Genomic DNA, 57,671 nt, shown 5'->3' on the forward strand with positions numbered 1-57,671 from the left:
GTGTGGACCGCTACTGCCGAGTCCATCCTGGCGAAAGTCGCGCGTGGGCGCGTCGCCCTCGAAAAGATCAGCTAATTCAGAGACACACCACTAGAGTGGGCATCGACGCCGGGAAGGGATCCGATCGCGCTGCCCGGCTCCACCCTCGACTACAGGAGGACACGGTGCCGAGCGTGCCGAGCCGTCTACTGCCCACGGTCATCAAAGCGATGCGCCGAAACCGCAACTACCTCGACCCGGCCACCGCGCGCAACCATCTGAAGGACGTCTCGCTCCGACCGCGACCCTACGGGCCGCCTGCCCGTTTGCGCCGCGACGTGACAGTGACCATCGACCGGAGCGGGCAGTGGCCGATCTACACGATCGTCCCCGCCGCGAGAGAACCCCACGGCAACACCGTCTACGTCCACGGCGGCGGATGGGTCAACGAAATCGTCTCGCAGCACTGGCATCTCGCGGCGCAGATCGCCTCGGAGGCACAGACGACCGTCACGGTGCCGATCTACCCACTGGTGCCGTTCGGTACCGCAGGGCAGGTCGTCCCGGCGATCGCCGAACTCGTCCGGGCCAACCACGACAGGTACGGCACCGTATGCCTGGCCGGTGACTCCGCCGGCGGGCAGATCGCGCTCTCGGCCGCAATCGCCCTGCGCGACGAGCACGCGCTGACACTGCCACGCACGGTGCTCATCTCGGCGGCGCTCGACCTGTCTCTGTCCAACCCTGAGATCGACCTCGTCCAACCCACCGATCCGTGGCTCGCCCGCGAGGGCACCCGCGTGTTCATCGACCACTGGCGCCGCGACCTCGCCCTCGACCACCCGTGGGTCAGCCCCCTCGCCGCCGACCTGCACGGCCTCGGACCGCTCACCGTGTTCATCGGCACCCGCGACATCATCTACCCCGACACGCGCCTGGTCGTCGAGAAGGCGACGACCGCAGGCGTCGACGTCGACTATCACCCCGGCGACGGGCTTCTGCACGTCTACCCGCTCACCCCCACACCGGAGGGCCGAGCTGCCCGAGGCGTCATCGTCGACCGACTGCGAGCACCACGATCCGTGCGGCCCGGACAATAGGTGCCGGTAATGACGGTAGGTGTATCGAAATATCGGACGCCCACCGTCGGATCGAGCACCAACTGATGAGGATTGTCCAGATCGGACCGACTGCCTGAGAATTCCCCGTCCCCCTTTCACGTTATACACGATCGGTGCCGCTCATGAGACCCCGAAAAGTGGTCCATACTCGCCTCTCACATGTCGACACCACAGGTGAGGAGCAGCGAATGGGTTACGTGCTGGGCTTCGACGAGATCGACCGCACCGATATTGCACAGGTCGGAGGAAAAGGCGCGAACCTCGGCGAATTGGCACGCCTCGCCGGCACACAAGTGCCGGAAGGGTTCTGCGTGACGACGGATGCCTTTCGTCGGGTCATCGCCGAAACACCCCGGGTACACGCGCTGATCGATCGGCTCGCGGGGCTGGACGACAACGACCGCGAGCAGATCAGCACCTCGAGCGCCGAGATCCGCCGCGCGATCGAAGAGTGCACGATTCCCGACGAAGTGACGGCGGCGATCGCCTGCGCACACGCTGCACTCGGAGAACGCGACGCGTATGCCGTGCGCTCGAGCGCGACCGCCGAGGACCTGCCGAACGCCTCGTTCGCCGGTCAGCAGGACACCTACCTCAACGTCATCGGAGCGCAGGAGATCCTCGAGCACATCAGCCGGTGCTGGGCATCGTTGTTCACCGAACGCTCCGTCACCTACCGCATTCGGAACGGGTTCGACCACCGCACGATCCACATGGCGGTCATCGTGCAGCGCATAGCGTTCCCGCAGGCGTCCGGGATCCTGTTCACCGCAGACCCCGTCACCTCCGATCGCACCGTGGTCTCCATCGACGCCGGATTCGGATTCGGCGAAGCCCTCGTCTCCGGCCTCGTCAACCCAGACGTCTACACGGTGCGCGACGGCGACGTCACGGACAGGACAGTGGCCAGGAAAGAACTCGCCGTCGAGGCCGATCCGGCAGGCGGAACGAAAATCCGCACCCTCGAACCGGAGCAGCAGACCCGGCCGGTGCTGACCGATGAGCAGGCAGTGCGCCTCGCACAACTCGGCCGCGACATCGAAACCCACTTCGGACGCCCCCAGGACATCGAATGGTGCCTCGCCGACAACGAATTCCGGATCGTCCAGAGCCGGCCCATCACCACACTGTTCCCGATCCCCGAAGCCGCCGACGACACCCACCGCGTGTACGTGTCGGTCGGCCACCAGCAGATGATGACCGACGCCATGAAACCGCTCGGGTTGTCCGTATGGCAGATGACGAGCACAGCACCCATGCGCAACGCGGGAGGCCGGCTGTTCGTCGACGTCACCGAACGGTTGGCCTCACCCGCGGCGAGCGAAGGGCTGGTGGCGGCGCTCGGCAGCTCCGAACCACTCGTCGGCGACGCACTGCGCACCATCGTCGAGCGCGGCTTCGTTCGGACCCTCCCGGATGCACCCTCCGACGGGATACCGGCTGCCGCTGCCCCACCCGTCCCGATCGAGACAGACGACACGCTCGTCACCGAACTGATCGCAGACACCGAAGCCTCCACCTCGGCGTTGGTCCGCGGCATCCGCTCCCGAACCGGCCTAGCGCTCCTCGACTTCATCGACGCAGACATCCACAAACTACGCCGGATCCTGTTCGCACCGAAGAGTTATCAGGCGATCATGGCTTCGTTGGATGGCGCAACCTGGCTCCGCGACAACCTCGACGAGTGGTTGGGGGAGAAGAACGCCATCGACGCCCTCACCCAATCCGTTCCCCACAACATCACCTCCGAAATGGGTCTCGAGCTGCTCGACGTCGCCGACGTGATCAGGCCGCATCCCGAGGTCGTCGCATTCCTCCGCCGTGTCGAGGACACCGGAATCGACGATGCGCACTTCCTCGATGCACTCGTCACGGTCCCCGGCGGACAAGAAGCCCGCGACGCCATCGACTCGTACCTCGACAAGTACGGAATGCGCTGCGTCGGGGAAATCGATATCACCAGGCCACGATGGCGCGAAAACCCCACCGCGCTCGTCCCGACCCTCCTCGGCAACATCACGAACTTCGAACCGGGCGCTGCCCGCCGACGTTTCGACGACGGACTGCGCGCGGCGCAGCAGAAGGAGCACGAGGTACTCGAGCGGCTCCACGCTCTGCCGGACGGGGCCCGCAAGGCGGGCGAGACCAAAGCGATGATCGACCGCGTCCGCACCTTCGCGGGCTATCGCGAATATCCGAAGTACGGAATGGTCTCTCGCTACTTCGTCTACAAACAGGCGCTACTCGGCGAAGCCGAACGCCTCGTCCAGGCCGGGGTGCTTCGACGAGCAGACGACATCTTCTATCTGCGCTTCGACGAACTCCGTGAGGTCGTGCGCACACAACACGCCTCCGCCGAACTCCTCCGTGAACGGGAAGAGGAGTTCCGTGCGTTCCGAACGCTCACACCGCCGCGCGTGCTCACCTCGGACGGTGAGATCGTCACCGGTGTGTACCGCCGCGAGGATCTTCCCACCGGTGCGTTACCCGGCCTGGCGGTGTCCACAGGGGTCGTCGAAGGACGCGCCCGCGTGGTCTCCGATATCGGGCAGGCCGACCTCGAAGCGGGCGACATCCTGGTGACCGCCTACACCGACCCGAGCTGGACGCCGCTGTTCGTCACGATCGCGGGTCTGGTCACCGAGGTGGGCGGACTGATGACACACGGTGCGGTGATCGCGAGGGAGTACGGACTGCCCGCCGTCGTCGCGGTGCCGGACGCCACCGCCTCGATACGCGACGGGCAGCGGATCCGCGTCAACGGAACGGACGGGTACGTCGAGATCCTCTCCGATCCGATGTGACCAGCGCGTTGATGTGCTTGTCCGACAAGGAACTTCACGGTCTTGCGCCCACAGATCTCCGGTGTGGGTCGCGAACTGCCGTCGCCCGAGGTGTGAACGCTCAGCGGCTGCGATCATGTTCGATCTGCGCCGCGATGATCTCGGGCACGCTGTCTTCCACGAGGTGCAGGAGGGTGAGCAGCGGGGTGACGATCCGGCGTCCCAGATCGGTGAGCGAGTACTCGACGTGCGGGGGGATGGTCGTGAGGACCTCTCGATGTACCAGGCCGTCGCGTTCGAGGGTCTGCAGGGTCTGCGAGAGCATCCGTTCGCTGATGCCGTCCACATGGCGGCGCAGTTCGGAGAAGCGGTGGGTCTCCTCGGACAGGGCTGCGAGTACCAGGGCACCCCAGCGTCCGGTGATGTTCTGAAGCACGGGCCGGGACGCGCAGTTGCGCGCGAAGACATTGGCTTCGGGGAGGTCGGCGGTGCTCATGGCGGTCCATTCTATCTCGCGAACCGGCGAGAAGCGCTAGGGAAAAAATTGCGCTATTGAAAAGTAAGCGTATAAATGGTGGGGAAGTCGAAGCTCGAGAGTTTGCGCGCCTCGGCGAGCGGACCCAACAGGAGGAGACACATGACCATCGCCGTCACCGGAGCAGCCGGACACCTCGGTCGTCTGGCCATCGCCGCACTGCAGGAACGCGGCGTCCCCGCCGACAACATCGTCGCGATCGTCCGTGACACCGCCAAGGCAACCGATCTCGCCGCCGCCGGCGTCCAGATCCGCGCCGCCGACTACGCCGATCCCGTTGCACTCCGCGAGGCTCTTGCCGGCGTCGACAAGCTGCTCCTCATCTCCGGTAGCGAGGTCGGCCAGCGACTGCCGCAACACACCAACCTCATCGAAGCAGCCAAGGCAGCCGGAGTCCGATCCATCGCCTACACCTCGATCCTCGCCGCCGACACCAGCCCTCTGGCGCTCGCCGCCGAGCACAAGGCCACCGAAGAACTGCTCGCCGAGTCCGGAATCGCCCACACGCTGCTGCGCAACGGCTGGTACTGGGAGAATTACGAGTCGGCCGTCGACACGGCCAAGGCCACCGGCGCACTGTTCGGAGCGGCCGGCACCGGGCGCGTCGCCGGAGCCGCACGCAAGGACTTCGCCGACGCAGCCGCCGCAGTCCTGACCACCGACGGCCACGACGGCGCCACCTACGAACTCGGCGGCGACCAGCACCTCACCTACGCCGACATCGCCGACGTCCTCTCCCGCATCCTCGGAACCGACGTCACCTACAAAAACCTACCGCAGGCGGAATACGCCACCATACTCGAAGGCGCCGGAGTGCCGGCGCCGTTCGCGCGGATACTCGCCGACTCCGATGCAGGAATCGCCGCAGGCGCACTCGACACCGATCGCGACGATCTGCGCCGACTGACCGGCCGCCCCTCCACCCCGCCGGCCGACGTCCTCGGTGCCTGACACTCAGCGCACCTGGAAGAGCACACCTGAATACTGAGTCGATGTCCACACCCCGGAGACGCGTCGCCGCCTATGTGATCCGCCACCGCACAGCACCCGAGCTGCTCGTGTTCGACCACGTCGGAACTCCCGACGCGGGCACTCAGATCCCCGCCGGAGGCATCCGAGCCTGCGAAGACCCGCACACGGCCGTGCTCCGTGAAGTCACCGAAGAAACCGGCCTCGACCGCTGCACGGTGATCGGTGCGGTCGGTATCGATCACCGACCGCACCCGATCACCGGGCAACTCCGCCACACCCACGTCCTTCACCTCCGTGCCTCCGACGACAGCCACGACTCCTGGATCCACACCGTCCGCGGCACCGACACCGACGCGGGACTACAGTTCGCGTGCCGTTTCGTGTCGCTACCACTACCGGGCCCGCTCGCCGACGAGCAGGATCTGTTCCTCGGCCACCTCGATCCCGACTGGACGACCCTGACCCGCCGATAACTGGACCCGCCGACACACGCACACCGACCGGAGCCGACCAGAAACCGGCGCGGGGATGGCAGGATCGAATCCGTGAGTTCCGCCAACCTGTCCCGAGCCGAAACCTCCGCGCGCGCCCGCGCTCTCGACGTGCACTCGTACCACGTCGAGCTCGACCTGCGCGGCGCCGTCGACCCGGATCGCACCGGCTTCCCCACGGTGACCACCATCGAGTTCACCGCGTCCACGCCGGAGACCTGGCTCGATTTCCTCGGCGACTCGGTCGAATCCGTGACTGTCAACGGTGACCTGATCCCCGTCGTCTACGACGGTGCACGGATCACCGTCAGTGGCCTCCGCGAGATCAACGTCGTCACCATCGTCGCCACCGGCCGCTACAGCAGATCAGGGGAGGGCCTGCACCGCTTCCTCGACCCCGTCGACGGCGAAACCTACCTCTACACCCAATACGAACCGGCCGACGCGCGCCGCGTGTTCGCGTGCTTCGAACAACCCGACCTCAAGGGCGCGCACACCTTCGTCGTCACCGCACCCGCACACTGGCAGGTCATCTCGAACCAAGTCGTCGACCACCGCCAGCGGGGCGGCGACAACCAGACCGTGACCTTCGCCCCGACCCTGCCGATCTCCACCTACATCACCGCCATCGTCGCCGGGCCCTACCATCGCGTCGACTCGTCATGGAGCAGGGGAGAGCTCACGGTGCCGCTGCGGTTGCTGTGCCGCGCCTCGCTCGCCGAACACCTCGACGCCGACGAGATCCTCCAGGTCACCAGCGAGGGCCTCGACTTCTACGCCGAACACTTCGACTACCCGTACCCGTTCGGCAAATACGACCAGGTGTTCGTCCCGGAATACAACCTCGGAGCCATGGAGAACCCCGGCTGTGTCACCTTCACCGAGGCCTACGTCTTTCGCGGCGCCGCCACCGAAGCCCAGTACCAGGCCCGTGCCAACACGATCCTGCACGAGATGGCACACATGTGGTTCGGCGACCTCGTCACCATGAAGTGGTGGGACGACCTGTGGCTCAAAGAATCCTTTGCCGACTACATGGGTTCTCTTGTGAGCGCCGAAGCCACGAAATACACCGATGCCTGGGTTGCCTTCGCCAACCGCCGCAAAGCCTGGGCGTACCTGCAGGACCAACTCCCCACCACCCACCCGATCGTCGCCGACATCGTCGACCTCGAAGCCGCCAAACTGAACTTCGACGGCATCACCTATGCCAAAGGTGCCAGCGTCCTCAAGCAACTCGTCGCGTACGTCGGCCGTGACGCGTTCTTCGAGGGCGCCCGCCGCTACTTCCGCGCGCACGCCTACGGCAACACCACGCTCGACGACCTGCTCAGCGAACTGTCCACTACCTCCGGCCGCGACCTCACCGAATGGGCGCGCGCGTGGCTGCAGACCACCGGTGTCTCCACATTGACCCTCGAACCCGCCGGTGACGGCCGGTACGACATCGTGCAGACCGAACCGCGACCCCACCGGCTCGCCGTCGGCTGCTACGACCACGACCCCGCCGGCGACCTCATCCGCGCTCACCGCGTCGAGATCGACATCGACGATGCCCGCACCGGCATCGACCTACCCGACGCACCCCTGATCCTGCTCAACGACGACGACCTCACCTACGCCAAGATCCGCCTCGACGAACGCTCCCTGAACACCGTCGAATCCTCACTCGACCGCGTCCGCGACCCCCTCGCACGCGGCCTGATCTGGTCGGCACTGTGGAACGCCACCCGCGACGGCGACCTCACCGCCACCCGCTACATCGCCATGACGAGGCGCTTCTCGACCGACGAACCGAACCTATCGCTGCTCACCGCGGTCCTCGCGAACGCGCCCGCCGCCATCGAGCACTACCTTCCTGCCGCCGCCCGCCCCGACGCGCGCGCGGCGTGGCTCGACGCAGTGTGGCACGGACTCGGCAGCGCCCAACCCGGCAGCGGTGCCCAACTCGCGTTCGCCCGCGCAGTCGGCGCTGCCGCCGCCATGGACGCTCACCGCGCCGCCGACCTCCGAGCGATACTCGACGGAGCCACACCCGCACCGTCCGGACTCGCACTCGACGCAGATCTGCGATGGGCCTGGTGGACGGCACTGACCGCCACCGGGTACGCCGACAAACCTGACCTCGACGACGAACTGCGTCGCGACGACACCGCCACCGGCCGCACCGCCCACCTGCGGGCGATGACGGCTCGCCCTCGGGCAGAGGTCAAAGCCCACGCGTGGGCGGCGATCTGCGCCGACCACGCACTGACCAACGACCACCTCGACGCGACCATCGGTGGCTTCCGTGCCGGTGCGCGCCGCGACCTCACCGGCCCCTACGACAGCGACTACTTCGCGATCCTGCGAGACACCTGGTCCGAACGCAGCATCGAGATCGCCCGCCGCATCGTCCTCGGACTGTTCCCCGCCACGGACACCCTCGACCAGGTCGACGCGTGGCTCGCAGCGAACGCCGACGCCCCCGGCGCACTGCGCCGCCTCGTCGTCGAACAACGCGACCACCTCGCCCGCGACCTGCGCGTCCAACACGCCAACAAGGCCTGACCGACCATGAACACCGAACACGGTCCCGACGTCGTCACCCCGGCAGACCTCGCCCACCACACCCCGCAACCTCCGGACACCATCACCGACGCAATGCGCCGGTTGCGGGACAAGGCCGCATCCGACAACACCCGTGCGGCGCAACTGAACGATTGGGACACCTACACCCGCTGGTGCCACAGCACCGGGCACTCCCCGCTCCCTGCGACACCCGACCAGATCTCCTGGTTCGTCACCGAGAAATCGGTCGAAGTGCGTGCCGACGGCCGCTACGCCTACGCACCCTCGACCCTGTCCCGGTGGGTCTCGACCATCAACAAGATGCACTCCCTGGCCGGATATCCGAAACCCGGGCAGCACGAATCGGTCCGCGAACTCCTCCGCGGAATCCGCCGAGACCGTGCCACCCCACCCGCCCGGCGCACCCCGCTGCTCACCGACGACATACGCACGATCCTCACCCACATGCGAACCGACGCCGCGACCGCCGGCTGGGCCGAACGCGCCGCCGAACGCCGCGACGCCGCCCTACTACTCATGGGACTCGCCGGGGCACTGCGCCGCTCCGAACTGACCTCCCTCACGGTTGCCGACGTCGTCCCACACCGTGCCGACGGCCTCTATGTCACCGTGCGCCAGTCCAAAACCGACCGCACTGCGCGCGGCCGCACCGTCACCCTCCCGCACGGCCACGACCCGCACACCTGCCCGGTGTGCGCGTATCGGCGCTGGCGTGAAGTCCTCGACACCTGGGACGACGGAGGCAGACCCGCCGTTGCGGCGCTACTCGAGCACGGCGACGGGGGTCCGATGCAACATTGCTGCCGGGGCCTCGCCTCCGGGACGAAACCCGGCGGCAACCGTGCACTGTTCCGCCCGGTGCACCGCACCGGGTCACTCGGTGCCGGAGCACTGTCCGGGCAATCCGTGCATTCGATGATCCAACGCCGCGCCCGCCGCGCCGGATTCAGCGACGAACTCGTCGCGACCCTCGGAGGACACAGCCTGCGCGCGGGGTTCGTCACCCAGGCCGTCCGCGGCGGAGCCACCACCCAGACGATCATGACCCAGACCGGGCACGCCGACGAACGCATGGTCGCGCTCTACAGCCGTCAGCACGCCGGCCTGGTCGCCAACGCCGTGACCCGCCTCGGGCTCTGAACATTCTCTCCGCCTGCAGGCGGGCCGGGTCAGCCCACCCGCAACGTCTGAACCTGCGGCCAGATCCCGCTCCACGCCTCGGTGCGGCCCGACAGCAACCACACTCGGGTGTCGATCTCGTCGCTCACCGGAGCTCGCAACTGCGTCACCTCGGTGAAGAACGGCGCGAGCGCCGACGGATCCGTCCCTGCGAACAGCACATCGGTCTGTGAGTCGTCGGGCAGCGGAAAATATCCGTAGGCGCGGTTCGGGCTATGGGCGGAGGGCAGGTCGACCGTCGCCGCGTACCCATCGAGGTACGCAGCGATGATGTACGACTGGCCGATCACTGCCGTTCGGTCGCGCCCGTCCGGTGGCAACTCCCGGTACGCCGCTGCCGTGGTGTCCGCTATCCGTTCACCCACATCACTGTTGGAGAATCCCACCGACGCCGCCAGCATGATTCCGGCAACCACGGCACTGACAGCGAAAGCCGGCCACACCGTCCAACTCCAGCGGTCCAGACCCCGTTCACGTCGCCGCTGCAATCCCACCGCGCCGACCGCGATCAGAGCGCCGTGGAACCCTGTCAGATAGTACGGCCGCCCCGCAGTGACCGTGAAGACGATCAGCAAGGCAAGGAAGGCGACCGCAAGAAACCGATAGTGGCGGAACTCCCGATCGTGCAGCAACCACCACAATCCGAGCAGGACGAGCACCGTGCCCGCCACACCGGCCCACACCAGCATTTGAATCGTGACCGAAGCCCGGCCTCCGTACAGCACCTCTGCTTCCTCCGCCACCACCTCGGACATCAGCAACTGCGGCCAGCCGTGGCGTGCCTGCCACACCAGGGTCGGTGCGGTGATCACGGCTCCGACTGCCACACCTGCCCAGAACATTCTTCGGCGCAACACATCCCGCGGACCGCACACCAACACTCCGACGACCAGCGACCCACACAACAACAGCGACTGGAACTTCGTCTCCGCGGCGATCCCTGCCACGACACCGACGAACAAGAGCAACCGGTCGTCGCGGAGACGCACCCACCTGACGAACAACCACAACAGGAGCAACCATTGCGCCGGTTCGAGCGTGTACGGCGTGAGCCAGTGCCCGAACAACGCCGCCGAAATCGACGTGGCCTGGGCCGCCGCCGCCATACCCTGCGCGCGTCGATCGCCGTCGAGTTCGCGAGCGATCAATGCGGCGAGAACGACACCCGCCACCGTTGCCGCAATGGCCGGCAACCGCAGGACCACCACCGACCCCGGCGCGACGACATCCGACAACGCCGCCAACAGCGGCGCGATCGGCGGCTGATCGGCGGAACCGAAGTCCAGGTGATCGCGGCCGATCGCGAGCATGTACACCTCGTCGAACCAATAACCGTTGCGCCCTGCCACCGCGGCCACGAGATGAGCGAGCGCAACGACCGTCGCGATCGGCCACACGACGCAGCCCGCAAACGGGTGCACCTGCACTTGCTCGAGGGACGCAGCGCCCTCTGTGTGCTGTTCCGCTGCTCGGGCCCACGCCATGGGCACTCAACTCCCGAAGCTGCTCGATCCGTGCGAGTGTCTACGGCCACGCCGCGCAGGCGCGGCCGGCCTCCTCACGGGCCACCCACCAATGAATCCGAGATCGACGAGTGAGACGCCTGTGCGGTGGGTACCGTTCCTGCAGAGGGTACGCGAATGAGCCGGTTGTGCAGCACAACATCACGGTCGGTTGTCGTCGATGAGGAGCCTGATGCAGACCCCTGACGCTGAACCCACCATCCTGACCGATGGGGACGTCCACGATCTCGACGCATGGTGGCGGGCCGCCAACTACCTGTCCGTCGGGCAGATCTATCTCATGGACAACCCGCTGCTACGTGAACCACTACGAGCCGAGCACATCAAACCGCGCCTCCTCGGACACTGGGGCACCACCCCGGGTCTGAACTTCGTCTACGCGCATCTCAACCGCGTGATCCTCGCCCGGGATCTCGACATGATCTACATCATGGGGCCCGGCCACGGTGGGCCCGGGCCGGTCGCCGCAGCCTGGCTCGAAGGAACATACAGCGAGATCTACCCCGACATCTCCCAGGACGAATCGGGCATGCGTCGCCTGTTCACCCAGTTCTCGTTCCCCGGGGGCATACCCAGTCACGTGGCCCCGGAGACCCCCGGATCCATCCACGAGGGCGGCGAACTCGGGTATTCGCTGTCCCACGCGTACGGCGCCGCGTTCGACAACCCCGATCTCGTGGTCGCAGCGGTCATCGGCGACGGCGAAGCCGAAACCGGCCCACTCGCCGCGAGCTGGCATTCCAACAAATTCGTCGATCCACGCCGCGACGGTGCCGTACTTCCGATCCTGCACCTCAACGGATACAAGATCGCCGGTCCCACGCTTCTCGACCGCATCGGCGACGACGAACTCGAATCGCTCCTTCGCGGATACGGACACGAACCGATCGTCGTTTCGGGTCACGACCCCGAATACATGCACCGGCACTTCGCCGACGCGCTGGACCGCTGTCTCGACCGCATCACCGAGATCCAACAGCAAGCCCGACTGTCCGGCAACAGCGATCGACCGTCGTGGCCGATGATCGTGCTGCGTTCGCCGAAAGGATGGACCGGACCGGTGGAGGTCGACGGGCTCCCGATCGAAGGCACATGGCGGGCACATCAAGTGCCGTTCGCGCACGCTCGCGACGACGACGAGCATCGCGATATCCTCGAACACTGGCTGCGCAGCTACCGCCCGGACGAACTGTTCGACGACAACGGAACACCCGTGCCGGACCTGCGCGCCCTGAACCCGACCGGACCTCGACGCATGAGCGCCAATCCACACGCCAACGGCGGTCCCGCAATCCGGGATCTCGCACTACCCGACTTCCGCGACCACGCCGTGGCCGTAGATCTCCACGGACACGACTTCGCCGAATCCACACGAATCCTGGGCACCTTCCTCCGCGACGTCATGCGCGACAACCCGACAACCTTCCGGATGGTCGCCCCCGACGAGCACAGCTCAAACCGGCTGGACGACGTCCTCGACGCGACCGATCGCACATGGAATGCCGAGATCCTGCCGACCGACGATCACCTCGCACCCGACGGTCGAGTCATGGAGATCCTGTCCGAACACACCTGCCAGGGATGGCTCGAGGGATACTTGCTGACCGGACGACACGGATTGTTCTCCTGCTACGAGGCGTTCGTGCACATCGTCGACTCGATGGTGAACCAGCACGCCAAATGGCTTCGCACCACCAACCGGATCGACTGGCGTCGCCCCATCCCGTCCCTCAACTACCTTCTCACCTCACATGTGTGGCGTCAGGACCACAACGGGTTCTCCCATCAGGACCCCGGATTCATCGATCACGTCGTCAACAAGAAATCCGACGTGATCCGCGTCTACCTACCGCCCGACGCCAACACCCTTCTCTCGGTCACCGACCATTGCCTGCGCACCCGGCAGTACATCAACGTGATCGTCGCCGGTAAACAACCTCAGCCGCAGTATCTTTCCATCGACGATGCCATCGTCCACTGCACCAAAGGGATCGGGATCTGGGACTGGGCCGGCACCGACCGCGACGCCGAACCCGACGTGGTACTCGCCTGCGCAGGCGACGTCCCCACCATGGAAACCCTCGCCGCAGTGGAGATCCTCCACGAATGGTTCCCCGATCTGCTGATCAGGGTGGTCAACGTCGTGGACCTGATGCGCCTCCAGGACGACCGAGAGCACCCGCACGGACTACCCGACGCCGACTTCGACGCCCTGTTCACCACAGACACACCCGTCGTATTCGCGTACCACGGATACCCGTGGCTCATCCACCGGCTCACCTACCGCCGCCGCAACCACGACAACATCCACGTGCGCGGATACATCGAAGAGGGCACCACGACAACCCCGTTCGACATGTGTGTCCTCAACAGGATCGACCGATTCGACCTGGCGTTGGACGTCGTCGACCGTGTCGAACACCTCCTCCCAGTGGCCGCCTACGCGCGCGAACACCTGAAGAACACGCTGATCAGGCACCGGCAGTACATCCGGAAGCACGGCGAGGACATGCCGGAGATCGCCGACTGGCGCTGGCACGGACTCGGCCGCTGAACCGTTGCCTTTGGTGAGCAAACGTGAGCACGCCCCTGTTTGCTTCGTCATCAGGCAGCCTCACCTTCCGATGCGACAGTCCCGGCCTGACCGACGGTGTTGTCGTGCCGGGTTGACGCTTCACAGCCTGCTGCCTTCTCCGCTGCCGCGGATCGGGTCTTCTGCGTGGCTCCACGTCCGTCCCCACCCGAATCGGTGGCGGCCGGGCTCCTCCCGGTACCGGTCCCCGTTGCACCCGTGCACTGGGTCTCGCCGAGGCGGGCGAGGTTGATCGCGGCATTACGATCACGATCGACCGTCAGGCCGCAGTGCTCACACACATACGTCCGGTCAGCGTGCGCGCCGCGCAAGCCGTCCGTCGACGAACGCGTCACGATCCACATCATCGAGCGAGGTCACGACAAGATCCGCACCCGCCTGCGCCAACTCGTGCTCGTCGCCGGCGCGCGCCACACCGAGCGCGACCATTGCGCCGGCCTTGGCCGCCTGGACGCCACTGACCGCGTCCTCGACCACCACACACCTCTCCGCAGTCACGCCGAGTTGGGTCGCCGCAGTGAGAAAGATTTCCGGATCCGGTTTGCCCTCGGCGAAATCGCGACCCGACAGGTCCGCGTCGAACACGTCGAGCAGAGTTGTGTCGTCACCTCCGTAATCCCCGAGCCGGATCGCCCGCAGGAAGCGGTGTGCATTCTTCGAGGACGACGCCGCCGCGACGGGAATACCCGCGGCCCGCACCGCCATCACCAATCGCACCCCGTCGGCATACGCGTCGAACCGGCCCTCCTCGATCAACCGGAGCAGCATCGCCTGCTTACGCTCCGCGTACTCGCTCTCACGGAGCTGCGCGTCAGGGACTTCGAAGTACTCGAGGCAGGCCAGCGCACCCGCATGCCGCGGCTTCCCGGACAGCACCTCGCGGTAGACCCGGGAGGTGAATGCGTCCGGCGACCAGACAGAACGCTCGGCCGCATCCCGCCACGGGCCCGTCATGAGCCCGGCCAGCGACTCCCGCCAGGCCACCTCGTGGGGCGAGTCGACGAGTACCCCGTCGACGTCGAAGATCACACCTGCGAACCCTGTTGCGGGCGAACTTTCCTCGCGCGTCATGGCGATCCCACTCGATCAGGCCGGCAGGGGAGTGGTCGGGATCCGGAACTCGTGTGATTGCCCCGCACCGAGCTGCACCGTCTCTCCGTTCACTCCGACCTGTACCGGCACCCGGAACCCTTCGACCTCAGCACACACCGTCAACGTCTCACCGGAGATCTGCACCCGCAGCGGGGTGCCCCGATACCGCATGGAGAAGGACACCCCGTCGAGGTGAGGGAGCAGCCGCGGCCGGAATACCAGCACACCGTCGTAGATCCGGGCACCGACGTAATAGCGCTGCACCAGATCCAAGGTCCCGGCCATGACACCCATGTGGATCCCCTCCTTGGTGGTACCGCCCTGCAGGTCGCTCACATCGCTCTCGAGGGCCACCTTGAACCGCTCCCACGACGACTCGGGATCGAATCCCGCCAGCACACCCGCGTACGCAACGAAACTGAGCGTGGACCCATGCGAGGAACGCTCGTCGTAGTAGTCGACCGTGCGCCGCACGAGATCCCGGTCGTACTCGTAGCGGAGACGCTCGAAGATCGGCCGCAACTCGTTGTCGTCGAACAGGAAGAACAGCATCACCGCATCGGCCTGTTTCGACACCTTGAATCGATTGGGATCGTGCCCCTCGGCACGCAGGATCCGATCCATTCTCTGGATGTTGGAATACTCCGCGCGATAGTGCTTCCAATCGATCTCGTCGAGATTCTCGTAGCCCTCGAACTGACTGATCACCCCGTCATGGAACGGGACGAACATCTTCCGGCTCATCTCCGACCAACGCTGCAACTCCTCGTTGGTCACCCGCAACGCTGCTCGCAGCGCCGTCTGCCTGCTCGTCGACAGCAGTTCGAGCACCTCGATCGCCTTCGCCGCGATCCACGCCACCATCACGTTCGTGTAGGCGTTGTTGTGCAACCCGGCCTCGTCGGAATCGGGATAGTGCTCGTGGAACTCGTCAGGCCCCATCACCCCGTGGATCTCGTAGCGATCCCGCTCGGGGTTGTACTGGGCTATCGACGCCCAGAATCGGGTGATCTCGAGCATCATCTCCGCGCCCTGGTCGGCGAGGAACTCGAAGTCGTCGGTCGCCTGGTAGTACCTCCACACGTTGTAGAAGATCGCCGCACTCACGTGTCGCTGATGACGGCTCAGATCCGGATCCCACAGACCCGACAGAGGATTGAGATGGACGAGCTGGGTCTCCTCCGTTCCGTCGGATCCGCTCTGCCACGGGTACATCGCGCCCCGGTACCCGGCCTCGGCCGCCGCGGCCTGAGCCTCGGACAACCGCCGGTACCGATACATGATCAGCCCTTTGGTGACCTCCGGGATCCTCAGATCCAGGAACGGATACACGTACAACTCATCCCAGAAGACATGCCCGCGGTAGGCCTCGCCGTTGAGTCCGCGGGCCGGAACACCCGCATCCAGACGCGAGGTGTGACGGGAACACACCTGAAGAACATGCGCGACGTGCAAGCGCAACAGCAACTGCGTGCGGGGCTCCTTGGGTAGCCGGATATCGCAGATGTCCCACAGCTCGTCCCAGGCCGCGGCATGCTCGTCCCAGGCCGCGGCGAAATCGGAGTAACGCAACACATGGCGGCCCGCGGACGCGAGCGGCTCGGTGATCGCATCGTCACGCGAGGTGAACATCGACACGATCTTCTCCACGCGGACCGCATTACCCTCGGTGACATCGAACGCCAGAACCTGCTGGATGTAGTCCTCCATCTGATACAGGTCGCGCTCGACGTCGATGGGCTCGATATTGCTGCCGGAGAACACCCGGGTACGGGCAGCCTGCGCGATGTAGATGTCCGACTGCCGGATCTGAACCTTCAATGCGATCGTGTCAGGAGCGAAGGTGCGAGGTGTGACCGGATCGAGATGACGACCCTCGAGATCGCGGTAACGGGCAACCGCGCGGTTCGACATACGACCGTCGATGGCCGAGACGATCTCGACGCGGCCGGACCAGTTCTCAGGCGTGAGTGTCCATTCGAGTGCGCCTTGATGCGAATGCGCCATGCTGACGAATCGTCGACTCACCAGAGATGTCTCGCGGCCGTTCCGATCCCGGAAGCGAAGTTCTCGGATGACCGTCGCGGTACGGATGTCGTACACGTGCCGGTAGGACAGCACTTCGACATTCGACAAGCGGATCGCGTCCTCGTCGTCGATGCGCAGTTTGAGGACGAGCCAGTTCGGGAGGTTGACCAGATCCTCGTTGTGGACGGGACTTCCGCCCATGATGGTCGTCTCGCGGTTGTAGCAGCGGTGCGCGTAGGTGCCGGGGTAGTGGACCTCGCTCGTGTCCTCCCACTCGGCGGCGCCGCGGGTACAGAAGTACCCGTTGCCGGTCGAGGTCATCGATTCCCTCAGGCCCTCCGCCTCGGGATCGAACCGGTCGTACTCGAGGCTGAACTCGGGGTCGTACACGGATTACCTCCTGGCGGCCGAACCGTTCGGCTACATGGTCGTCATCTACCCAGCTCGGACAGGAAGCGTGCCACGTCGTCCACCGACGCGAGCCCGAATTCGGCTGCGGTGACCCGATTCTTCATTTCGGGGTCATCGGGGCTGCCCACGAGAATCCCGATTCCTGTGCCGCGGATGGCAGCGAACGCGTCCTCGTCCGTGATGTCGTCACCGAGGTACATCGGGACGATGTCGTCGGAGTCGAGGCCGAGCACCTCGATCAGGTGCAGGACGGCCTTGCCCTTGTTCCAGTCGACTGCCGGCCGCAGTTCGTACACCATTTTCCCGGGAATCAACTCGAGTCGATCAGGCAACTCGTCGAGTAACGCGTGGACGACATCGTGTGTGTGCTGACGTGCCTGCGGCCCGGCGTTCCGGTAGTGCACAGCCACCGAGGCCCGCTTCGGTTCGAGGGTGACCCCGTCGGTGTCGGCGAGTCGTTCGCGCAATGTGGCGGTGGTGTCGGCGACGAGTTCGGTGAAGTCGCCGAGGGAATCGGGGGAGATCACGCCCTGACCGGGCTTCCAGATATCGAAGCCGTGACTTCCCGCGACGGTGAGATCGTCGATGCCCATCAATTGCTGGACGACGGCGCGGTCGCGGCCGGTGACGATGCACACGGGGCAGCGGTCGGCCAGCGCACGGACAGTGGTGCGCATCGTGGCGGACAGGACTGCGTCGTCGGGCCTGTCGACGATGGGAGTGAGCACGCCGTCGTAGTCGAGGAATACCGCCGGCCTGTGTTCGCTCAATCGACTTGCCAGTGCTGCAGAGTCGAGCGCTGAGGGGAGGTCCTCGACCGCCGACGTGGAATCCATCTCGGCCGAACCTCCTGTTGTACGTGTGCTGCCACCTCGAACCGTACAGGCACCCGGCGAGCGGGTCAGTGGATGGGGCGACGCCAGTGCGCTTCGTCTGCGGTCAGGCGTGCACGCATGTGTTCGGCGGCTTCCTGATTGCGGAACGGGCCCGACAACAGGTCTGCGTACACATGTGACGGCGCCACGCTGCGCAGAGACCGGGTGCGATCCATGCGGTCGAACACCACCGGCGACCACGGAATCGCCACCACCACGTCGCCACCGCGGTCCACGGGACGTAGTCCCAATGCGCCGGCGAAGTCGTCGGGGTCGTCGGCATACAGTTCCAGGACGTCGGATTCTGAGTAGTCGGTGGCACCGACACCGCTGAGGGCGTAGGTGATGTCGATTCGCTCGGCGAGTTGGTTCCGCACGATCTCGAGACCGTCCGGCGCTGCGAAGCGACGGGTTGCGCACATCTTCCGATCCGCGGCCCAGGCGCGCAGCATCTGTTCCCACCGCACCTCGGTGATGCCCCCGCGGGGGATGCGCCGGATGAACTCCCGCTCCATGAGTACCTCCACCACGCGGTAGGTGGCGCCGGTGGACGCGCCGGAGAGCTTGATCAATTCCGGCACGGTCATCTCACCGGAGTGGTCGGCGAGGGCGCGGACCACTCGGTCGGACGGTTCTCCGGTCAGCACACCGGAGGGGCGTCCCGGGCCCCGCCACGGATCTGCGTCGGCTCCGCGATTGCGCACCCATACTGCGGGCCGGGACGCGACCAGAGTGAGGTTTCCGGTGGCGTCCGCGTAGGAGATGCCGTGCTGGTCGAGTTGCCGGCGCACGGGATCGGACAGGTAGTGCGCGCACACGAAGCCGCGGTCGGAGTCGGAGAGTTCGGCTGCGATGCGCGCGACGTCGCCGCTGAGGACGCCTCGGGACGCGACGATCGCGAACGACACCGACTCACCGTCGGGGGAGGTGACGACCAATCGCTGGGGAGCCTCGGGGGAGCGGGGTCTGTCGCTGGACATCGTCCATCCCAGGGGGAGGCAGGCTTCGAGGCAGACCGACGCACGGCGGTAGATGTCGATCGGCCGTTCCGGCTTGGGGCCGGCGGCTTCGGTCGTATCCGATGAGTCCTGTTGCGTCACATCCGCCACATTACCAGTCTGTACGAGACGGAAACCCAGGGTAAACGAAATAGTGGTGCTGTCGTGCACGTCACATCGGTACAAGCCGCAAAGTGGGGTACGTCGATGCGCTAACTTCATCGACATGAGTGACACCGCGCGCCGTCTCGCGTTCATCCAGGCCACATGGCATCGCACTATCGTCGACCAGGCGAAGGAAGGATTCACCGACGAGATCGTCGCGCTCGGGTACGCGAAGGACTCGCTGGACTTCTTCGAGGTTCCCGGTGCATTCGAGATTCCTCTGCACGCTCAGCGCCTCGCTCACTCCGGGCGGTACGACGCAATCGTCGCGGCCGGGCTCGTCGTGGACGGTGGCATCTACCGGCACGACTTCGTGGCCACAGCCGTGATCGACGGTCTGATGCGCGTGCAGCTCGACACGGATGTTCCGGTGTTCTCGGTTGTGCTCACCCCGCACCATTTCCACGAGCACGAGGAGCACATCAACTACTTCACGCGCCACTTCGTCACCAAGGGTGCGGAAGCGGCACGTGCCGTCGATGCGACAGTGAAGTCTCTACGCGCACTCCCGATGGGGGAGTAGCAGCGATCCGAGGGCTCTCGGCTTCGGTGGGGAAGTAGGCCACACCAAGACGCCATCGAGCCACTCGGGTAGTGAGTGCGAGCGCACGGGGATCCGAGTGGTCGGGGGCCGGCTCCTGGATCGAGCGACTCGCTGTGTACGAAGACCGACCCGGGTACGCCCACTCTTTGAAATATTCTGAACCATACGGAAGGGCTAGAAAAACAGAATATTCACCGCTCTGAGAGCCTCCCTCACCCACAACTCGGACAAACAGATCTTCAGCGGTCGGTCGCCGACGCCGGATCCGACGGCATCATCAGCGGCGCCATCACTGCGAGCAGCACAGCGGGGACGACGAATGCTGCGGTCGGGTGTGTGGCGTACAGGGGAGTCAACGCGGCAGGTGCCAGGGCCGCGCCTCCGAATCGGAATGCCAGGACCACCGAGACCGCCCCACCCCGATTACCTCCGGAGTCGCCGAGGACCGCGGCGTTCGCTGCGACCAGGACGCACTGCGAGGCAATACCGGCGACGAACCACACCGCCGCGATGACGGCGATGCTTCCCAACGCCCCTGCCGCGACGAGGAGGACTGCGCCGGACACTGCGCCGAGCAGGACCGAGCGATGCGCGCCGATCCGGTCGATGAGCGTTCCCACACGGCGGGCCGTGAGGATGCCTGCCAGCCCGAACACGGTGAGCAGCGCACCTCGGCCTGCAGGGGAAAGACCGAAGTCGTCTTCGACACGGAATGCCAGGAGAAACCCCAACCCTCCGAGTGCGCCGAAGCCGAGGAGCGCGACCACTCCGACACGGAGCACACGTGGACGTAGCGCGTCCCGTAGTCGAGCCGGACCTTCCTCGTCCTCGTCCATTCGGTCGGGCAGGCCGATCACCGCGAGTACGACGGCCGCGGCAGCGAGGACGACGAATGCCCATCTCCAGTTCACCTCCGCGGCGAGACCGCCGACGAGCGGTGCTGTGGTCTGCCCGGCCGCCTGCATCGCGCCGAACAGGCCGAGTGCACGCCCCAGCGACTCACGTGGAGTGATCGCCGCCAACGCTGCAAGCAGCAGGGGAGTGGTGAACGCGTTGCCTGCGCCCTGCAGCATGCGAGCGCCTATCAGCAGCGAGAACGTCGGCGCGAGTGCCGCAGCGACCGAGACCACCGCGTACACCACGTAGGCGGTACGCACAGTCCGCAACCGGCCCCAGCGTGCGCCGAGGGTTCCGGAGAACAACATGAACACGGCGAACACACCCAAGTACGCGGTGACCGTGGTCGCGGCGACTCCGGCGGACACTCCCGTGTCTTCTCCGATCTCGGGCAGCATCGACACGACGACGCCACCACCGAACGGGCCGAGGAATCCGCCGACGTACAGTGCCGCGCGCTGGAGCGATTCGCGGTATCCGCTCACTGAGCGAACCCGCCGGGGCCCCTTCGTCGCAGATAGCGCTCGAACTCGGCGGCGAGCGCGTCGCCGTCGATTTTGGAGATCACATCGGAGATATCGGTTTCGGCGTCGCCGCGTTCTTCGAGACCGCGCACGTAGTCGGTGATGTCTTCGTCGTCCTCGGTCATCGAGGTGACGGCCTCTTCCCATTCCTCGGCGAGCGCGGGGAGTTCACCGAGGGGGACCTCGACGTCGAGGACGTCTTCGACGCGGCGCAGCAGCGCGACCGTGGCCTTGGGGTTCGGTGGGTTCGACACGTAGTGGGGGACGGCAGCCCAGAAAGACACGGCGGGGATTCCCGCGCGCACGCACGCATCCTGCAGAACCCCGTTGATGCCTGTCGGCCCTTCGTATCGCGATTTCTCGAGGTTGAACCGCTTGGCGGCTTCGGCGCTGTAGGCGGTGCCGGTCACCGGTACCGGGCGCGTGTGCGGGGTGTCGGCGAGCAGTGCACCGAGCACCACGACGGTGTGGATACCCAGGTCGTCGATGAGCTCGAGGATCGCGTCGCAGAAGCTGCGCCACCGCATGTTGGGTTCGATGCCGCGTAGCAGCACGATGTCCCGGTCGCTGCCCGGCGGGGAGCACGCGGACAGGCGGGTCGCGGGCCACTCGATCTGTCGGGTCACGCCGTCGACGAGGCGGGCCTGGGGGCGGTTGACCTGGTAGTCGTAGTACTCCTCGGAGTCCAGTTCGGCGAAGGGTTCGGCGTCCCAGATCAGTTCGAGGTGCTCGACAGCCCCGGTCGCGGCGTCGCCGGCGTCATTCCATCCTTCGAACGCGGCGACGAGCACCGGGTTGCGGAACTCGGGAACGGCCTGCTCCGGGGTCTCGGGATACTCACTTGCACTCACCCATCCAGCCTACGGCCGGGTGCCGTTTGTGCGCCCACTACTCTGGTTGCCATGTCCACCCCACTGAACTCTGCCTTGTTCGATGCGCTGAAACAGCGTGTTGTCATCGGAGACGGGGCGATGGGCACCATGTTGCAGGCTGCGGATCTGTCGCTCGACGACTTCCGTGACCTGGAGGGGTGCAACGAGATCTTGAACGAGACTCGACCGGATGTGATCAAGGGGATCCACCGGGCGTACTTCGAAGCCGGGGCCGACATCGTCTCGACCAATACCTTCGGCTGCAACCTGCCCAACCTCGCCGATTACGACATTTCCGACCGCATTCGCGATCTCTCCGAGCGTGGTACCCGGCTCGCACGGGAGGTGGCAGACGAGATGGGTCCGTCCGCCGACGGTGTACCTCGGATGGTGCTGGGTTCGATGGGTCCGGGCACCAAGTTGCCCACCCTCGGCCATGCACCGTTCGACGTGCTGCGAGATGCCTACGGCGAAGCCGCGATGGGCATGCTCGACGGTGGTGCCGACGCGATCCTCGTCGAGACCTGCCAGGACCTGCTGCAGGCGAAGTCCGCGATCATCGGCAGTCGCCGCGCGATGGAGCAGGCAGGCCGGCGGATCCCGATCATCGCCCATGTCACGGTGGAAACCACCGGCACGATGTTGCTCGGATCGGAGATCGGAGCAGCGCTCACCGCGTTGGAGCCTCTCGGTATCGATCTGATCGGGCTGAATTGTGCGACGGGTCCCGCCGAGATGAGCGAGCATCTGCGGTACTTGTCACAGCATGCCCGCATTCCGGTGTCGGTGATGCCGAACGCCGGTCTGCCGGTGCTCGGTAAGAATGGGGCCGAGTACCCGCTGCTGCCGGACGAGCTTGCGGCGGCGCTCGCTGGGTTCGTCTCGGAGTTCGGGCTCGCGCTTGTCGGTGGGTGCTGCGGTACGACGCCGGAGCACATCCGTCAGGTCGCGGAGGCGGTGCGCGAGGCGCAGCCGGCGACTCGGGCCCCGCAGCACGAGCCGGGTGTGTCGTCGCTGTACACGGCAGTGCCGTTCGAGCAGGATGCGTCGATTCTGATGATCGGTGAGCGCACCAACACGAACGGGTCGAAGGCGTTCCGTGAGGCGATGATCGCCGCGGATTGGGAGAAGTGCCTCGACATCGCCAAGGATCAGATCCGCGACGGCGCGCACATGCTCGACCTCAACGTCGACTACGTGGGTCGCGACGGTGCACGCGACATGTCGGAGCTCGCGTCGCGGTTCGCGACGTCGTCGACGCTGCCGATCATGATCGACTCGACCGAGCCGGACGTGATCCGGGCGGGTCTCGAGCATCTCGGTGGCCGGTGCGCCGTGAACTCGGTGAACTACGAGGACGGTGACGGGCCGGGTTCGCGGTTCCAGCGGATCATGGAGCACGTCGTCGAACACGGCGCGGCGGTGGTCGCGCTGACGATCGACGAGGAAGGTCAGGCACGAACGGCCGAGCACAAGGTGCGTATCGCCGAGCGTCTCATCACGGACCTGACCGAGAACTGGGGCCTCGATCCCGACGACATCATCGTCGATGCGTTGACGTTCCCCATCTCGACGGGGCAGGAGGAGGTGCGGCGCGACGCGATCGAGACGATCGGGGCGATCCGCGAGCTCCACCGGCTGCATCCGCGGGTGCACTTCACCCTGGGAGTGTCGAATGTGTCATTCGGTCTGAACCCGGCGGCGCGGCAGGTACTGAACTCGGTGTTCTTGAACGAGTGCACGGAGGCGGGTCTCGATACCGCGATCGTGCACGCGTCGAAGATCCTGCCGATGGCACGGATCCCCGACGAGCAGCGACAGGTCGCGTTGGATCTGGTGTACGACCGGCGCCGCGAGGGCTACGACCCGCTGCAGAAGCTGATGGAGCTGTTCGAGGGTGTGTCGGCGGCGTCGGCGCGTGAATCCCGCGCGCAGGAGCTCGCTGGGTTGCCGCTGTTCGAGCGTCTCGAGCGGCGGATCGTCGACGGTGAGCGCAACGGTCTCGAAGCAGACCTCGACGAGGCGATGAAGGCGGTGCCGCCGCTGGCGATCATCAACGACACCTTGTTGTCGGGGATGAAGACGGTCGGTGAGTTGTTCGGGTCCGGGCAGATGCAATTACCGTTCGTGTTGCAGTCCGCCGAGGTGATGAAGGCAGCGGTGGCGCATCTCGAGCCGCACATGGAGTCGACGGGCGACGACGGCAAGGGCCGGATCGTCCTGGCGACCGTCAAGGGCGATGTGCATGACATCGGTAAGAACCTTGTGGACATCATTTTGTCGAACAATGGGTACGAGGTGGTCAATCTCGGTATCAAGCAGCCGATTTCGACGATTCTCGAAGCGGCGATCGACAAGCGCGCCGATGTGATCGGCATGTCCGGTCTGCTGGTGAAGTCGACCGTGGTGATGAAGGAGAACCTCGAGGAGCTCAACTCTCGGGGTGTCTCGGAGCAGTTCCCGGTGCTTCTCGGTGGTGCGGCCCTCACTCGGAGCTACGTCGAGAACGATCTGGCCGAGGTGTATGCGGGTGAGGTGTCGTACGCGCGCGACGCGTTCGAGGGACTGACACTGATGGATCGTGTGATGGCGATCAAGCGCGGCGAGGGTCCGGATCCGAACAGCCCGGAGGCGCTCGAAGCCGCGCGCAAGGCAGCCGAGCGCAAGGCGCGGCACGAGCGCAGCAAGCGGATCGCGGAGAAGCGCAAGGCGGAGGAGACTCCGGCTGTGATCCCCGAGCGTAGTGACGTGGCTGCGGATCTGCCGGTGCCGACGCCCCCGTTCTGGGGGACGCGGGTGGTCAAGGGGATCGCGTTGGCGGAGTATGCGTCGTTGGTGGACGAGCGGGCGTTGTTCCTGGGCCAGTGGGGTCTACGGGGACAGCGTGCCGGTGACGGTCCGACGTACGAGGAGTTGGTGGAGTCGGAGGGCCGGCCGCGGTTGCGGTATTGGCTGGATCGGTTGTCGACCGAGGGCATTCTGCAGCATGCTGCGGTGGTGTACGGGTATTTCCCGGCGGTGTCCGAAGGCGATGATGTGGTGATCCTGACGGAGCCGCGTCCGGATGCTCCGGAGCAGTACCGGTTCACGTTCCCGCGTCAGCAGCGGTCGCGGTTCTTGTGCATCGCCGATTTCGTGCGGTCGCGTGAGGATGCGATCGCGTCGGGTGAGGTCGATGTGTGGCCGTTCCAGTTGGTGACGATGGGTCAGCCGATCGCGGATTTCGCGAACGAGTTGTTTGCGTCGAACTCGTACCGCGACTATCTGGAGGTGCACGGTATCGGTGTGCAGTTGACAGAGGCTCTGGCCGAGTACTGGCATCGGCGGATCCGGCAGGAGCTCGCGTTTTCTGGTGGCGGCACCGCTGCCGACGAGGATCCGGACGAGGTGGCCGAGTATTTCAAGCTTGCCTACCGGGGTGCTCGTTTCGCCTTCGGTTACGGCGCGTGCCCGGAGCTCGAGGATCGGATCAAGCTCGTCGAGTTGCTCGAACCGGAGCGGATCGGGGTGGAGCTGTCGGAGGAGTTGCAGTTGCATCCCGAGCAGTCCACCGATGCGTTCGTGCTGCACCACCCGGAGGCCAAGTACTTCAATGTCTGAGTTGATCGGCGACGCACCCGCCATCTCGAAACGGGCGGGTGTGTTGCAGGCGGTGTTGTGGGACATGGACGGCACGCTGCTCGAATCGGAGCAGTTGTGGGACATCGGGATGCGCGAGTTGTCGCTGCATCTCGGTGGGCCCATGTCGGAGGAGGTGCGGATCTCGACGATCGGGGGCCCACTGGATCTGTCGGTGTGGCGGACGTTCGACGGCCTCGGGCTCGACCCGACGCCGGATGAGCAGACTGCCGCGGAGGACTGGCTCAACGCGTACATGTCGGTGTTGTTCGCGAAGGGGTTGCCGTGGCGCCCGGGTGCGCGGGACGCGCTGGGCGCGGTTCGTGCCGCGGGCCTCGGCCAGGCGTTGGTGACCAACACCGGCCGGATGTTGTGCGATGTCGCGCTCGACACCCTCGGTCGCGACCACTTCGATCACACGGTGTGCGGGGACGAGGTTCCCGCGGGCAAGCCGGATCCTGCACCGTATCTGAGGGCAGCGGAGTTGCTGGGGCTCGATCCGGCGCAGTGTCTCGCGGTCGAGGATTCGCCGACGGGTGCGGCGGCTGCGGATGCGGCGGGGTGCACGGTGTTGGTGGTGCCGTCGCTGACGACGGTGCCGGCCTCGTCGCGGCGGGTGTTCCGGTCGACGCTGGAAGGTCTTTCGGTGGCTGATCTGCACGCGCTGCACGCATCCGGGCGGCAGTGATCGTGGCGGTTCCGAAGATCGTCCTGTTCTACAAGTTCACGGCGTTGCCTGATCCGGAGGCGATGCGGTTGTGGCAGCACACCTTGGCCGCGTCGAACGGATTGACCGGCCGGATCCTGGTTTCCGAGCACGGCATCAACGGCACTGTCGGGGGCAACATCGACGCGGTGAAGAAGTATGTGCGGGGGTTGCGCAGCTATCCGGCGTTTCGTGACGTCGACGTCAAGTGGTCCGACGGCACGGGCGACGATTTCCCGCGGTTGTCGGTGAAGGTGCGGCCCGAGATCGTCACGTTCGGGGCGCCGGACGAGGTCAAGGTCGACGAGAACGGTGTGGTCGGCGGCGGGACGCATCTGTCGCCGCACGCCGTGCACGCGTTGATGACCGAGCGGGACGATGTGGTGTTCTTCGATGGCCGCAACAAGCTCGAGGCACAGATCGGGCGGTTCCGGGATGCGGTGGTGCCCGAGGTGGACACCACGCGCGACTTCGTCGCGGAGCTGGACAGCGGCCGGTACGACCACCTCAAGTCGAAGCCGGTGGTGACCTACTGCACGGGTGGGGTGCGGTGTGAGGTGTTGTCGGTGTTGATGCGCAATCGTGGTTTCGAAGAGGTGTACCAGCTCGACGGTGGCATCGTCCGGTATGGCGAGACGTTCGGTGATGCCGGGTTGTGGGAGGGTTCGCTGTACGTCTTCGACGGTCGGATGAATGTGGAGTTCTCCGAGGACGCGGTCACGCTGGGGCGGTGCACTATGTGCGGAACGCCGACGTCGAGGTACCGCAATCATCCTGATGTCAACGGTCGGGAGTTGACGTTGGTGTGTGAGGGATGTGTTCCGGACACGACCGAAGCCGGGGCCTGACGGTGGCCGCTGCGCCGTTGCCGGTGCGCGATGGGTTGGGTCCCGATCGGGTTCGCATGCCGGTCGAGGGTGCCGCGCGCACGGTGCTCGGGTTTCTGCTCGACGAGTATCCGGAGGAGGACTGGCACGTCCGGATTGCGGCACGGGAACTCGTCGATGAGCATGGGCGGCAGGTGGATGAGCTGACTCGGTTCCAGCCGGGCCGGTTCGTGTATTTCTATCGGGAGCCGCCGCCGGAGACGCCGGTGCCGTTCCCGGTGGGGGTGCTGTATCGCGGGGACGGGTTGGTGGTGGTCGACAAGCCTCATTTCCTGTCGACGATCCCGCGGGGTGCGCATATTCGGGAGACGGTGACGGTGCGATTGCGGCGGGATCTGGATCTGCCGGATCTGGTGCCGGTGCATCGGCTCGATCGGATGACCGCCGGGGTGTTGCTGTGCACGAGTGATCCGCTGTTGCGGCGCCCGTATCAGGCGTTGTTCGAGCAGCAGCGGGTGCGCAAGGTGTATGAAGCGATCGCGGGGTATCGGCCGGAGTTGGAGTTTCCACGCACGGTGCGGACGCGGATCGTCAAGCGGCACGGTGAGTTGACGGCGACGCAGGTGCCGGGCGAGCCGAATTCGGAGACGCTGATCGAGTTGGTGGAGCGTCGTGGTGGGCGGGCTCGGTACCGGTTGTACCCGCGCACAGGTCGTACTCATCAATTGCGGTTGCATCTGATGTCGCTGGGTGTGCCGATCGAGGGGGACAATTTCTACCCGGTGTTCGTGCGTCGCGCGCCGGGGCAGTTCACCGATCCGTTGCAGTTGCTGGCGCGCACTTTGGAGTTCGTGGATCCGGTGAGTGGCGCGGTGCGGCGGTTCGACAGTGCGCAGGAGTTGTCGTGGTGAGTGGTGCGGTGTCCTGATTGTGGGTGCGGGGGCGTGGCATGAAACAATCGGTTTCCGTGAAGACCTTCGAATCCCTGTTCGCCGAGCTGACCGAGCGTGCTGCGACCCGTCCTGAGGGTTCCGGCACCGTTGCTGCGTTGGATGCCGGTGTCCATGCGCAGGGCAAGAAGGTACTCGAGGAAGCCGGCGAAGTGTGGATCGCTGCCGAGTACCAGTCCGATGAGGAGCTCGCTGAGGAGATCTCCCAGCTGCTGTACTGGACGCAGGTATTGATGGTGGGGCGTGGCCTGAAGCTCGAGGACGTCTACAAGCATCTGTGACGGGCGGTGACCGCCGCTTCGGTGGTGGGTGTGCCGTCCGTGCCCCGGATGTGTCCTGATCGATCTTCTTGCCCCCTTCTGTCCGAAAGGATTTCTTCCATGCTGCGCGTTGCAGTTCCCAACAAGGGCTCGTTGTCCGAGTCTGCCGCCGAGATTCTGCGGGAGGCCGGTTACCGCTGGCGCTCCGATTCCCGGGATCTGACTGTGATCGACCCGGTCAACGAGGTCGAGTTCTTCTTTTTGCGTCCTAAGGACATCGCGATCTATGTCGGGTCGGGTGAGCTCGATCTGGGTATCACCGGCCGGGATCTGGCGTTGGATTCGGGTGCACCTGTCGCCGAGCGGTTGTCGTTGGGCTTCGGGTCGTCGAGGTTCAGGTATGCGGGTCCGAAGGGTCGGGAGTGGGAGATCGAGGATCTGCGGGGTCTGCGGATCGCGACGTCGTACGCGAATCTGGTGCGTAAGGATCTGGCCGAGCGGGGTATCGAGGCAACGGTGATCCGGCTCGATGGTGCGGTGGAGATCTCGATCCAGCTCGGTGTCGCGGATGCGATCGCCGATGTGGTGGGGTCGGGTCGTACGCTGCGGCAGCACGAGCTGGTGGCGTTCGGGGATTCTTTGTGCGACTCGGAGGGTGTGCTGATCGAGCGGGAGGGCGCGGATCGGACCGATCGGGCCCGCAACCAGCTGATCGCCCGCCTCGAGGGTGTGGTCTTCGCGCAGCAGTACGTGATGATCGACTACGACTGCCCGAAGCACCTGCTCGATGCTGCGGTGAAGGTGACTCCCGGTTTGGAGTCTCCGACGATCTCGCCGCTGGCGAACGACTATTCGGTGGCGGTGCGGGCGATGGTGCCGCGCAAGGGCCACAATGCGGTGATGGATCGGCTTGCGGAGATCGGTGCCCGCGCGATCCTGGCATCGGATATCCGGTCGTGCCGCGCGATGCGGGGCGTCACCGAGGAGTGAAGTGATCCCCCCGCCGCGGGGTGAGGTGACAGGTGCGGTCTCGCGTCAGCGGGGCCGCACCTGCACGTTCTGGGTGATGCGTCCGAGCGGGCCGTGTTCGTCGTGGAGTACTCCGGTGGTCATGCCGATGCCGTCGGGGCCGACGGAGGTTTCGGCGGAGATGCCGGTCCAGTGGCTGTCGGGTTCACGGAACAGGTGCACCGTCAGGTCGGTGTTGAGGAACAGCCAGTGTGCGGGGTCGAGTTTGGATCCGATGCCATTGGCGACGTCTGCGACGGCGAAGAGTCGTTCGAGGGGTGTGAGGGTCTCTCCTTCGACGAGGTCGAGGCGGGTGCGGACCCATGCGGCAGAGGGGCCGGGTATTCCGAACGGGGTCACGATGTGCCAGTCGAGGGTGTCGATGTAGCCGCCGAGCCCGAACAGGGTCATGTCGGAGGTCTCGGCGGTGGGGTCGAAGGGGGCGAGTGCCGGTTCGGAGGTGCGGGCGACGTCGGGGAGGTCGTGGGTCTGCAGGCGCCATCCGGTGCCGCGCGCGACGGCGCGGCCGGTGCCGTCGGGGGCGGTGGCCCACAGTTCGGCGACGACGAGTTCGATCTGTCGGCCGGGCCGGTCGATGCGGGTGCGTACTTCGATGTCGGTCAGCGGTACGGGGCCGAGCAGGTCGATGCAGATACGGGAGAGCCGGGCATCGGGGCGTGGCCGGTGTCGTTCGAGGGCGCGAACGAGCAGGGCGGACGGGGGTGCGCCGTGCTGTAGGTCGGGGCCCCAGGTGCTGACGGCGTGGCGGGTGGGCCGGAAGGATTCGATGTGGGGGTCGGTGGGGGTGCCGTTGAGGGTGGTCCCGGGTCCGGGGATGGGTACGAAGTAGGCGGTGTCGCTCACGCGGGTCGGTCTCCGGGGTCGTCTCGAGGATGGGTGTCCGATGATGGCATGTGGGGGGTGTGGAGGGTCTCGGGTGGTCGCCCTGGCAGGCTGGTGTGCGGCCTGGCACCGTGTCGGGTCTGGGCGTCACGGGTGTGGCGGTTGCATGTAGGCGAAGGTGGCACGGCGATGGCAGTAGGCGGACTCGGGCGCAGCGGACCGTTCGGGGTGGGGGATCGGGTGCAGTTGACCGACGCCAAGGGCCGCAAGTACACGGTGGTCCTCGAGTCCGGTAAGGAGTTCCACACCCATCGCGGGGGGATCGTGCACGACGATCTGATCGGTGCGGACGAGGGCACGGTGGTGACCTCGACGAACGGCACGCCGTATCTGGCGTTGCGTCCGCTGCTGGTGGACTATGTGCTGTCGATGCCGCGCGGAGCGCAGGTGATCTACCCGAAGGATGCGGCGCAGATCGTGCACGAGGGGGATGTGTTCCCGGGGGCTCGGGTGCTCGAGGCGGGTGCGGGCTCGGGTGCGTTGACGTGTTCGTTGCTGCGGGCGGTGGGCCCTGAGGGCAAGGTGATCTCGTACGAGGTGCGCGATGATCATGCGGTGCATGCCGTGCGCAATGTGGAGACGTTCTTCGGGGAGCGCCCGGCGAATTGGGATCTGACGGTCGCCGATGTCGCGTCGTACGACGTCGAGAAGCACGGGTCGGTGGATCGGGTGGTGTTGGATATGTTGGCGCCGTGGGATGCGTTGCCGGCGGTGGCGAATGCTTTGGTGCCCGGTGGTGTGTTGCTCGTGTATGTGGCGACGGTGACGCAGTTGTCGAAGGTCGTCGAGGCGATGCGCGAGCAGACGTGCTGGACCGAGCCGCGGTCGTGGGAGTCGATGGTGCGGGACTGGCATGTGGTGGGGTTGGCGGTGCGGCCGGAGCATCGGATGCAGGGGCACACTGCGTTTCTGGTGTCGGCCCGCAAGTTGGCCGAGGGCACGGTCACCCCGAAGCCGCAGCGGCGCCCCAGCAAGGGCTGAGACGCCGCCGTGCGGTGATGTGCCGGTTCACTCGCAGGTGAGGCGACCCATTTCGAGGACGGAGCACGTGCTGTCGTCGGCGAGCAGCCACGCGTCGTCTACCTCGGTGAAGGTCAGGGTCACGGGTGCGCCGCCGTGCGGTCCGGCGATCTCGGTGACGGCGGTGACGGTGGTGTCGTCTACGCCGTTGACCTCCCCGACCGCGGCGGTGAGGGGGTAGCCGGTGAGCACTTCGTTGAATTGGGTGATCACGGCTGTGCGGGCCTCACCGTTTTCGATGACGGCAATCTTGGCGTCGACGGGGGCGGCGGGGTCGAAGAACACGTCCATCTGGGTCTGGAGTTCGGCGGCGTCGACGGGGGCCTCGGCAGTGCCACTGGTCGTCTCGGCGGCGGTGGTTGGCTCGGTATCGGTGGTGTCGGCGCTGGTCGTGGTGGTCGCCTCGTCGGTGGTGGTGTCGCTGTCTGAGGAGCAGGCGGGCAGCACGGTGACGGCGAGGACGGTGGCCGCGGCGGCCCAGAGGGTGCGGGTGTTCACAGGAGCAGTCCTTTCGGGAACAAACGAAACGGCACGATTGTCGAGATTAGGCAAGGCTAACAGTGTGGTGAGGGGGTGCGTCGCCGTGTACCCGTGACTGAGGCGACACGCGTTCGCAACACGAGGATTTCGTGTCGCCCCCCACTTTCGGCGAACTGCCGGTAGCGTGGAATGACCAAGTGGAGGGAGTCGCACATGACCTCGTCAGAGAATCCGGATTCGGGTGCTGCCGCACGGGAACTCGAAGAACTGCGCGCCGAGGTGGTCGCCCTCCGGACCAGGCTCACCGAACCGTCCGATCGTGTCCGCGACCTCGAATCGAGGCTCGAGTCGGTCACGGTACGTAATGGGAAGCTGCTCGAGACCCTCAAGGAGGCGCGTCAGCAGTTGCTCACGCTCCGCGAGGAGGTCGATCGGCTCGGTCAACCGCCCAGCGGGTACGGGGTGCTGCTCGAGTCGTTCGAGGACAGCACCGTCGACGTGTTCACCTCGGGCCGCAAGATGCGGGTGGGGGTGTCCCCGAATCTCGAGATCGACTCGTTCCGGACCGGCCAGACCGTGCGCTTGAACGAGGCGTTGACGGTGGTCGAGGTCGGTGGGTTCGAACGTGTCGGTGAGATCACCACATTGCGCGAGTTGCTCGACGACGGGCGCCGCGCGCTGGTGGTCGGGCATGCCGACGAGGAGCGGGTGGTGTGGCTGTCGGAACCGCTCGCGCAGATCGCGGCCCGCAGCCTCGATTCGTCGGTCGAGGAGGTCACCGACGAGAACGGTGACCGGCTCACGCTGCGGTCGGGTGATTCGTTGCTGGTCGACAGCAAGGCCGGGTATGCGTTCGAGCGGATCCCCAAGGCCGAGGTCGAGGATCTGGTGCTCGAAGAGGTGCCGGATGTCGACTACGGCGATATCGGTGGTCTGGGGCGGCAGATCGAGCAGATCCGCGATGCCGTCGAGTTGCCGTTTCTGCACAAGGACCTGTTCCGCGAATACGCGTTGCGGCCACCGAAGGGTGTGCTGCTGTACGGACCGCCCGGGTGCGGTAAGACCCTCATTGCGAAGGCGGTCGCGAATTCGCTGGCGAAGAAGATCGCCGAGGCCCGTGGTGAGGATTCGAAGGAAGCCAAGTCCTTCTTCCTCAACATCAAGGGTCCGGAGCTGCTCAACAAGTTCGTCGGTGAAACCGAGCGGCACATCCGGATGATCTTCCAGCGGGCCCGGGAGAAGGCGTCCGAGGGCACTCCGGTGATCGTGTTCTTCGACGAGATGGATTCGATCTTCCGTACCCGCGGGTCGGGTGTGTCGTCGGATGTGGAGACGACGGTCGTGCCGCAGTTGCTCAGTGAGATCGATGGTGTCGAGGGGCTCGAGAACGTCATCGTCATCGGTGCGTCCAACCGCGAGGACATGATCGACCCGGCGATCCTGCGCCCGGGTCGGCTCGATGTGAAGATCAAGATCGAGCGTCCCGACGCTGAGGCTGCGCTGGACATCTTCTCGAAGTACCTGACGGAGCAGTTGCCGGTGCATGCCGACGACATCGCCGAGTTCGGTGGCGATCGGTCGGCGTGCGTGCGGGCGATGATCGAGCGGGTGGTCGATCGGATGTACGCGGAGTCCGAGGAGAATCGGTTCCTGGAGGTCACCTACGCGAACGGCGACAAGGAGGTCCTGTACTTCAAGGACTTCAACTCGGGCGCGATGATCCAGAACATCGTCGACCGCGCGAAGAAGTATGCGATCAAGGCGGTGCTGGACACCGGAGCGAACGGTCTGCGGGTGCAGCATCTGCTGGACTCGATCGTCGACGAGTTCGCCGAGAACGAGGATCTGCCCAACACCACCAACCCCGACGACTGGGCACGGATCTCCGGGAAGAAGGGCGAGCGGATCGTGTACATCCGCACGTTGGTCACGGGCAAGAATGCGAGTGCGAGCCGCGCGATCGACACCGAGTCGAACACCGGCCAGTACCTGTAGCGGACCGGTATGCCGACCGGGGAGGCGCCATGCCGCTGCCGCGCGTGTTGGCCCGGGCCAATCGGGTCGTCACGAACCGGATCGCGACACCGGTGGCCTGGTATCTGCCGGGCACCGGTGTCGTCGAGCATCGCGGTCGCCGGTCCGGCCGGCAGTACCGGACACCGGTGCTGCTGTTCACCGACGGTGCGCGGTTTCGGGTGGCGTTGACGTACGGCACCGGCACCGATTGGGTGCGGAATGTGCGGGCCGCCGGGGGTGCTGCGGTGCTGACCCGCGGTCGGCGGGTGCCGGTGTCGGACCCGAGAATCGGCGATGATCCGCGGGCCGGGTGGGCGCCGTGGCCGGTCGCGGCGGTGTTGCGGCTGATCGATGCGTCGAGCTATCTGGATTGCACGGCCCGCCGCACTGGCGCCGGTTCGCCGATCACCTAGTCTCGACGGTATGCAGCGGATCATCGGTATCGAGGTCGAATACGGGATTTCGTCGCCCAGTGACCCCACAGCGAACCCCATCCTGACATCCACCCAGGCGGTCCTGGCGTACGCGGCGGCGGCGGGGGTGCCGCGCGCGAAGCGGACCCGCTGGGACTACGAGGTGGAGTCACCGCTGCGGGATGCCCGCGGCTTCGATCTGGGGCGCTTCAACGGTCCGGCGCCGGTGATCGATGCCGATGAGGTCGGTGCGGCCAACATGATCCTCACCAACGGGGCGCGCCTGTATGTCGATCATGCGCATCCCGAATTCTCGGCACCGGAGGTCACCGACCCGCTCGATGCGGTGATCTGGGACAAGGCCGGCGAGCGGGTGATGGAGGCCGCGGCCAGGCATGCGTCGAGTGTGCCCGGTGCGCCGCGCCTGCAGTTGTACAAGAACAACGTCGACGGCAAGGGTGCGTCCTACGGCACGCATGAGAACTATCTGATGGCGCGGGACACCCCGTTCTCGGCGGTGATCGCGGGCCTGACCCCGTTCTTCGCGTCGCGGCAGGTGATCTGTGGGTCCGGGCGGGTGGGGATCGGGCAGTCCGGTGACGAACCCGGTTTCCAGCTGTCGCAGCGCGCCGATTACATCGAGGTCGAGGTCGGGTTGGAGACCACCCTCAAGCGCGGCATCATCAATACTCGCGACGAGCCGCACGCCGACCCCGACAAGTATCGGCGTCTGCATGTGATCATCGGTGATGCGAACCTGGCGGAGATGTCGACGTACCTGAAGGTCGGCACGACGGCGTTGGTGCTCGATCTGATCGAGGCGGGCGTCGATCTGTCGGATCTGCAGTTGGCGCGGCCGGTCACGGCGGTGCACCACATCAGTCACGATCCGACTCTACGCAAGACGGTGGCCTTGTCGGACGGCCGGGAGGTCACGGGTCTGGCGTTGCAGCGTCTGTACCATGAGCGGGCCGCGAAGTTCCACGATGGCACCGACGACGCGCGGGTCGTCGATATTCTGGACAAGTGGGCGATGGTGCTCGATCTGCTCGAGCGGGATCCGATGGAATGCGCGGATCTGCTGGACTGGCCTGCGAAACTGCGGTTGCTCGAAGGGTTCCGGCAGCGGGAGAGCTTGGCGTGGTCGGCGCCGCGGCTGCACATGGTGGATCTGCAGTATTCGGATGTGCGTCTCGACAAGGGCCTGTACAACCGGCTCGTGGCCCGCGGGTCGATGCAGCGTCTGGTCAGCGAACAGCAGGTGCTCGACGCGGTGGATACCCCGCCGACGGACACCCGCGCGTATTTCCGCGGTGAGTGCCTGCGCCGGTTCGGTGCCGATATCGCGGCGGCGTCGTGGGATTCGGTGATCTTCGATCTCGGCGGCGAGTCGCTGGTGCGGATCCCGACTCTCGAGCCGTTGCGGGGCAGCCGCGCGCATGTCGGGGAGCTGCTCGAGACGGCGCAGTCGGCGGCGGAACTGGTCGATCAGCTCACTCACTGACCGTCGGATCATCCCGATGGGAGTGGGGTGCTGCGGTGGCGACACGCGCCGGGACGCCACGCGCAGTGGCGTCTGCTCGGTAGTGTGGAGATCGATGTCGTGGTGTGCGGCACGGTCGCCGACCGGGGTCGTGTGCCACTCGAGTGCAGGAGGAGGTCGCGGCTATGGCGCAGGAGCAGACCACACGCGGTGGCGGCGGAGACGACGACGAGATCACCGGCGACGGCGGGGCAGGGCAGGAACGCCGCGAGAAGCTGGCCTCGGAGACCGACGATCTCCTCGACGAGATCGATGATGTGCTCGAGGAGAATGCGGAGGACTTCGTCCGGGCGTATGTGCAGAAGGGTGGCCAGTGACAGCGGACAGATCCTCGCTTCCTTACCGCGAGGTGCAGGGGCGCCTGCACCTCGCGTCCCCACTGTCGTCGTTCACCGATCATCTTCGGGCCTATGCGCCGGAGTTGTTGCCGGAGAATCGGTTCGCGCGTGAGCTGGGCAGTTTCGGTGAGCTTGCACCGCACGGCACCACCATTGTGGCGGTCGCATTCGACGGTGGGGTGATCCTCGCCGGTGATCGGCGGGCCACGATGGGCAACATGATTGCGTCACGTGACGTGGAGAAGGTGTTCGTTACCGACGCGTATTCCGCGGCGGGTATCGCCGGTACCGCGGGGCTGGCCGTCGAGATGGTGCGGTTGTTCGCGGTCGAACTCGAACACTACGAGAAGATCGAGGGTGTGTCGCTGACTTTCGACGGCAAGGCGAACCGGCTGGCGTCGATGGTGCGTGGCAATCTCGGTGCGGCCATGCAGGGCCTTGCGGTGGTGCCGTTGCTCGTCGGGTTCGATGTGGATGCGCCTGATGTGCGTCGTGCGGGGCGGATCGTGTCGTACGACGTGGTCGGTGGCCGCTATGAGGAACGTGCCGGGTATCACGCGGTGGGTTCCGGGTCGGTGTTCGCGAAGTCGTCTCTCAAGAAGCTCTACCGCGCCGACGCCGACGAGGCGACCGCGCTGCGCACCGCCGTCGAGGCGTTGTACGACGCGGCCGACGACGATTCGGCGACCGGTGGGCCGGACACGACCCGCGGGATCTATCCGACCGCGGTGGCAGTCACCGAGGCCGGGGCGGTCGTGGTCCCGGAGGCGGATCTGGCGGAGTTGGCGCAGGCAATCGTGGTCGACCGTACTGCAGGAGGTGCCCGATGACGTTGCCGTATTACGCATCCGCCGAGCAGATCATGCGTGATCGCTCGGAGTTGGCCCGTAAGGGCATCGCCCGAGGGCGCAGTGTGATCGCGTTGATCTACGCGGACGGTGTGGTGTTCGTGGCGGAGAATCCGTCGAAGGCGCTGCACAAGATCAGTGAACTGTACGACCGGCTGGGGTTCGCCGCGGTCGGTAAGTACAACGAGTTCGAAGCGTTGCGGCGCTCCGGGATCATGCGCGCCGACATGCTCGGCTATTCGTACGATCGGCGTGATGTGACGGGCCGGTCGCTCGCGAATGCGTACGCGCAGACTCTGGGAACGATCTTCACCGACCAGCCGAAGCCGTACGAGGTGGAGATCTGTGTCGCGGAGGTCGGTCAGGCCGGCGGCAACGAGTCGGCGCAGCTGTATCGCATCACCTACGACGGGTCGATCGTCGACGAACCGCAGTTCGTGGTAATGGGCGGCAACACCGAACCGATCCTGACGGCGGTACGGGAGTCGTACCGTCCGGGTCTGGCATTGGCGGACGCTGTGCAGGTGGCCGTGTCCGCGCTGCAGAAGGGCACCTCCACCGGGGCGGATTCCGTGGGTCGGGTCCTCGGTCGCGGGGAGCTCGAAGTGGCGGTGCTCGAGCGGTCCCGGCCGCGGCGCGCGTTCCGCCGTATCTCCGGCGCGGTCCTCGACGCGCTGCTGCCCGCTGCCGCGACCCCGGACGCCCCGAAGAGCGACGGCGACACCGATCAGGGTGCGAGCTGAGCGTCCGGTAGCCGGTACACGGTCAACGCCGACGGCACCGCCTTCACCTCGAAGGCGGTGCCGTCGGCTGTGACCTCCCCGTCGGTCGCCAACGTCACCGGCGGCCCGTCGAGGTGCACTGACAGCGAGGTGACGTCCTGCTGCCGGTACACAGCGCTGGTGCCGAGGGTGCCGGTCGCCGCGGCGAACAACAGCCGGGTGCGTGACCAGCGTCGATCCGCACGGAGATAGCGCACGTCGAGGGTGCCGGCGTCCAGCGCGGTCCGCGACATCGGCACCTGGTCGGTGGGCCGGTAGTGGCCGTTGCCGACGAACAGCAACCACAGCGCCATCTCGGTGCCGTCGACCCGCGCACGGATCGGTTCGGCGGTGGCGAGCACCGTGATCATCGCGGCGGCGGCCGCAGGCCATTTCCCGATCCGGGGTTGCCACTTGTCTCGTAACCGCACCGAATCCGGGTAGCCGCCGAGGCTGGCGGTGTTGACGAAAACCTGGTCGCTGCGCCCATCGGGGCCGTGCACGGTCACCGCCCCCACGTCGACGCGCGCGGCCTGCCCGTCGGTCACGGCCCGCACCGTGTCGTCGAGGGTTCCTGCGCCGACGTCCAGCGCGAAATGGTTGAGGGTGCCGCCGGGGAAGACCGCAAGCGGCAGATCATGACGGTGGGCGATCGCAGCGACGGTCTGCACGGTGCCGTCCCCACCGCACACGCCCAGCGCCTGCGGTCGTGTGGTGGCGACGAGCTGTTCGAGCCATCGGTCGAGATCGGTGTCGGCTTCGAGTTCGGCGATATGGGCGTGCGGCAGCCGGTCGGCGAGGTCGTCGGCGGTACCGGAACCGGTGCCGGATCGAGGATTGACCACCACCAGCAGTCCTGCACCGGCGGGTAGTGCCGGGGCGTCGGCGGTGGTGTCGGCGCGGGCCGGTTCGTCGGCGCGGACCGCCCACCAGCGCCGGGTTGACAGCGCGACCGCGGAGCCGATGGCGGCCCCGAACAGCACGTCGCCGGGCCAATGCACCCCGGTGTGCACCCGTGAATAGGCGACGAGCGCCGCGAGCGGGGCCAGGACGGCACCCGCGACCGGTGATTCGAGTGCAACCCCCGTCACGAACGCTGCGGCGGAGGCGGAATGCCCGGACGGGAACGACGAGGATGCCGGAATCGGCACGAGGCGCCGCGCGAACCGCGGATCGGTGCGGGCCGGGGGCCTACGGCGCGGCAGCAACGGTTTGAGGATGCCGTTGGCCAGCGCGCTGGCGCCGGCGACCGACGCCAATCCGCGCACCGCGCCGCGGCGGGCACGGCCCCCGCACAGCACACACACGGCAGCGCAACCCATCCACAGGACACTGTGGTCGGCGCTGCGGGTCAGGCGCCGGAAGAGCGGATCGACGGCGGTGGGCACACGGTCGGTGAGCGCGAAGAGGGCGTGGTCGGCATCGCGGGTGTGTCGACGGAAGGTCACAGCTGGACACTGTAGATGCGTTGCACCCTCTCGGTGTTACGTGCGCGCGGTACTGTCGAAGTGTGCAGCGACGAATCATGGGTATCGAGACGGAGTTCGGCGTCACGTGCACCTTCCACGGACATCGCAGGTTGAGCCCGGACGAGGTGGCCCGCTATCTGTTCCGGCGGGTGGTGTCGTGGGGTCGCAGCTCGAATGTGTTCCTTCGGAACGGGGCGCGCCTGTATCTCGATGTGGGTTCCCACCCGGAGTACGCGACCGCCGAGTGTGACGATCTGCTTCAGCTGGTCGAGCACGATCATGCGGGGGAGCGGGTGCTCGAAGATCTGCTCGTCGACGCGGAGGAACGCCTCGCCGAGGAAGGTATCGGCGGCGACATCTATCTGTTCAAGAACAACACCGATTCGGCCGGGAATTCGTATGGTTGCCACGAGAATTTCCTGGTGGCGCGGGTCGGGGAGTTTTCGCGCATCTCGGATGTGCTGTTGCCGTTCTTGGTGACCCGGCAGCTGATCTGCGGGGCCGGGAAGGTGTTGCAGACACCGAAAGCGGCCACGTTCTGCCTGTCGCAGCGCGCCGAGCACATCTGGGAGGGTGTCTCCTCGGCGACGACCCGGTCGCGGCCGATCATCAACACCCGCGACGAGCCGCACGCGGACGCCGAGAAGTATCGGCGGCTGCATGTGATCGTGGGCGATTCGAATATGTCGGAGACCACGACGATGCTCAAGGTCGGGTCGGCGTCGTTGGTACTCGAGATGATCGAGGCCGGGATTTCGTTCCGCGATTTCGCGTTGGACAATCCCATTCGCGCGATCCGGGAGGTCAGTCACGATATGACCGGGCGGCGCCCGGTGCGTCTGGCGGGAGGCCGGCAGGCCAGTGCCCTCGACATCCAACGCGAATACCATGCGCGGGCGGTGGAATATCTGCGGCACCGCGAGCCGGATGCGCATGTGGCGCAGGTGGTGGACCTGTGGGGTCGGGTGCTCGACGCCGTGGAATCGCAGGATTTCGCGAAGGTCGACACCGAGGTCGACTGGGTGATCAAGCGCAAACTGTTCCAGCGGTACCAGGATCGCTACGACATGGAGTTGTCGGATCCGAAGATCGCGCAGCTCGACCTGGCCTATCACGACATCAAACGCGGTCGGGGTGTGTTCGATCTGTTGCAGCGTAAGGGTCTGGCGACGCGGTTGACCACCGACGAATCGGTGGATCGGGCGGTGGAGACGCCGCCGCAGACGACCCGCGCGAAGTTGCGTGGGGATTTCATTGCGGCGGCGCAGGAGGCGGGCCGCGACTTCACGGTCGACTGGGTGCATCTCAAGCTCAACGATCAGGCGCAGCGCACCGTGTTGTGCAAAGACCCGTTCCGGTCGGTCGACGAGCGGGTCGATCGGCTCATCGCCTCGATGTAGCAGCGACCGCGACGAAGAACACGGCCACTGCCCCGCCCGCACGGATGCGGGCGGGGCAGTGCGCGTCGGGGGCATTAGGGTTGGCCCGTGGCGATTTCGAAAGTCGAACGGTTGGTCAACCTGGTCATCGCGTTGCTGTCCACCCGTCAGTTCCTCACCGCGGAGAAGATCCGAGCCTCGGTGGCGGGCTACGCGGAGTGCGCGAGCGACGAGGCGTTCAGCCGCATGTTCGAACGCGACAAGAACGAACTGCGCGACCTCGGGATTCCGCTCGAGACGGGGTTGGCGTCGCGGTATTCGACCGTCGAGGGCTATCGGATCAACCGGGACGCCTATGCGCTGCCGGAGATCGAGCTGAGCCGTGAGGAGACCGCCGCGGTGGCCGTCGCCGCCGCGTTGTGGGAGTCCCCGGAGTTGACGTCGGCGGCACAGGGCGCATTGCTCAAGTTGCGGGCTGCCGGGGTGCAGGTCGATGCGGACCCGGCGGGCACGGTCGCGGCGATCCCGGCGCGGGCCCGCGGTTCCGAACCGGCATTGCAGAAGTTACTCGCCGCCGTCGACGAGCGGCAGGCGGTGCAGTTCGAGCATCGCAGTGCCCCCACCGATCCGTGGACAGTGCGCACCGTCGAACCGTGGGGTGTGGTGACGGTGCACGGCCGCTGGTATCTGGTCGGGCACGACCGGGACCGCAATGCGACCCGCACCTTCCGCCTGTCGCGGATCTCCGATGAGGTCACCGCGGTCGGGGAGCCAGGTGCGGTGCAGATCCCGGAGGGGGTGGATCTGCGGGCCCGGGTGCTCGCCGCGACCCGCCCCGGTGATGTGACCGGGTCCGCGCGGGTGTGGGTGGCTGCGGGCCGCGCATACGAGGTGCGCCGGCTCGGTCGTGATCTCGGGCCCCGGCAGGTCGGTGGCCGTGACGGCAGTGTGTTCGAGGTACCGCTGCGCGCCGGGGAGTGGATCGCCCGCACCCTCGCGGGTCAAGGCCCCGACGCGCTGGTGCTCGACCCACCCGAGTTACGCGACGAGGTACGGCAGATCCTGGCGCGGGTCGCTGCCGGTGGCACCACCGCACACGACAGGGCAGCAGACGAGACTGAGGGGGACGACACAGTGGGGGAGGAACGTCCATGAGCAGTACCCGGCTGGCCGGGCGGTTGACCCGCCTGCTGAATCTGGTGCCGTACTTCACGGCGCGTCCGGGGATCAGCGCAGCCGACGCCGCCCGCGATCTGGGGGTCACCCCGAAACAGATCATGGACGATCTCAATCAGCTGTGGGTGTGTGGGCTGCCGGGCTATGGGCCCGGTGATCTGATCGACCTGTCGTTCTCCGAGGAGAGCATCGTGGTGACGTTCACCGCGGGCATCGACCGGCCGCTGCGATTGACCTCCACGGAGGCGACGGTGCTGCTCGTCGCGCTGCGGTCGTTGCTCGAGATGCCCGGCGTGGTCGATCCGACGGCGGCACAGAGCGCCATCGCCAAGATCGAGGCGGCCGCCGGGAGCGCCGCGGCGGGGCCGGACACCGCGACCGATCCGGTTCCCGACGATCCCGTCGCCGCGCGGGTCCGCGATGCGGTCCGCGACGGGCGTGCGGTGCACCTGACCTACTATTCGGCGTCCCGCGACACCGTCTCCGAACGCGACGTCGATCCGATCCGCATCGTGCTGATCGACGAGCACACGTACCTGCAGGCGTGGTGCCGTACCGCCGAGGGGGTGCGGCTGTTCCGGTTCGATCGGATCGATGCCGCCCGAATCCTCGACGAACCCGCGCGGCCCCCGCAGCGGGCGCTCGACGACGACGAGCATCTCGAACTGTTCGCCGGGGACCCGTCACTGCCGGCCGCCCGATTGTGGATCGCGCCCTCGTACACGTGGCTGCTCGACTACTACCCGCTCACCGACGTGACGCTGCTCGCCGACGGCAGTTGCGAGGCGGTGCTGCGGTTCGCGTCGCCGGAGTGGCTGGTGCGGCTCGTGGTGGGGCTCGGTGCCGGGGTCAGTGTGCTCGGTCCGCCCTCACTGCGCGACGCGGTGCGCGAACGGGCCGCCGCCGCACTCGATGCCTACGACGCACTCGGAGATGACCCCGCCGGCGGATGACCCGGCGGATGCCACAGTTGTGTGAACACTGCACCAACACTGTGCCGAACAGCTTTCACGGGGCCGTGGGTGTGCTTCGGTCCGGTAGCATCATGCAGAGCCAATCAGTGGAGGTTGTAAATGGGTGCAATGAGCCCGTGGCACTGGGCCATCGTCGCGTTGGTCGTCATCATCTTGTTCGGCTCGAAGAAGCTGCCGGATGCCGCGCGCGGTCTGGGCCGTTCGCTCCGGATCTTCAAGAGCGAGGTCAAGGAGATGCAGAACGACGACGCTCCGACGACGGCTGCGCAGCCTGCGCCGAACCCGTTGCCGGCCGCGGTGGAGCCGACGCAGCAGATTCCGACGCAGCAGGCCCCTCAGCCCGACCAACGGTCGGCCTGACCGACGTTCTCCCCACCGGGGCACCCGCGGGGTGTCCCGGTTTCCGCTGATCCCAGTGCCCCACCGCGGTGGTGGCCCTGACAGGAGCTGAGACCCGAACCGTGCGCATCCCGTTCGATCCACGCCGCAGTCGGCGCAAGACAAATCCCGACGGCAACATGTCGCTGGTCGAGCATCTCTACGAGTTGCGCACACGGCTGCTCATCGCCGTCGCCGCCGTGATCGTCACCACCATCGCCGGGTTCTTCTGGTACAGCCACGGCCCGTTCGGCACGTCGAGTCTCGGTGAGATCCTCCTCGAACCCTACTGTTCGCTGCCGGCCGCGTCCCGCGCCGACTTCAGCAGCGACGGTGGTTGTTATCTGCTGGCCACCGGCCCGTTCGAACAGTTCATGTTGCGGTTGAAGGTCGCGGCGACCGCCGGTGTGGTGCTCGCCTCCCCGGTGTGGCTGTATCAATTCTGGGCGTTCATCACCCCCGGCTTGTATTCGAAGGAACGTCGCTACGCGGTCGGCTTCGTCACCTCCGGCGCGGCGCTGTTCATCACGGGCGCCGTCCTGGCGTATCTCGTGGTCACCCACGCGTTGTCGTTCCTGTTGACCGTCGGCAACGACGTGCAGGTCACCGCGCTGTCCGGCTCCGAATATTTCGGTTTCATGATCAACCTGCTGGTGATCTTCGGGGTGTCGTTCGAGATTCCGCTGGTGCTCGTCGCGCTCAACGCCGTGGGGATGCTGTCCTACGAGAAACTCAAGGCGTGGCGCCGTGGCCTGATCATGGCGGTGTTCGTCTTCGCTGCCATCGCAACGCCGGGCCAGGATCCGTTCTCGATGCTCGCGCTGGCGTTGGCACTGACGATCCTGGTGGAATTCTCCATCCAGATCGCGCGCCTGAACGACAAGCGCCGCGCCCGCAAGGCCCGCGACGAAGGTTGGGGTGATCTCGACGACGAGGAGGGCTCGGCGATCCCGAAGCCGACTCCGGTCGAGAAGCCGTCCCCGGCTCCGGCACCCACCGACTATTCCGACACGCTGTGACGGGCCCCGCCGATTCACCTCGGGCTGACGCGGCAGCACCGCAGCTGGACGCATTCGCTGCCGGTCTAGCGTTCCCGCTGGATCCGTTCCAGCAGCAGGCGTGCCGCGCGCTCGAGGGCGGGCATTCGGTGCTGGTGTGTGCCCCGACCGGCGCCGGGAAGACCGTCGTGGGCGAATTCGCGGTGCACTTGGCCATCGAGGCCGGCACCAAATGCTTCTACACCACCCCGATCAAGGCGCTGAGCAACCAGAAGTACGCGGATCTGTGTGCTCGGCACGGCAAGGACGCGGTGGGGTTGCTCACCGGCGATCAGTCGATCAACCCGAATGCGCCGGTGGTGGTGATGACCACCGAGGTGCTGCGCAACATGCTCTACGCGTCGTCGACGACGCTGATCGGTTTGAGCCATGTCGTGATGGACGAGGTGCATTTCCTCGCGGACCGGTTCCGCGGCGCCGTGTGGGAGGAAGTGATTCTGCATCTGCCGGAGGACGTGCGGCTGGTGAGCTTGTCCGCGACGGTGTCCAACGCCGAGGAGTTCGGTGAGTGGATGACCACGGTGCGCGGCGACACCAGCGTCGTCGTCGACGAGGTGCGCCCCATCCCGCTGCATCAGCACATGATGGTCGGGCCTCGCCTGTACGACCTGTTCGACGCCCGCGCCGAACCCGCCGGCACTCCCGCGACCGAGCGTCGCCGCGGGGTCGTGGTGGATCCGGAGTTGGCGGCGCAGGTGCGGCGCCGCGCGAGCATCGACGGTGACCGCTGGCAGTCCCGCGGGCGGGGCACGTTTCGGCCGATTCCCCGCCCCGATGTGATCGCCCGGCTCGACGCCGAAGGGTTGTTGCCGGCGATCACGTTCGTGTTCTCCCGTGCCGGCTGCGACGCGGCGGTCTCGCAGTGCCTGCGGTCCGGGCTGCATCTGACCACCGACGAGGAGGCCACCGAGATCCGGCGGATCGTCACCGAGCACACCCGCGAGTTGCCGCGCGCCGATCTCGAGGTGTTGGGTTTCGCGTCATGGCGCACCGCCCTCGAACGCGGCATTGCCGCGCATCACGCGGGGATGTTGCCGGCGTTCCGCCACACCGTCGAGGAACTGTTCGTACGCGGGTTGGTGCGGGCGGTGTTCGCCACCGAAACCCTCGCCTTGGGCATCAACATGCCGGCGCGCACGGTGGTGCTCGAACGGTTGGTCAAATACAACGGGGAAACCCACGCCGAGCTCACCCCCGGCGAATACACGCAGCTCACCGGCCGGGCCGGGCGTCGCGGTATCGACGTCGAGGGACACGCGGTGGTGCTGTGGCAGCCGGGTGTGGAACCGGCCGCCGTGGCGGGTCTGGCCTCGACGCGCACCTTCCCGCTGCGCAGTTCGTTCCGCCCGTCGTACAACATGGCGGTCAACCTCATCGACGCGGTCGGGGTGGAGAGGTCCCGCGCGCTGCTGGAGATGTCGTTCGCGCAGTTCCAGGCCGACAAGTCGGTCGTCGGCGCGACCCGCGGCATCGAACGCAACGAGGCGCAGCTGGCGAAGATGCGCGAGCAACTCGGCGGCGCCGACAGCGAGATCTTCGATTATGTGCGGTTACGGGCCGAGCTGACCGACGCCGAGCGGCAGCACGAGCGCAAGAAGCGGCAGGATCGTCGGCAGGCGTCGGTCGAGTCGCTGGTGGCGTTGCGGCCCGGTGAGATCGTCGCGGTCCCGGCGGGTCGCCGCACCGGGTTGGCGGTGATCATCGACCCGGATCATGACGTCACCGATCCGCGTCCGTATGTGGTGACGGCCGACGGTTGGTCGGGTCGTCTCTCGGCGGGGGATTTCCCCACCCCGGCGGTGGTGCTGGGACGGTTGAAGTTGCCGCGGCACGCCGATCCGCGCACCGGCCGCGGCCGACGGGACATCTCCTCGGCGTTGCGGTCGAAGGGGCTGGTGCCTCCGCGGCGAGTGAAGCGGTCCCGCGGCGGCGGCGACACCCGCGAGATCGACGCGCTGCGCCGCGCGCTGCGCACGCATCCGGCGCGCGAGAACCCGGATGTGGAGGCGTTGGCGCGGGTCGGGGAACGCTACAACCGGTTGCTGCGCGACACCGAGCACCAGCGACGCAAGGCTGCGGCGACCACCGATTCGTTGGCGCGCACGTTCGAGCGGATCGTGTTGTTGTTGTCGGAGCGGGGTTATCTGACCGGCGGGGACGATCCGGCGACCACGGAGGCGGGGGAACGGCTCGCCCGGATCTACACCGAATCGGATCTGCTGGTCGCCGAGTGTCTGCGCACCGGGGTGTGGGCGGGGTTGTCGCCGGCGGAACTCGCGGCGGTCGTCTCGACGGTGATCTTCGAGTCGCGGGGCGACGACGTGCCGGAGGTGAGGGGCCCGACCGGTCCGATCCGGCGGGCGCTGGCCGACACGGTGCGCTTGTGCGATGAGCTGCGGGTCGATGAACTGCGGCACCGGTTGCCGACGACCCGCGAACCGGATTTCGGGTTCGTGACTGCTGCGTACACGTGGGCGGGTACCGCATCGTTGACGGAGTCGCTGCTGGCGGCCGTCGCGACGGGCAGTGAACTCTCGCCCGGTGACTTCGTGCGGTGGTGCCGGCAGTTGATCGATCTGCTCGATCAGATCCGCACCACGGCACAGGATCCGGCGTTGGCGAAGGCGGCGGGGCGGGCGGTCGGAGCGATCCGCCGCGGGGTCGTGGCCGTCGATGCGACCGCAGCGTGAGCGGCGGTGTGGCCGGGTCGGCGCCTCGGGGCGGGTCTCCCACTGGCCCGGTATGTGTGATTTGATACGCGCGCTGCCACACGGGGGACCGATCGCTGGTGAGCATTACGCTGAACCTATGAACGATGGCGAGTGGAGGCGACGATGACCGGGCCGAACGAACCGCAGGACCCGAACGGTAACGAGCAGGCACGTGACCCGTGGGCTCCTCCCGCGCCCGGCGCCGACAACGCATCGCCGCAGGCGCCTGCACAGCCGTGGGGTGCGCCCACGGGTGACTCTGCCGCAGCACCGACCCAGCAGTGGGGCAGCGCGCCGACCGGTGAAGCAGCAGCACCGACGCAGCAGTGGGGTGCCGCTCCGGGCGGTGATTCTGCGGCGCCCACTCAGCAGTGGGGTCAGCAGTCGCAGTGGGGACAGCAGCAGCCGGGTCAGGGCGGCGGGAGCGCATGGGGTGCGCCGCAGGGCGGACAGACACCGCAGGCCCACAACCAGTGGGGCCAGCAACAGACCCCGCAGTGGGGTACCCAGCCCGGCCAGGGGACCGGTGGTCAGCCATGGGGCGCGCCTGCCGCGCCCGGTGCGCAGCCCGGATGGGGGCAGCCCGGCCCGCAGCCGGGGCAGGCGGGCGGTCAGCAGTGGCCTCCGCAGGGGCAACCCGGGCAGACCTGGCAGCAGCCCCCATCCGGGCCGGGTGGCCAGCCCGGATGGGGACAGCAACAGCAACCCGGTGGCGGACCGTGGCAGCCGCCGCAGCAGCCCGGGGGCACATCGGGGGGCAACAGTTCGAAACTGCCGTTGATTCTCGGGGGCGTCGGCGTGCTCGTCGTGGTGGTGATCGCCGTGGTGATCGGATTCATGACCCTCGGGGGCGGCACCACCCTCGATTCCGAGGCCGCGCAGGCCGGGGTGGCGCAGGTCCTCACCGAGTCGTACGGCGCCGAGGACGTCGGTGACGTGTCGTGCCCGGGTGATCAGAAGGTCGAGGCGGGGGCGAGTTTCGAATGCACCCTCACGGTCGATGGGCAGCACCGGTCGGTGACGTTGACCTTCACCGACGACAACGGCACCTACGAGGTCAGCCGGCCGAACTGACCGTCTCCACCGAGGACACGTGTCATCCGAAATCCTCGCTCACTGCACGTGGGCGGGGATTTTTGCACGGCGCCCCCGCTTCCGCGGACACGTCGAAATAGTTCGAAAACCACATTGAACCATTGTGTTTTCCTAACATGTAGATCATGTCTCGAAATAGGACGAAACGCCGCATCGGCAATGTTGTTCGGGAACTACGGAGTACACGTGGACTGTCCCGCCACCAGTTGGCGTCCCTGACCGGGACGCATGCGCAGACGATCGGCTCCCTCGAACGTGAACAGCAGCAACCGACTTTGGATGTGGCGATGCGCATCAGCGCCGCGTTCGACCGGCGTGTACAGGACGTGTTCTTCTGGACCGAAACTCCGGATCGGCACGAGAAACCGTAGTGCCTCTCGTGGTGGTGCGGCGATCCGGCTACGCTCGCGCAGTGCACCCGACGAGCGAGCTGATCGGCCAGATCCTGCGTGAGACCATCGAGGGCGGCGGAGTCGCCGCGTGGGCGACGGTCGAGGATTGGGACGGTGACGTCGCCGACGCGATCGTGCAGTTCGGGCTGTTCGGATGGATCGTGTACCGGTGAGCCCCGACCACGACAACCCCCGAGCAACAGCACCGGCCACGGCGGTCGATCACGAGTCCGTCGTCGACGCTGCGCGCCGCATCACCTCGATCGTGCGGCGCACCCCGATCCTCACCGCTGCGGTGCCTACCCCGAACGGGCCGGTCGAAGTGGCGTTCAAACTCGAATATCTGCAGCACGGCGGGTCGTTCAAGGTGCGTGGCAGCCTCAACGCGCTCGGCCGCGCTCGTGAGAACGGCACGCTCCCCGCCGCGGGCGTGCTCATCGCTTCCGGTGGCAACGCCGCGATCGGTGCCGCCTGGGCGGCCCGATACTGGGACACACCCTGCACCGTCGTCGTTCCCGAAGCCGCACCACCGGCGAAACTCGACCGGTTGCAGCGGCTCGGCGCGACCGTGCACCGGGTGGGGTCGTCCTACGCCGACGCCGCCGCGCACGCCGCGACCCTCGCCCTGGAACTCGGCGTCGTGAAGTTGCACGCCTACGACCTGCCGGACATCGTCGCCGGGGCAGGCACCATCGCGATCGAATTGCGCGAGCAGCTCGACACGCCACTGGACTGTCTCGTCGCGGTCGGAGGTGGGGGACTGGTCGCCGGACTCACCGCCGGAGCCCGCGACACCGACATGATCCACGGGGTCGAACCCGTCGGAGCGGCAACCCTGCACCGCGCGCTCGACGCGGGAGGACCGATCGACATCGAGGTGGACAGCATCGCCGCCGATTCGCTCGGTGCCACCCGCATCGGGAACCTTGCGTGGGCGGCGGCGAGCACCGGCCGGATCGACAGTCTCGTCGTCGACGACACCGGCATCGTCGACGCGCGACGTTGGTTGTGGGACGAACTGCGCATCGTCGTCGAACACGGCACGGCCGCGGCGCTCGCACCGATTCTGGCCGGGACAGTCACCGAGACCGCGGGCCGAACCCTGTGTGTGGTTCTCTGCGGCGCCAACACCGCGATATCCGACCTGGGCTGATCGATCGCCGCGAGTTCAGGCGACGTCGAACCGATCCAGGTTCATCACCTTGTCCCACGCCGCCACGAAATCCCGGACGAACTTGGGCTGCGCGTCATCGCTCGCATACACCTCGGCGATACCGCGCAGCTGCGAGTTCGAACCGAAGACGAGATCGACGGCGGTCGCAGTCCCGCGGGGGTCACCGGTGACCCGGTCACATCCCTCGTAGACGTACTCCTCGGTGGACGAGGGCGACCATTCGATACCCATATCCGTGATGTTCACGAAGAAATCGGTGGTCAACATCCCGGGCCGGTCGGTCAGAACACCATGAGAGCCTCCACTGTGGTTGGTGTTCAGCACGCGCATACCGCCGAGCAGCACCGCCATCTCGGGTGCCGTCAAGGTGAGAAGATTCGCCCGGTCGAGAAGGAGCCGTTCCGGTGGTTGCTTCTCGCCGGCCCGCAGATAGTTGCGGAATCCGTCGGCTTTCGGCTCGAGCACCGCGAACGACTCCGCGTCGGTCTGGTCCTGTGTGGCGTCGGTGCGGCCCGGCCTGAACGGGACCGTGACGTCGTGTCCCGCCGCCTTCGAGGCGTGTTCGACGGCGGCGCATCCGCCGAGGACGATGAGGTCGGCGAGCGAGACTTTCGTGTCGCCGGTCTGCCCGTCGTCGAACTCGTGTCGGATTCGGTCGAGCACCGCAAGTACCTCCGCCACGGCGGCGGGTTCGTTGACCTCCCAGTCCTTTTGCGGTGCCAGCCGCAGGCGTGCCCCGTTGGCGCCGCCGCGTTTGTCGGTGCCACGGAAGCTCGCCGCGGCCGCCCACGCGGTGGTCACCAGCTGCCGGATCGACAGACCCGAGTCGAGGATCGCCTGTTTCAGCGCGGTGACGTCGCCATCGCCGACGAGTGGGTGATCGACCGCGGGCACCGGGTCCTGCCACACTTGCGCCTCGGGAATCCACGGGCCGAGGTAACGAGTGATCGGACCCATGTCGCGGTGCAGCAGCTTGTACCAGGCCTTACCGAACTCCACCTCGAGTTCCTCGGGATGATCGAGCCAGCGGCGGGTGATCGGACCGTAGATCTCGTCGACCCGCAACGACAGATCGGTGGTGAGCATCACCGGCGGATGCCGCTTCGACGGGTCGTGCGCATCGGGCACCGCATCGGCCCCCGCGCCGTCCCTCGGGATCCACTGGTACGCGCCGGCGGGGCTCGTCGTCTGTTCCCACTCGTAGCCGTAGAGGGTTTCGAGGAATGAGTTGTCCCAGGTCGTGGGGGTCGGAGTCCAGGTGCCTTCCAGACCGCTGGTGATCGCGTCGCCGCCGACCCCGGTGCCGTAGGCGCTCTTCCACCCGAGGCCTTGCTGTTCGATCGGGGCGGCTTCGGGTTCGGGGCCCACCAGATCGGCGGGGCCGGCGCCGTGGGTCTTGCCGACGGTGTGGCCGCCGACGATCAACGCGGCGGTCTCGACGTCGTTCATCGCCATCCGCCCGAATGTCTCGCGGATGTCGACGGCCGCGGCGATCGGATCCGGGGTGCCGTTGGGGCCTTCGGGATTGACGTAGATCAACCCCATCTGCACCGCGCCGAGCGGACCGGCGAGATCCCTTTCGCCGCTGTAGCGTTCGTCGCCGAGCCACGTGTCCTCCGGGCCCCAGTACACTTCGTCCGGTTCCCAGATGTCCTCGCGGCCGAACGCGAAACCGAAGGTCGTGAAGCCCATCGATTCGTAGGCGCAGTTACCGGCGAAGATGATCAGATCGGCCCAGGAGATCTTCCTGCCGTACTTCTTCTTGATCGGCCACAGCAGCCGTCGGGCCTTGTCGAGGCTCGCGTTGTCCGGCCAACTGTTGAGCGGTGCGAGCCGCTGCGCACCCTGACCGCCACCGCCGCGGCCGTCGGCGATCCGATAGGTGCCTGCCGCATGCCAGCTCATCCGGATGAACAGGGGACCGTAGTGGCCGTGGTCGGCGGGCCACCACGGTTGCGAGGTCGTCATCACTTCGACAACGTCACGTTTGAGTGCATCGACGTCGAGGGACGCAAACTCGGTCGGATAGTCGAAGTCCACACCCATCGGGTCAGTCGCGGGAGACTGTGGACGCAGAACACTCAGATCGAGTTGATCGGGCCACCAGTCGCGGATCGTGCGGGGTCGGTGTGCTTTCGGTGTGGGGGAGGCGATCGCCGGGCTTTCGCTTTCACTCTTGGACACAGTGCCATTCCTTCCGGGGTCGGTGAATGGGACGGTGCTCACGGAGGTGCTCGACGAACGCGAGTTTCCCGCGACGAGCGTGTCCGCGCGGCGATGAAGTTCGCCGCGGAGTCGGTGCCCCCGTGAGCGGGTCACCTCTCCATCATGACCCTGTCGCAGGGACGGGTCCAGGAAGGTACGCGTGGCCTCTCCGACCGGCGCGTCCGACAGATCGATCGGGTTCCTACCGCTGTGGCCTGCGGCGACTCGATGTCCAGGCACTGGGAGTATGGCGCTGATCGTTCTGGGATTGCTGCTCGTGCTGCCCTCGGTGATGGCTGTGTCAGCGATGCGAACCGGGGTGTCGTGGAGGGACCCAGTAGCATTCGCCGAAAATCGGACGGCCAAGGCGTAGTGGCTGGTCATGGCGATGGACAGCAGTAGATCTCGAACGCAGACTGCCCCGACACAGTGGGCAGGCGCTTGCACTCCCATGGCTGGCGATGTGGTGTTCGTCGGATTACAGCTGGGTATCCCCGTTTCGGGTATGGCCCGAGCCGTGCGATGACCCAGGTGCATCGGCGCGCACGTGCGCACGCATCCCTTGCACGCCGAACAGGATCAGTAGTTCGACCGCACCGCCGTCGGAGCTGCCGAGCCAGTGCGGCAAGGAAGTGTCGAACTCGGCGGCCTCGCCGGGCGTCAATGTCAGTTCCCGCTCGCCGAGCACCAACCGCAAGCGACCATTGAGCACATACAACCACTCGAAACCGTCATGAGTCTGCGGGGTCGGTTCGAGCGGTTCGGGCACCGCGGGAATGATCATCTTGAACGCCTGCACCCCACCCGGCCGCCGTGACAGCGGCACGAAGATCAGCCCGGACCGCCGGATCGGCTTGAGGTGGATTCGCGGATCGCCGGTGCGTGGGGCACCGACGAGATCGTCCAGCGGAACGTCATAGGTGCGAGCGAGGGGCAGCAGCAATTCCAAGGTCGCCCGGCGCTGCCCACTCTCGAGTCGCGACAGGGTGCTCTCGGATACTCCCGTCCGCGCCGCCAGGCCGGCGAGGGTGATACCGCGGTCGCGGCGCAGCGCACGCAACCGCGAGCCGACCACGTCGAGCACGTCTTCCGTTTCGCGATCCATGAGTCCATCTTGCCGGAACAGCAAGATTGCGTGCCAGATCATGCTGGGTCCGGAAACACTGAGGGTGCCCCGATCAAAGGAGTCCTGATGAGCGCCACCCATGCGGTCACCTTCTGGAACGGCATCTACGCAGCCCGTTCGGCAGCAACCGACCCGCAGCCGAACGACCTTCTCACCGAGTTGGTCTCGAATCTGTCACCCGCAGACGCGTTGGATCTCGGATGCGGCGACGGCGGCGACACGCTCTGGCTTGCCGACCTGGGTTGGCACGTCACCGCCGTCGACATCTCGGCCGTGGCGCTCGCACGGCTCACCGATCTCGCCATCTCACACGGCCTGGGTAACCGCGTCACTGCCGAGCAGCATGACCTGCGGAAATCCTTCCCGCATGGACGATTCGACCTGATCTCCGCCCACTACCTACATACTCCCTTCGACCTGGACCGGGCCACCGTGCTGCGCGCGGCCGCGCACGCGCTGTGCCCGGGCGGGCGACTGCTGGTCGTCGACCACGGCTCGACCGCGCCATGGTCGTGGAATCAGGACCCCGACTTCCGCTATCCGAGCCCGCGGGAAGTCGCGGCGGGTATCGCTCTGGATCCGGCGACGTGGCTGGTCGAGCGGGCCGACTCACCCCGCCGGATCGCGACGGGACCGGATGGGCGCACCGCCGAGGTCACCGACCACGTCCTACTGATCCGCCGCACCGTCTGATCCGCCACCGACGTAGGAGACCGCCGTGCCCACCAACCGACGGCGCGATGCCTCACCGCCCCGGACCGGGAGCAGCGAAACCGCGACTTTGCGCGCATTCCTCGACTACCTCCGGGCCTCGATTGCCGCGAAGGTCGACGGTGCCCCCGAACCGCAGGTGCGAACAGGGGCGGTGCCGTCCGGCACGAACCTGCTCGGACTGCTGAATCACCTGACCTTCGTCGAACGCGCGATATTCCTCGGGGCCGATGTGACCGACTGGCAGGCGACGTTCCGAGCCTCACCGGATGACAGCGTGGCCGATGTCGTCACCCGCTATCGCGAGACGGTCGAGCGCGCGAACGAAGTTCTCGATGGGTGCACCGATCTAGGCGGATCCCTGCCGCAGTCGAAACGTCCCGCTCCCAGCGTCCGCTGGGCACTCGTGCACATGATCGAGGAGACCGGCCGGCACGCAGGCCACGCCGACATCCTCCGCGAATCGATCGACGGCGCCACCGGACGCTGACTTCCTCAGGACAGGAACACATGATCACCGCAACCCGGCCGTCGCCGCGCCGCTTCCGTCGATCCGTACGCGCGATGGCGACCGCCACACTGGCCCTCCTGCTCACGGTCGGCACCGCAGCGTGCACCACGCCGACCCCCGCCGACGTTCCCCCGTACGCCGTCGCCACCCACAACGACCCGGAGTTCGACAACACGTTCCGGCACGAGTTCGCCGATATCGACGGGGTCCGGATGCACTACGTGACCGGTGGCAGCGGCACGCCACTGGTACTGCTACACGGTTGGCCACAGACCTGGTTCGGCTGGTGGCCGATCATGCCGGAGCTCGCAGAGAAACACACCGTCTACGCCATCGACCTTCCCGGGCTGGGTGACAGCACCGGCTCACCGAGTGGCTACGACAAAGCCACCCTGGCCCGGTACGTGCACACCCTGATCGCCGATCGGCTCGGAGTGCGTGACGCCCGCATCGTCGGGCACGATTTCGGCGCCGCGGTGGCGTTCCAATACGCCACCCAGTTCCCCGCCGACACCGCACGCCTCGGCTACCTCGACCTGCCGCTCCCCGGGCCCGCGATCGATGCCCCCACATACCGTTCGATGAGCTGGCATATCGCCTTCCACTCCCAGCGGCGGGTCCCCGAGGCAGTCGTCGGCGACGATGTCCGCGAGTACCTGGCGCTGTTCTATCCGCAGGTCGCCTTCGGCGGATCAGCCTTCGGTGGCACGTCGGACCGATCTCCGTTCACCGACGCCGAGATCGACGAGTACGCAAGGACTTACAGCCGACCCGAAACGCTGGCAGGCGGCTTCGCGCTCTACCGCGCCCTCGACCAGGACGTCCGCGATGCCGTGGCAGCAGCGCCGACACAGGTGCCTACGCTGCTGATGACCGCCCAGGGGCAGCTCGACCCGGTCCGGGCGACCGCGGCCCCTCGGATGACCAATATCGTGCAGGCAGTGGACGTGCCGAACGCAGGACACTGGCTCGTCGAGGAGAACCCGCAGTTCGTCACCTCAGAACTGCTGCGCTTCCTCGACGGATGAGCACATGAGCGGGCCATGGCCGCAACAAGGCTGCTGGAACTCGCCGACCGCATCGGCCGGGGCGAACGCGAAGAAGCGGAGCACCTCCTCCCGCCCGATCTCCGACGTGTTCGAGATCAGCATCGTGGGCAGCAAGCTGATCGTGGTCGGAGGCGAATTGCTGTCGGACCGGAGCATTCGCAATCAGGTGCTGACATTCCTGATTGCGGGCCGCGAGACGACCGCGGGAACATTGTCTTTCGCCCTGCACTACCTGTCGCTGAACCCGGCGATCGCGGACAGGGCGCGCGCCGAAATCGAGGCAGTGATCGGGCGCGACGGTGCGCCGACACAGTTCGAGCAGGTCGCGAAGCTGCGCTACGTGAGGCGGATCGTCGACGAGACATTGCGGCTGTGGCCGTCGGGTCCGGCCTTCTTCCGTAAGGCACGTGCGGACACGACGCTGTCCGGGTATCCGATCGGGAAGGGCGCCACGATTCTGGTGGTGCTGCTTGCATTGCACCGTGATCGTCGGCTGTGGGGTGAGAACGCGGAGGAGTTCGATCCGGACCGGTTCCTTCCCGCTGCCGTGCGCGCCCGCCCCGCGCATGCCTACAAGCCGTTCGGGGTCGGTGCGCGTGCATGCATCGGCAGACAGTTCGCGCTGCACGAAGCGGTGCTCGCCCTGTCCCGCATCCTCACGCGGTTCGACGTGGTGCCCACCCCGGGGTACGAGTTGTCGGTATCCGAGTTGCTGACGATCAGACCGGAGAAGCTTCGGCTGCAACTGCGAACTCGGTGAAGGCCGAATTGGGTCGTTTGTAGGAGATCACGTTCATGCTCGGACACCGGCTCGACGAGTTCGGGCCCTCGAACTTGCATCCGCATCCGTAGTTCACCGCGTTGCGGCCCCTTGCGCTCGACGGCACCGACCGCGGCAGTCATCCCAATGCGGACGCACAACTTCAGGGCTTGCACCATTGCAGCTCACGAGATGGTGCGAGGTCGAACCGTTCGATGAGGAAGGCCCGACCACCGCTGCTGCCTCGGTCGGGCGCTCGAGGTGCGCCAGATGTCCGGTAACCACAAGATCGACGCGGCGAACATCGGGAACTATCCCCGCAACGACCTCGGCGATCAGGCGAAAGTCGTCATCGTCCGTACCGGTGATCTGCACGGTCAGTTGGTCGAGGTGCCGCCTTCGTCCTGGGCCTGTGATGAGGTTGCGCGGAGCCGGGTGAGTTCCGCGCGGTTCGCATCAGCGTCGGTCCTGCGCGCGGTGATCTCGGCGCGTAGCGCGGTGATCTCGGCGCGTAGTTCGTCGCCGCGGTCGCGGGCGGCGGTTTCCGCGGCGCGTGCGGTGGCGGAGGTGACTCGCGCGTCTTCGAGTGCGTCTCGGAGTTCGGCGACGCGGGTGCGTTCGCTGCCGAGGGCGGACTCGAGACGGCCGATGGTCGACGCGTGCCGCTCGGTGTCGGCGCGGGCACGTTCGACCGCGGTGTCGGCGCGGGCGAGTCGGTCGTGGCTCTCGCCGAGTTCGGTGCGGAGCCGGTCTCGTTCGCCGGTTGCGGCCTCGAGGCGTTCGCGCTGCGTGGCAATCGTCGCGTGCAGTTCGTTCACGGTCTGTTCATAGTCGGCGACCGCGGCCGCGTGTTCGTCACGATGCCGGCGTAGCGCGGCGGCATGGTCTTCGGTGAGTCGAGTCAGTTCGTCGTGGTGCGCGGTGTCGAGCGCACGGGTCTGCTCGGTGTGGGCGATGCGCGCATCGGACAGTTCACGGTCGACCGCCTCGACGGCGGCGTCGGCGTTGTCGCGGTCGTCGGTGGCCTGCGTGAGTTGTTCTTTGAGGCGGGCGATCTTGGCGTCGGCGTCGGCCTTGACCTTGGCGAGTTCGGTGGCGGCCCGGTGCAGTTGCGCGTCGAGTGCGCCGGGATCGGTGAGTTTGTCGAGGGCCGCGGTGATCTGGGTGGCGACGGCGGTGTGCTGTTCGATGCTCGCCGCGGTGAGGGTGCGCAGTGCGGCGACCGCGGCGGTGAGATTCGCCGAGGCATCGATCGGTGTCGCGGGGTCGGTGAGTTCGGCGAGTTGTTCGGCTTCCTTCCGGCGCCGCGCGCGTTCGCGGTGCGCGCGGACCCGGTCGGCGGGGGAGTCGTATTTGCGGGGTCGGCCGACGCGTGGCTTGTCGGCTTCTGCGCCTGCCGCTGGGCCCACATTCGTTGTTTCGCTCATTCGAGTCCCTTTCGACCCTCACCAACATTGATATTAGAGTACATAACATGAAACGTAACCTGAAATGAAACGTTATTAAATACGAAAACCAGAGGTTGAGTGCAAGTTATGAGCGATAGAATCAGAGTGATTCAGTATTTCGTTACGGTTCTGAAGAGACATGCACAACCATGCATGAGTATCGCTTGATCGTCATAATTCCCTCTTATGACGATCAAGCGATTTGGGTGCC

At 66.5% G+C, this 57,671-nt stretch carries 49 protein-coding genes and 1 pseudogene; 35 read left to right on the forward strand and 15 right to left on the reverse strand.

All coding sequences use genetic code 11. The features are described 5' to 3' along the window. Positions 1-173 precede the first annotated feature (173 nt). Both EV641_RS18775 and rph read left to right on the forward strand, forming a co-directional pair. The gene (locus tag EV641_RS18775; protein ID WP_241997347.1) at positions 174-1,079 is read left to right on the forward strand and encodes an alpha/beta hydrolase; all 906 of its coding nucleotides are present in this window, start codon (positions 174-176) and stop codon (positions 1,077-1,079) included. 209 nt (positions 1,080-1,288) lie between these two features. Continuing rightward, positions 1,289-3,904 (forward strand): rifamycin-inactivating phosphotransferase, encoded by a 2,616-nt coding sequence (gene rph / locus EV641_RS18780; protein ID WP_132473710.1) that lies wholly within the window; start codon positions 1,289-1,291, stop codon positions 3,902-3,904. A 100-nt stretch (positions 3,905-4,004) separates the two neighbouring features. Here the strand turns inward: rph and EV641_RS18785 are convergent, their stop codons facing one another. After that, a complete protein-coding gene (locus EV641_RS18785; protein WP_054717572.1) occupies positions 4,005-4,379 on the reverse strand; it encodes a helix-turn-helix domain-containing protein in 375 nt (124 codons plus the stop codon). A gap of 141 nt (positions 4,380-4,520) precedes the next feature. Between EV641_RS18785 and EV641_RS18790 the strand changes: the two genes are divergently transcribed. From EV641_RS18790 to EV641_RS18805, 4 genes are all read left to right on the forward strand, one after another. Beyond that, positions 4,521-5,369: an SDR family oxidoreductase gene (locus EV641_RS18790; RefSeq protein ID WP_132473712.1), complete on the forward strand. Its 849-nt coding sequence runs from the start codon at positions 4,521-4,523 to the stop codon at positions 5,367-5,369. A gap of 41 nt (positions 5,370-5,410) precedes the next feature. After that, positions 5,411-5,863, forward strand: coding sequence for an NUDIX domain-containing protein (locus EV641_RS18795; RefSeq protein WP_054720242.1), 453 nt, complete (start codon positions 5,411-5,413; stop codon positions 5,861-5,863). Between the two features lie 72 nt (positions 5,864-5,935). Continuing rightward, positions 5,936-8,431, forward strand: coding sequence for an aminopeptidase N (pepN, locus tag EV641_RS18800; protein WP_132473714.1), 2,496 nt, complete (start codon positions 5,936-5,938; stop codon positions 8,429-8,431). Between the two features lie 6 nt (positions 8,432-8,437). Then, a complete protein-coding gene (locus EV641_RS18805) occupies positions 8,438-9,592 on the forward strand; it encodes a tyrosine-type recombinase/integrase (protein ID WP_132473716.1) in 1,155 nt (384 codons plus the stop codon). A 29-nt stretch (positions 9,593-9,621) separates the two neighbouring features. On the opposite strand, the gene EV641_RS18810 is transcribed toward EV641_RS18805, so the two are convergent. Beyond that, complete coding sequence (locus tag EV641_RS18810) at positions 9,622-11,115, reverse strand: glycosyltransferase family 39 protein (RefSeq protein ID WP_132473718.1); 1,494 nt, start codon at positions 11,113-11,115, stop codon at positions 9,622-9,624. Positions 11,116-11,326: 211 nt separating this feature from the next. Between EV641_RS18810 and EV641_RS18815 the strand changes: the two genes are divergently transcribed. Continuing rightward, positions 11,327-13,708 carry a phosphoketolase family protein gene (locus EV641_RS18815; protein WP_132473720.1) on the forward strand — a complete coding sequence of 794 codons (2,382 nt, stop codon included), beginning with the start codon at positions 11,327-11,329 and terminating at the stop codon, positions 13,706-13,708. 50 nt (positions 13,709-13,758) lie between these two features. Here the strand turns inward: EV641_RS18815 and EV641_RS18820 are convergent, their stop codons facing one another. The 5 genes from EV641_RS18820 to EV641_RS18840 all read right to left on the reverse strand — a co-directional run bounded on the left by EV641_RS18820 (position 13,759) and on the right by EV641_RS18840 (position 19,253). Then, entirely contained in the window at positions 13,759-14,082 is a 324-nt protein-coding gene (locus EV641_RS18820; RefSeq protein ID WP_054713469.1) for a zinc ribbon domain-containing protein, read from the reverse strand. Then, positions 14,039-14,818 (reverse strand): HAD-IA family hydrolase, encoded by a 780-nt coding sequence (locus tag EV641_RS18825; protein ID WP_054713468.1) that lies wholly within the window; start codon positions 14,816-14,818, stop codon positions 14,039-14,041. Before EV641_RS18825 ends, EV641_RS18820 begins: the two co-directional genes overlap by 44 nt. A gap of 15 nt (positions 14,819-14,833) precedes the next feature. Further along, complete coding sequence (locus tag EV641_RS18830) at positions 14,834-17,257, reverse strand: glycosyl hydrolase family 65 protein (protein WP_132473724.1); 2,424 nt, start codon at positions 17,255-17,257, stop codon at positions 14,834-14,836. 41 nt (positions 17,258-17,298) lie between these two features. Beyond that, complete coding sequence (otsB, locus tag EV641_RS18835; protein ID WP_054713467.1) at positions 17,299-18,114, reverse strand: trehalose-phosphatase; 816 nt, start codon at positions 18,112-18,114, stop codon at positions 17,299-17,301. Between the two features lie 65 nt (positions 18,115-18,179). After that, entirely contained in the window at positions 18,180-19,253 is a 1,074-nt protein-coding gene (locus EV641_RS18840; protein WP_241997348.1) for a helix-turn-helix domain-containing protein, read from the reverse strand. A 124-nt stretch (positions 19,254-19,377) separates the two neighbouring features. Here EV641_RS18840 and EV641_RS18845 point away from each other — a divergent pair, with 124 nt between their 5' ends. Then, a complete protein-coding gene (locus EV641_RS18845) occupies positions 19,378-19,839 on the forward strand; it encodes a 6,7-dimethyl-8-ribityllumazine synthase (protein ID WP_054713466.1) in 462 nt (153 codons plus the stop codon). Positions 19,840-20,099: 260 nt separating this feature from the next. Here the strand turns inward: EV641_RS18845 and EV641_RS18850 are convergent, their stop codons facing one another. Both EV641_RS18850 and EV641_RS18855 read right to left on the reverse strand, forming a co-directional pair. Continuing rightward, positions 20,100-21,242 carry an MFS transporter gene (locus EV641_RS18850; RefSeq protein WP_054713465.1) on the reverse strand — a complete coding sequence of 381 codons (1,143 nt, stop codon included), beginning with the start codon at positions 21,240-21,242 and terminating at the stop codon, positions 20,100-20,102. After that, positions 21,239-22,132: a PAC2 family protein gene (locus tag EV641_RS18855; protein WP_132473726.1), complete on the reverse strand. Its 894-nt coding sequence runs from the start codon at positions 22,130-22,132 to the stop codon at positions 21,239-21,241. The genes EV641_RS18850 and EV641_RS18855 overlap by 4 nt, the downstream gene beginning before the upstream one ends. A gap of 51 nt (positions 22,133-22,183) precedes the next feature. Between EV641_RS18855 and metH the strand changes: the two genes are divergently transcribed. The 6 genes from metH to hisG all read left to right on the forward strand — a co-directional run bounded on the left by metH (position 22,184) and on the right by hisG (position 29,504). Next, positions 22,184-25,753, forward strand: coding sequence for a methionine synthase (gene metH / locus EV641_RS18860; protein ID WP_132473728.1), 3,570 nt, complete (start codon positions 22,184-22,186; stop codon positions 25,751-25,753). After that, the gene (locus tag EV641_RS18865; protein ID WP_132473730.1) at positions 25,746-26,459 is read left to right on the forward strand and encodes an HAD family phosphatase; all 714 of its coding nucleotides are present in this window, start codon (positions 25,746-25,748) and stop codon (positions 26,457-26,459) included. The genes metH and EV641_RS18865 overlap by 8 nt, the downstream gene beginning before the upstream one ends. A 2-nt stretch (positions 26,460-26,461) precedes the next feature. Next, the gene (locus tag EV641_RS18870) at positions 26,462-27,325 is read left to right on the forward strand and encodes a rhodanese-related sulfurtransferase (RefSeq protein ID WP_132473732.1); all 864 of its coding nucleotides are present in this window, start codon (positions 26,462-26,464) and stop codon (positions 27,323-27,325) included. Positions 27,326-27,327: 2 nt separating this feature from the next. Then, on the forward strand, positions 27,328-28,215 hold the full coding sequence (locus tag EV641_RS18875) for a pseudouridine synthase (RefSeq protein WP_199233320.1): 888 nt from the start codon (positions 27,328-27,330) through the stop codon (positions 28,213-28,215). A gap of 38 nt (positions 28,216-28,253) precedes the next feature. Further along, positions 28,254-28,535 carry a phosphoribosyl-ATP diphosphatase gene (locus tag EV641_RS18880; protein ID WP_199233311.1) on the forward strand — a complete coding sequence of 94 codons (282 nt, stop codon included), beginning with the start codon at positions 28,254-28,256 and terminating at the stop codon, positions 28,533-28,535. Between the two features lie 99 nt (positions 28,536-28,634). Then, positions 28,635-29,504 (forward strand): ATP phosphoribosyltransferase, encoded by an 870-nt coding sequence (hisG, locus tag EV641_RS18885; RefSeq protein ID WP_132473734.1) that lies wholly within the window; start codon positions 28,635-28,637, stop codon positions 29,502-29,504. Between the two features lie 45 nt (positions 29,505-29,549). Here hisG and EV641_RS18890 read toward each other — a convergent pair whose 3' ends face one another. Further along, complete coding sequence (locus EV641_RS18890) at positions 29,550-30,386, reverse strand: thioesterase family protein (protein WP_132473736.1); 837 nt, start codon at positions 30,384-30,386, stop codon at positions 29,550-29,552. Positions 30,387-30,554: 168 nt separating this feature from the next. Between EV641_RS18890 and EV641_RS18895 the strand changes: the two genes are divergently transcribed. Beyond that, on the forward strand, positions 30,555-31,406 hold the full coding sequence (locus EV641_RS18895) for a tRNA (adenine-N1)-methyltransferase (protein ID WP_054719332.1): 852 nt from the start codon (positions 30,555-30,557) through the stop codon (positions 31,404-31,406). 27 nt (positions 31,407-31,433) lie between these two features. On the opposite strand, the gene EV641_RS18900 is transcribed toward EV641_RS18895, so the two are convergent. Continuing rightward, entirely contained in the window at positions 31,434-31,943 is a 510-nt protein-coding gene (locus tag EV641_RS18900; RefSeq protein WP_132473738.1) for a nuclear transport factor 2 family protein, read from the reverse strand. Positions 31,944-32,138: 195 nt separating this feature from the next. Between EV641_RS18900 and arc the strand changes: the two genes are divergently transcribed. From arc to prcA, 6 genes are all read left to right on the forward strand, one after another. Next, positions 32,139-33,920 (forward strand): proteasome ATPase, encoded by a 1,782-nt coding sequence (arc, locus tag EV641_RS18905; protein WP_132473740.1) that lies wholly within the window; start codon positions 32,139-32,141, stop codon positions 33,918-33,920. Between the two features lie 29 nt (positions 33,921-33,949). Beyond that, on the forward strand, positions 33,950-34,354 hold the full coding sequence (locus tag EV641_RS18910) for a nitroreductase family deazaflavin-dependent oxidoreductase (RefSeq protein ID WP_132473742.1): 405 nt from the start codon (positions 33,950-33,952) through the stop codon (positions 34,352-34,354). 10 nt (positions 34,355-34,364) lie between these two features. Then, a complete protein-coding gene (gene dop, locus EV641_RS18915; protein WP_132473744.1) occupies positions 34,365-35,858 on the forward strand; it encodes a depupylase/deamidase Dop in 1,494 nt (497 codons plus the stop codon). Between the two features lie 164 nt (positions 35,859-36,022). After that, positions 36,023-36,214 (forward strand): ubiquitin-like protein Pup, encoded by a 192-nt coding sequence (locus EV641_RS18920; protein WP_054720508.1) that lies wholly within the window; start codon positions 36,023-36,025, stop codon positions 36,212-36,214. Further along, the gene (prcB, locus tag EV641_RS18925; protein ID WP_132473746.1) at positions 36,211-37,065 is read left to right on the forward strand and encodes a proteasome subunit beta; all 855 of its coding nucleotides are present in this window, start codon (positions 36,211-36,213) and stop codon (positions 37,063-37,065) included. The genes EV641_RS18920 and prcB overlap by 4 nt, the downstream gene beginning before the upstream one ends. Further along, positions 37,062-37,826, forward strand: a complete 765-nt coding sequence (gene prcA / locus EV641_RS18930; protein ID WP_132473748.1) for a proteasome subunit alpha — start codon at positions 37,062-37,064, stop codon at positions 37,824-37,826. The genes prcB and prcA overlap by 4 nt, the downstream gene beginning before the upstream one ends. Here prcA and EV641_RS18935 read toward each other — a convergent pair. Then, complete coding sequence (locus tag EV641_RS18935) at positions 37,811-39,232, reverse strand: bifunctional phosphatase PAP2/diacylglycerol kinase family protein (protein ID WP_241997359.1); 1,422 nt, start codon at positions 39,230-39,232, stop codon at positions 37,811-37,813. The two genes, prcA and EV641_RS18935, sit on opposite strands and share 16 nt — an antisense overlap. Positions 39,233-39,354: 122 nt before the next feature. On the opposite strand from EV641_RS18935, the gene pafA reads away from it, so the two are divergent. From pafA to EV641_RS18980, 10 genes are all read left to right on the forward strand, one after another. Next, positions 39,355-40,713: a Pup--protein ligase gene (gene pafA, locus EV641_RS18940; protein ID WP_199233312.1), complete on the forward strand. Its 1,359-nt coding sequence runs from the start codon at positions 39,355-39,357 to the stop codon at positions 40,711-40,713. Positions 40,714-40,800: 87 nt separating this feature from the next. Continuing rightward, positions 40,801-41,847, forward strand: coding sequence for a YafY family protein (locus tag EV641_RS18945; RefSeq protein WP_132473750.1), 1,047 nt, complete (start codon positions 40,801-40,803; stop codon positions 41,845-41,847). Continuing rightward, positions 41,844-42,821: a YafY family protein gene (locus EV641_RS18950; RefSeq protein ID WP_132473752.1), complete on the forward strand. Its 978-nt coding sequence runs from the start codon at positions 41,844-41,846 to the stop codon at positions 42,819-42,821. Before EV641_RS18945 ends, EV641_RS18950 begins: the two co-directional genes overlap by 4 nt. Positions 42,822-42,941: 120 nt before the next feature. Next, positions 42,942-43,202: a Sec-independent protein translocase subunit TatA gene (gene tatA / locus EV641_RS18955; RefSeq protein WP_054720344.1), complete on the forward strand. Its 261-nt coding sequence runs from the start codon at positions 42,942-42,944 to the stop codon at positions 43,200-43,202. 101 nt (positions 43,203-43,303) lie between these two features. After that, on the forward strand, positions 43,304-44,239 hold the full coding sequence (tatC, locus tag EV641_RS18960; protein WP_132473754.1) for a twin-arginine translocase subunit TatC: 936 nt from the start codon (positions 43,304-43,306) through the stop codon (positions 44,237-44,239). Further along, a complete protein-coding gene (locus EV641_RS18965; RefSeq protein WP_132473756.1) occupies positions 44,236-46,968 on the forward strand; it encodes a DEAD/DEAH box helicase in 2,733 nt (910 codons plus the stop codon). Before tatC ends, EV641_RS18965 begins: the two co-directional genes overlap by 4 nt. A gap of 144 nt (positions 46,969-47,112) precedes the next feature. Beyond that, positions 47,113-48,063 (forward strand): DUF4333 domain-containing protein, encoded by a 951-nt coding sequence (locus tag EV641_RS18970; protein WP_132473758.1) that lies wholly within the window; start codon positions 47,113-47,115, stop codon positions 48,061-48,063. A gap of 146 nt (positions 48,064-48,209) precedes the next feature. Beyond that, the gene (locus EV641_RS18975; protein WP_054720776.1) at positions 48,210-48,455 is read left to right on the forward strand and encodes a helix-turn-helix domain-containing protein; all 246 of its coding nucleotides are present in this window, start codon (positions 48,210-48,212) and stop codon (positions 48,453-48,455) included. A 41-nt stretch (positions 48,456-48,496) separates the two neighbouring features. Continuing rightward, entirely contained in the window at positions 48,497-48,649 is a 153-nt protein-coding gene (locus tag EV641_RS29285; protein WP_158289191.1) for a hypothetical protein, read from the forward strand. Then, positions 48,646-49,629: a serine/threonine dehydratase gene (locus EV641_RS18980; RefSeq protein WP_277874514.1), complete on the forward strand. Its 984-nt coding sequence runs from the start codon at positions 48,646-48,648 to the stop codon at positions 49,627-49,629. Before EV641_RS29285 ends, EV641_RS18980 begins: the two co-directional genes overlap by 4 nt. Before the next feature lie 15 nt (positions 49,630-49,644). Here the strand turns inward: EV641_RS18980 and katG are convergent, their stop codons facing one another. Beyond that, positions 49,645-51,876, reverse strand: coding sequence for a catalase/peroxidase HPI (katG, locus tag EV641_RS18985; RefSeq protein WP_241997349.1), 2,232 nt, complete (start codon positions 51,874-51,876; stop codon positions 49,645-49,647). Between the two features lie 457 nt (positions 51,877-52,333). Continuing rightward, the gene (locus EV641_RS18990; RefSeq protein ID WP_054718848.1) at positions 52,334-52,960 is read right to left on the reverse strand and encodes an XRE family transcriptional regulator; all 627 of its coding nucleotides are present in this window, start codon (positions 52,958-52,960) and stop codon (positions 52,334-52,336) included. A gap of 87 nt (positions 52,961-53,047) precedes the next feature. Between EV641_RS18990 and EV641_RS18995 the strand changes: the two genes are divergently transcribed. The 4 genes and pseudogenes from EV641_RS18995 to EV641_RS19010 form a co-directional block, all read left to right on the forward strand. Beyond that, on the forward strand, positions 53,048-53,674 hold the full coding sequence (locus tag EV641_RS18995; RefSeq protein ID WP_132473764.1) for a class I SAM-dependent methyltransferase: 627 nt from the start codon (positions 53,048-53,050) through the stop codon (positions 53,672-53,674). Positions 53,675-53,699: 25 nt separating this feature from the next. Beyond that, entirely contained in the window at positions 53,700-54,182 is a 483-nt protein-coding gene (locus EV641_RS19000; RefSeq protein WP_054719907.1) for a DinB family protein, read from the forward strand. Positions 54,183-54,202: 20 nt separating this feature from the next. Next, complete coding sequence (locus EV641_RS19005) at positions 54,203-55,231, forward strand: alpha/beta hydrolase (RefSeq protein WP_132473766.1); 1,029 nt, start codon at positions 54,203-54,205, stop codon at positions 55,229-55,231. Between the two features lie 151 nt (positions 55,232-55,382). Further along, positions 55,383-56,012 (forward strand): annotated as a pseudogene (locus EV641_RS19010) (cytochrome P450); the annotation flags it as partial. A gap of 377 nt (positions 56,013-56,389) precedes the next feature. On the opposite strand, the gene EV641_RS19015 reads toward EV641_RS19010, so the two are convergent. Continuing rightward, positions 56,390-57,439, reverse strand: coding sequence for a hypothetical protein (locus EV641_RS19015; RefSeq protein ID WP_132473768.1), 1,050 nt, complete (start codon positions 57,437-57,439; stop codon positions 56,390-56,392). Between the last annotated feature and the right edge of the window lie 232 nt (positions 57,440-57,671).

The sequence above is a fragment of the Rhodococcus sp. SMB37 genome (assembly GCF_004345605.1).
In the GTDB taxonomy this organism is placed as follows: Bacteria; Actinomycetota; Actinomycetes; order Mycobacteriales; family Mycobacteriaceae; genus Rhodococcus.

Coding starts and splice junctions, on each gene's coding strand:
- EV641_RS18845 (WP_054713466.1), top strand. CDS start 19,378: ATGAGTGACACCGCGCGCCGTCTCGCGTTCATCCAGGCCACATGGCAT.
- EV641_RS18880 (WP_199233311.1), top strand. CDS start 28,254: ATGAAACAATCGGTTTCCGTGAAGACCTTCGAATCCCTGTTCGCCGAG.
- EV641_RS18995 (WP_132473764.1), top strand. CDS start 53,048: ATGAGCGCCACCCATGCGGTCACCTTCTGGAACGGCATCTACGCAGCC.
- EV641_RS18805 (WP_132473716.1), top strand. CDS start 8,438: ATGAACACCGAACACGGTCCCGACGTCGTCACCCCGGCAGACCTCGCC.
- EV641_RS18825 (WP_054713468.1), bottom strand. CDS start 14,818: ATGACGCGCGAGGAAAGTTCGCCCGCAACAGGGTTCGCAGGTGTGATC.
- EV641_RS18865 (WP_132473730.1), top strand. CDS start 25,746: ATGTCTGAGTTGATCGGCGACGCACCCGCCATCTCGAAACGGGCGGGT.
- EV641_RS18785 (WP_054717572.1), bottom strand. CDS start 4,379: ATGAGCACCGCCGACCTCCCCGAAGCCAATGTCTTCGCGCGCAACTGC.
- EV641_RS18815 (WP_132473720.1), top strand. CDS start 11,327: ATGCAGACCCCTGACGCTGAACCCACCATCCTGACCGATGGGGACGTC.
- EV641_RS18810 (WP_132473718.1), bottom strand. CDS start 11,115: ATGGCGTGGGCCCGAGCAGCGGAACAGCACACAGAGGGCGCTGCGTCC.
- EV641_RS19005 (WP_132473766.1), top strand. CDS start 54,203: ATGATCACCGCAACCCGGCCGTCGCCGCGCCGCTTCCGTCGATCCGTA.
- tatA (WP_054720344.1), top strand. CDS start 42,942: ATGGGTGCAATGAGCCCGTGGCACTGGGCCATCGTCGCGTTGGTCGTC.
- hisG (WP_132473734.1), top strand. CDS start 28,635: ATGCTGCGCGTTGCAGTTCCCAACAAGGGCTCGTTGTCCGAGTCTGCC.
- dop (WP_132473744.1), top strand. CDS start 34,365: ATGCAGCGGATCATCGGTATCGAGGTCGAATACGGGATTTCGTCGCCC.
- metH (WP_132473728.1), top strand. CDS start 22,184: ATGTCCACCCCACTGAACTCTGCCTTGTTCGATGCGCTGAAACAGCGT.
- prcA (WP_132473748.1), top strand. CDS start 37,062: ATGACGTTGCCGTATTACGCATCCGCCGAGCAGATCATGCGTGATCGC.
- EV641_RS18975 (WP_054720776.1), top strand. CDS start 48,210: ATGTCTCGAAATAGGACGAAACGCCGCATCGGCAATGTTGTTCGGGAA.
- EV641_RS18990 (WP_054718848.1), bottom strand. CDS start 52,960: ATGGATCGCGAAACGGAAGACGTGCTCGACGTGGTCGGCTCGCGGTTG.
- EV641_RS18910 (WP_132473742.1), top strand. CDS start 33,950: ATGCCGCTGCCGCGCGTGTTGGCCCGGGCCAATCGGGTCGTCACGAAC.
- EV641_RS18795 (WP_054720242.1), top strand. CDS start 5,411: ATGTCCACACCCCGGAGACGCGTCGCCGCCTATGTGATCCGCCACCGC.
- EV641_RS18895 (WP_054719332.1), top strand. CDS start 30,555: ATGGCAGTAGGCGGACTCGGGCGCAGCGGACCGTTCGGGGTGGGGGAT.
- rph (WP_132473710.1), top strand. CDS start 1,289: ATGGGTTACGTGCTGGGCTTCGACGAGATCGACCGCACCGATATTGCA.
- arc (WP_132473740.1), top strand. CDS start 32,139: ATGACCTCGTCAGAGAATCCGGATTCGGGTGCTGCCGCACGGGAACTC.
- EV641_RS18950 (WP_132473752.1), top strand. CDS start 41,844: ATGAGCAGTACCCGGCTGGCCGGGCGGTTGACCCGCCTGCTGAATCTG.
- EV641_RS18790 (WP_132473712.1), top strand. CDS start 4,521: ATGACCATCGCCGTCACCGGAGCAGCCGGACACCTCGGTCGTCTGGCC.
- otsB (WP_054713467.1), bottom strand. CDS start 18,114: ATGGATTCCACGTCGGCGGTCGAGGACCTCCCCTCAGCGCTCGACTCT.
- EV641_RS19015 (WP_132473768.1), bottom strand. CDS start 57,439: ATGAGCGAAACAACGAATGTGGGCCCAGCGGCAGGCGCAGAAGCCGAC.
- EV641_RS18970 (WP_132473758.1), top strand. CDS start 47,113: ATGACCGGGCCGAACGAACCGCAGGACCCGAACGGTAACGAGCAGGCA.
- EV641_RS18920 (WP_054720508.1), top strand. CDS start 36,023: ATGGCGCAGGAGCAGACCACACGCGGTGGCGGCGGAGACGACGACGAG.